At 68.2% G+C, this 56,144-nt stretch carries 54 protein-coding genes (2 of these 54 cut by a window edge); 38 read left to right on the top strand and 16 right to left on the bottom strand.

The window, feature by feature from the left end:
• On the bottom strand, positions 1–160 hold the beginning of the coding sequence (locus SJY11_RS21335) for a pyridoxamine 5'-phosphate oxidase family protein (protein ID WP_376988738.1). It extends 329 nt beyond the left edge of the window; the window shows 160 of its 489 coding nt (coding positions 1–160); its start codon is at positions 158–160; its stop codon lies beyond the left edge, outside the window.
• 146 nt (positions 161–306) lie between these two features.
• On the opposite strand from SJY11_RS21335, the gene SJY11_RS21330 reads away from it, so the two are divergent.
• On the top strand, positions 307–459 hold the full coding sequence (locus SJY11_RS21330; protein WP_192642633.1) for a hypothetical protein: 153 nt from the start codon (positions 307–309) through the stop codon (positions 457–459).
• 9 nt (positions 460–468) lie between these two features.
• Here SJY11_RS21330 and SJY11_RS21325 read toward each other — a convergent pair whose 3' ends face one another.
• Positions 469–1,683 carry a polyhydroxyalkanoate depolymerase gene (locus SJY11_RS21325; RefSeq protein WP_376988737.1) on the bottom strand — a complete coding sequence of 405 codons (1,215 nt, stop codon included), beginning with the start codon at positions 1,681–1,683 and terminating at the stop codon, positions 469–471.
• 175 nt (positions 1,684–1,858) lie between these two features.
• On the opposite strand from SJY11_RS21325, the gene SJY11_RS21320 reads away from it, so the two are divergent.
• The 3 genes from SJY11_RS21320 (at position 1,859) to SJY11_RS21310 (ending at position 5,183) form a co-directional block, all read left to right on the top strand.
• A complete protein-coding gene (locus SJY11_RS21320; protein ID WP_376988736.1) occupies positions 1,859–2,515 on the top strand; it encodes a glutathione S-transferase family protein in 657 nt (218 codons plus the stop codon).
• 110 nt (positions 2,516–2,625) lie between these two features.
• Positions 2,626–4,071: an aldehyde dehydrogenase family protein gene (locus tag SJY11_RS21315; protein ID WP_376988734.1), complete on the top strand. Its 1,446-nt coding sequence runs from the start codon at positions 2,626–2,628 to the stop codon at positions 4,069–4,071.
• Between the two features lie 107 nt (positions 4,072–4,178).
• Positions 4,179–5,183 carry a BMP family protein gene (locus tag SJY11_RS21310; protein WP_376988732.1) on the top strand — a complete coding sequence of 335 codons (1,005 nt, stop codon included), beginning with the start codon at positions 4,179–4,181 and terminating at the stop codon, positions 5,181–5,183.
• Positions 5,184–5,253: 70 nt separating this feature from the next.
• On the opposite strand, the gene SJY11_RS21305 is transcribed toward SJY11_RS21310, so the two are convergent.
• Together SJY11_RS21305 and SJY11_RS21300 are read right to left on the bottom strand one after the other, a co-directional pair.
• On the bottom strand, positions 5,254–5,535 hold the full coding sequence (locus SJY11_RS21305; RefSeq protein ID WP_376988731.1) for a hypothetical protein: 282 nt from the start codon (positions 5,533–5,535) through the stop codon (positions 5,254–5,256).
• Between the two features lie 202 nt (positions 5,536–5,737).
• Complete coding sequence (locus SJY11_RS21300) at positions 5,738–6,751, bottom strand: zinc-binding alcohol dehydrogenase family protein (protein WP_376988730.1); 1,014 nt, start codon at positions 6,749–6,751, stop codon at positions 5,738–5,740.
• A 101-nt stretch (positions 6,752–6,852) separates the two neighbouring features.
• Here SJY11_RS21300 and SJY11_RS21295 point away from each other — a divergent pair, with 101 nt between their 5' ends.
• Entirely contained in the window at positions 6,853–7,203 is a 351-nt protein-coding gene (locus SJY11_RS21295) for a winged helix-turn-helix transcriptional regulator (protein ID WP_376988729.1), read from the top strand.
• A 9-nt stretch (positions 7,204–7,212) separates the two neighbouring features.
• On the opposite strand, the gene pobA is transcribed toward SJY11_RS21295, so the two are convergent.
• The 4 genes from pobA to SJY11_RS21275 all read right to left on the bottom strand — a co-directional run bounded on the left by pobA (position 7,213) and on the right by SJY11_RS21275 (position 15,299).
• Positions 7,213–8,385: a 4-hydroxybenzoate 3-monooxygenase gene (pobA, locus tag SJY11_RS21290; protein ID WP_376988728.1), complete on the bottom strand. Its 1,173-nt coding sequence runs from the start codon at positions 8,383–8,385 to the stop codon at positions 7,213–7,215.
• 105 nt (positions 8,386–8,490) lie between these two features.
• Entirely contained in the window at positions 8,491–9,369 is an 879-nt protein-coding gene (locus SJY11_RS21285) for a transglutaminase family protein (RefSeq protein ID WP_376988727.1), read from the bottom strand.
• Positions 9,366–11,858 (bottom strand): circularly permuted type 2 ATP-grasp protein, encoded by a 2,493-nt coding sequence (locus tag SJY11_RS21280; RefSeq protein WP_376988726.1) that lies wholly within the window; start codon positions 11,856–11,858, stop codon positions 9,366–9,368. The genes SJY11_RS21285 and SJY11_RS21280 overlap by 4 nt, the downstream gene beginning before the upstream one ends.
• Before the next feature lie 36 nt (positions 11,859–11,894).
• A complete protein-coding gene (locus SJY11_RS21275) occupies positions 11,895–15,299 on the bottom strand; it encodes a transglutaminase family protein (protein WP_376988725.1) in 3,405 nt (1,134 codons plus the stop codon).
• Between the two features lie 351 nt (positions 15,300–15,650).
• On the opposite strand from SJY11_RS21275, the gene SJY11_RS21270 reads away from it, so the two are divergent.
• The 8 genes from SJY11_RS21270 (at position 15,651) to eda (ending at position 24,001) form a co-directional block, all read left to right on the top strand.
• Complete coding sequence (locus tag SJY11_RS21270; RefSeq protein WP_376988724.1) at positions 15,651–17,147, top strand: ABC transporter substrate-binding protein; 1,497 nt, start codon at positions 15,651–15,653, stop codon at positions 17,145–17,147.
• 109 nt (positions 17,148–17,256) lie between these two features.
• On the top strand, positions 17,257–18,321 hold the full coding sequence (locus tag SJY11_RS21265) for an ABC transporter permease (protein WP_326908066.1): 1,065 nt from the start codon (positions 17,257–17,259) through the stop codon (positions 18,319–18,321).
• A 7-nt stretch (positions 18,322–18,328) separates the two neighbouring features.
• Positions 18,329–19,219, top strand: coding sequence for a nickel transporter permease (gene nikC / locus SJY11_RS21260; protein WP_376988723.1), 891 nt, complete (start codon positions 18,329–18,331; stop codon positions 19,217–19,219).
• 5 nt (positions 19,220–19,224) lie between these two features.
• Positions 19,225–20,091: an ABC transporter ATP-binding protein gene (locus SJY11_RS21255; protein WP_376988722.1), complete on the top strand. Its 867-nt coding sequence runs from the start codon at positions 19,225–19,227 to the stop codon at positions 20,089–20,091.
• Between the two features lie 157 nt (positions 20,092–20,248).
• Positions 20,249–21,001, top strand: a complete 753-nt coding sequence (locus SJY11_RS21250) for an ABC transporter ATP-binding protein (RefSeq protein WP_376988721.1) — start codon at positions 20,249–20,251, stop codon at positions 20,999–21,001.
• A 124-nt stretch (positions 21,002–21,125) separates the two neighbouring features.
• Positions 21,126–22,628 carry a glucose-6-phosphate dehydrogenase gene (zwf, locus tag SJY11_RS21245; protein WP_376988720.1) on the top strand — a complete coding sequence of 501 codons (1,503 nt, stop codon included), beginning with the start codon at positions 21,126–21,128 and terminating at the stop codon, positions 22,626–22,628.
• Positions 22,628–23,317: a 6-phosphogluconolactonase gene (locus SJY11_RS21240; protein WP_376988719.1), complete on the top strand. Its 690-nt coding sequence runs from the start codon at positions 22,628–22,630 to the stop codon at positions 23,315–23,317. Before zwf ends, SJY11_RS21240 begins: the two co-directional genes overlap by 1 nt.
• 39 nt (positions 23,318–23,356) lie before the next feature.
• Positions 23,357–24,001: a bifunctional 4-hydroxy-2-oxoglutarate aldolase/2-dehydro-3-deoxy-phosphogluconate aldolase gene (gene eda, locus SJY11_RS21235; protein ID WP_376988718.1), complete on the top strand. Its 645-nt coding sequence runs from the start codon at positions 23,357–23,359 to the stop codon at positions 23,999–24,001.
• A gap of 122 nt (positions 24,002–24,123) precedes the next feature.
• On the opposite strand, the gene SJY11_RS21230 is transcribed toward eda, so the two are convergent.
• The 4 genes from SJY11_RS21230 to SJY11_RS21215 form a co-directional block, all read right to left on the bottom strand.
• Complete coding sequence (locus SJY11_RS21230; protein WP_376988717.1) at positions 24,124–25,230, bottom strand: NAD(P)/FAD-dependent oxidoreductase; 1,107 nt, start codon at positions 25,228–25,230, stop codon at positions 24,124–24,126.
• A gap of 14 nt (positions 25,231–25,244) precedes the next feature.
• The gene (locus SJY11_RS21225; RefSeq protein WP_376988716.1) at positions 25,245–26,417 is read right to left on the bottom strand and encodes a M20 aminoacylase family protein; all 1,173 of its coding nucleotides are present in this window, start codon (positions 26,415–26,417) and stop codon (positions 25,245–25,247) included.
• A gap of 72 nt (positions 26,418–26,489) precedes the next feature.
• Positions 26,490–26,879 carry a cupin domain-containing protein gene (locus tag SJY11_RS21220; protein WP_376988715.1) on the bottom strand — a complete coding sequence of 130 codons (390 nt, stop codon included), beginning with the start codon at positions 26,877–26,879 and terminating at the stop codon, positions 26,490–26,492.
• A 185-nt stretch (positions 26,880–27,064) separates the two neighbouring features.
• Positions 27,065–28,033 (bottom strand): threonine ammonia-lyase, encoded by a 969-nt coding sequence (locus SJY11_RS21215; RefSeq protein WP_376988714.1) that lies wholly within the window; start codon positions 28,031–28,033, stop codon positions 27,065–27,067.
• Positions 28,034–28,202: 169 nt separating this feature from the next.
• On the opposite strand from SJY11_RS21215, the gene argE reads away from it, so the two are divergent.
• The 7 genes from argE (at position 28,203) to SJY11_RS21180 (ending at position 36,469) form a co-directional block, all read left to right on the top strand.
• Positions 28,203–29,348 (top strand): acetylornithine deacetylase, encoded by a 1,146-nt coding sequence (gene argE / locus SJY11_RS21210; RefSeq protein WP_376989386.1) that lies wholly within the window; start codon positions 28,203–28,205, stop codon positions 29,346–29,348.
• Positions 29,349–29,534: 186 nt separating this feature from the next.
• Positions 29,535–30,413 carry a phosphatase PAP2 family protein gene (locus SJY11_RS21205; protein WP_376988713.1) on the top strand — a complete coding sequence of 293 codons (879 nt, stop codon included), beginning with the start codon at positions 29,535–29,537 and terminating at the stop codon, positions 30,411–30,413.
• Between the two features lie 155 nt (positions 30,414–30,568).
• The gene (locus SJY11_RS21200) at positions 30,569–32,170 is read left to right on the top strand and encodes an ABC transporter substrate-binding protein (protein ID WP_376988712.1); all 1,602 of its coding nucleotides are present in this window, start codon (positions 30,569–30,571) and stop codon (positions 32,168–32,170) included.
• Between the two features lie 179 nt (positions 32,171–32,349).
• Positions 32,350–33,333 (top strand): ABC transporter permease, encoded by a 984-nt coding sequence (locus SJY11_RS21195; RefSeq protein ID WP_326908041.1) that lies wholly within the window; start codon positions 32,350–32,352, stop codon positions 33,331–33,333.
• A 183-nt stretch (positions 33,334–33,516) separates the two neighbouring features.
• A complete protein-coding gene (locus SJY11_RS21190) occupies positions 33,517–34,464 on the top strand; it encodes an ABC transporter permease (RefSeq protein ID WP_376988711.1) in 948 nt (315 codons plus the stop codon).
• A 5-nt stretch (positions 34,465–34,469) separates the two neighbouring features.
• The gene (locus SJY11_RS21185) at positions 34,470–35,471 is read left to right on the top strand and encodes an ABC transporter ATP-binding protein (protein WP_376988710.1); all 1,002 of its coding nucleotides are present in this window, start codon (positions 34,470–34,472) and stop codon (positions 35,469–35,471) included.
• Entirely contained in the window at positions 35,468–36,469 is a 1,002-nt protein-coding gene (locus tag SJY11_RS21180) for an ABC transporter ATP-binding protein (protein WP_376988709.1), read from the top strand. Before SJY11_RS21185 ends, SJY11_RS21180 begins: the two co-directional genes overlap by 4 nt.
• Before the next feature lie 12 nt (positions 36,470–36,481).
• Here the strand turns inward: SJY11_RS21180 and SJY11_RS21175 are convergent, their stop codons facing one another.
• The gene (locus SJY11_RS21175) at positions 36,482–37,723 is read right to left on the bottom strand and encodes a peptide ABC transporter permease (protein ID WP_376988708.1); all 1,242 of its coding nucleotides are present in this window, start codon (positions 37,721–37,723) and stop codon (positions 36,482–36,484) included.
• A gap of 191 nt (positions 37,724–37,914) precedes the next feature.
• Here SJY11_RS21175 and SJY11_RS21170 point away from each other — a divergent pair, with 191 nt between their 5' ends.
• The 5 genes from SJY11_RS21170 (at position 37,915) to SJY11_RS21150 (ending at position 40,683) form a co-directional block, all read left to right on the top strand.
• Positions 37,915–38,427 carry a DUF2478 domain-containing protein gene (locus SJY11_RS21170; RefSeq protein WP_376988707.1) on the top strand — a complete coding sequence of 171 codons (513 nt, stop codon included), beginning with the start codon at positions 37,915–37,917 and terminating at the stop codon, positions 38,425–38,427.
• Between the two features lie 13 nt (positions 38,428–38,440).
• The gene (locus SJY11_RS21165; RefSeq protein ID WP_376988706.1) at positions 38,441–39,334 is read left to right on the top strand and encodes a formate dehydrogenase accessory sulfurtransferase FdhD; all 894 of its coding nucleotides are present in this window, start codon (positions 38,441–38,443) and stop codon (positions 39,332–39,334) included.
• Positions 39,331–39,867, top strand: a complete 537-nt coding sequence (locus SJY11_RS21160; RefSeq protein WP_376988705.1) for a hypothetical protein — start codon at positions 39,331–39,333, stop codon at positions 39,865–39,867. The genes SJY11_RS21165 and SJY11_RS21160 overlap by 4 nt, the downstream gene beginning before the upstream one ends.
• Entirely contained in the window at positions 39,864–40,487 is a 624-nt protein-coding gene (gene mobA, locus SJY11_RS21155; RefSeq protein WP_376988704.1) for a molybdenum cofactor guanylyltransferase MobA, read from the top strand. Before SJY11_RS21160 ends, mobA begins: the two co-directional genes overlap by 4 nt.
• Positions 40,488–40,557: 70 nt before the next feature.
• Complete coding sequence (locus SJY11_RS21150) at positions 40,558–40,683, top strand: hypothetical protein (RefSeq protein WP_376988703.1); 126 nt, start codon at positions 40,558–40,560, stop codon at positions 40,681–40,683.
• A 165-nt stretch (positions 40,684–40,848) separates the two neighbouring features.
• Here SJY11_RS21150 and SJY11_RS21145 read toward each other — a convergent pair whose 3' ends face one another.
• Both SJY11_RS21145 and SJY11_RS21140 read right to left on the bottom strand, forming a co-directional pair.
• Positions 40,849–41,970: an Mrp/NBP35 family ATP-binding protein gene (locus tag SJY11_RS21145; protein WP_376988702.1), complete on the bottom strand. Its 1,122-nt coding sequence runs from the start codon at positions 41,968–41,970 to the stop codon at positions 40,849–40,851.
• Positions 41,971–41,994: 24 nt separating this feature from the next.
• Complete coding sequence (locus SJY11_RS21140) at positions 41,995–42,225, bottom strand: sulfurtransferase TusA family protein (protein WP_376988701.1); 231 nt, start codon at positions 42,223–42,225, stop codon at positions 41,995–41,997.
• Positions 42,226–42,327: 102 nt separating this feature from the next.
• On the opposite strand from SJY11_RS21140, the gene SJY11_RS21135 reads away from it, so the two are divergent.
• Positions 42,328–43,602: a c-type cytochrome gene (locus SJY11_RS21135; protein ID WP_376988700.1), complete on the top strand. Its 1,275-nt coding sequence runs from the start codon at positions 42,328–42,330 to the stop codon at positions 43,600–43,602.
• Positions 43,603–43,768: 166 nt separating this feature from the next.
• Here the strand turns inward: SJY11_RS21135 and SJY11_RS21130 are convergent, their stop codons facing one another.
• Complete coding sequence (locus SJY11_RS21130) at positions 43,769–45,808, bottom strand: 4Fe-4S binding protein (RefSeq protein ID WP_376988699.1); 2,040 nt, start codon at positions 45,806–45,808, stop codon at positions 43,769–43,771.
• 133 nt (positions 45,809–45,941) lie between these two features.
• Here SJY11_RS21130 and SJY11_RS21125 point away from each other — a divergent pair, with 133 nt between their 5' ends.
• From SJY11_RS21125 to SJY11_RS21070, 12 genes are all read left to right on the top strand, one after another.
• The gene (locus SJY11_RS21125) at positions 45,942–46,685 is read left to right on the top strand and encodes a biotin/lipoate--protein ligase family protein (protein ID WP_376988698.1); all 744 of its coding nucleotides are present in this window, start codon (positions 45,942–45,944) and stop codon (positions 46,683–46,685) included.
• Positions 46,682–47,236, top strand: coding sequence for a DUF6505 family protein (locus tag SJY11_RS21120; RefSeq protein WP_376988697.1), 555 nt, complete (start codon positions 46,682–46,684; stop codon positions 47,234–47,236). The genes SJY11_RS21125 and SJY11_RS21120 overlap by 4 nt, the downstream gene beginning before the upstream one ends.
• Positions 47,233–48,243, top strand: coding sequence for a DUF6352 family protein (locus SJY11_RS21115; RefSeq protein WP_376988695.1), 1,011 nt, complete (start codon positions 47,233–47,235; stop codon positions 48,241–48,243). Before SJY11_RS21120 ends, SJY11_RS21115 begins: the two co-directional genes overlap by 4 nt.
• 10 nt (positions 48,244–48,253) lie before the next feature.
• The gene (locus SJY11_RS21110) at positions 48,254–48,784 is read left to right on the top strand and encodes a DUF3305 domain-containing protein (RefSeq protein ID WP_376988694.1); all 531 of its coding nucleotides are present in this window, start codon (positions 48,254–48,256) and stop codon (positions 48,782–48,784) included.
• Positions 48,781–49,497 (top strand): DUF3306 domain-containing protein, encoded by a 717-nt coding sequence (locus SJY11_RS21105; protein ID WP_376988693.1) that lies wholly within the window; start codon positions 48,781–48,783, stop codon positions 49,495–49,497. Before SJY11_RS21110 ends, SJY11_RS21105 begins: the two co-directional genes overlap by 4 nt.
• Before the next feature lie 108 nt (positions 49,498–49,605).
• Complete coding sequence (locus tag SJY11_RS21100; protein ID WP_376988692.1) at positions 49,606–50,412, top strand: Cro/CI family transcriptional regulator; 807 nt, start codon at positions 49,606–49,608, stop codon at positions 50,410–50,412.
• The gene (locus SJY11_RS21095; protein WP_376988691.1) at positions 50,409–50,657 is read left to right on the top strand and encodes a formate dehydrogenase; all 249 of its coding nucleotides are present in this window, start codon (positions 50,409–50,411) and stop codon (positions 50,655–50,657) included. The genes SJY11_RS21100 and SJY11_RS21095 overlap by 4 nt, the downstream gene beginning before the upstream one ends.
• Before the next feature lie 13 nt (positions 50,658–50,670).
• Positions 50,671–53,649 (top strand): formate dehydrogenase subunit alpha, encoded by a 2,979-nt coding sequence (locus SJY11_RS21090; RefSeq protein ID WP_376988690.1) that lies wholly within the window; start codon positions 50,671–50,673, stop codon positions 53,647–53,649.
• Between the two features lie 15 nt (positions 53,650–53,664).
• The gene (gene fdh3B / locus SJY11_RS21085; RefSeq protein WP_305691361.1) at positions 53,665–54,261 is read left to right on the top strand and encodes a formate dehydrogenase FDH3 subunit beta; all 597 of its coding nucleotides are present in this window, start codon (positions 53,665–53,667) and stop codon (positions 54,259–54,261) included.
• A 151-nt stretch (positions 54,262–54,412) separates the two neighbouring features.
• The gene (locus SJY11_RS21080; protein WP_326907997.1) at positions 54,413–55,420 is read left to right on the top strand and encodes a formate dehydrogenase subunit gamma; all 1,008 of its coding nucleotides are present in this window, start codon (positions 54,413–54,415) and stop codon (positions 55,418–55,420) included.
• An 81-nt stretch (positions 55,421–55,501) separates the two neighbouring features.
• On the top strand, positions 55,502–56,032 hold the full coding sequence (gene mobB, locus SJY11_RS21075) for a molybdopterin-guanine dinucleotide biosynthesis protein B (protein ID WP_376988689.1): 531 nt from the start codon (positions 55,502–55,504) through the stop codon (positions 56,030–56,032).
• A gap of 7 nt (positions 56,033–56,039) precedes the next feature.
• On the top strand, positions 56,040–56,144 hold the 5' end (the start) of the coding sequence (locus tag SJY11_RS21070; protein WP_376988688.1) for a molybdopterin molybdotransferase MoeA. The gene runs 1,149 nt beyond the window's last position; the window shows 105 of its 1,254 coding nt (coding positions 1–105); it begins with the start codon at positions 56,040–56,042; its stop codon lies beyond the right edge, outside the window.

The raw sequence follows: 56,144 nt of genomic DNA, 5'->3' as shown, positions 1-56,144 counted from the left end.
CATGCCGGTGAATGATGAACAGGATGCGGTGATTGTCGCGATCGACATGGCCCGACATCGGTCGCGTGCGGATCACGTTCTCCGCCGCCGTCGTCACCATGCAGACCGAGAGGCGCTCGAGCGCAGCCCAGACCGCCTCCTGCAGATCGGTGTCGGACATCGTAACCCTCCTGAGGTCTCGCTGCCTGCCGACAGGCCTCGTGGCCGGCCTTGACGCGGCCTTCACTGCGCGAGGCCGGAACCTGGCCGGGGCTGGCGGGTTGTCAACGCGCCGCAGCCCATGCGGTTCAACATTCGGATTGTCACATGCTCGCTTCGCGCCAGGTTCTCGTTGCCCTCGTCTTCGCTCTCGTCGTCGGCCTCGCCGCCACCGGCTATGCCCTCTACCAGGAGAAGAAGCAGCCGGAGGGCGTCGAGATCTCGGTCGGCAAGAACGGGCTGTCGATCAAGGAGAAGTAGGCGCGCCGCTCAGCTGTTGGCCAGGATCATGTTGCGGACGATCGGGTAGATCTGCCCGTCCCATTTGCGGCCCGAGAAGACGCCATAATGGCCGACACCGGCCTGCATGTGGTGGCGCTTGCGGAAGGGCTTCAGCCCCGAGCAGAGGTCATGCGCCGCCGAGGTCTGGCCGAGCGCGCAGATGTCGTCGCGCTCGCCCTCAACGGTGAGCAGCGCGGTGCGCCGGATGGCGCGGCAATCGACCGGCTCGCCCCGATAGGTCAGGGTCCGGGCCGCCAGCCGCGCCTCCTGGAAGATCCACTGCACGGTTTCGAGGTAGAACTCCGCCGGCAGGTCCAGGACAGCGAAGTACTCGTCGTAGAACGCCTTGATCTTCTGCGCCTCCTCCGTCTCGCCGGTGGCGAGGTGGAGGAACATGTCGATATGCGCGTTGACGTGGCGCTGCATGTTCATCGCCACGAATGCGCCGAGCTGGATGAACCCCGGATAGACCTTGCGCCCGCCGCCGGGATAGCGGGACGGCACCGTCGCGATCAGGTTGCGCCTGAACCACTCGATAGGCTTCTCCATGGCGAGCTTGTTGACCGCAGTCGGGTTGACCCGCGTGTCCACCGGCCCCGCCATCAGCGTCATGCTCCGCGGCTGGAACGGGTTGCCCGCCTGCGCCATCACGGCCGCCGCCGTCAAAACCTGGACACAAGGCTGGCAGACGGCGACGACATGCGTCTCGGAGCCGAGCGTCTCGACGAAGCGGATCAGCGTATCGACATAGTCGTCATAGCCGAAGGGCCCGGCCTCCAGCGGCACGTCGCGGGCATTGTGCCAGTCGGTGATGTAGACGTCGTGGTCGCGCAGCAGCGTCGCCACCGTGTTGCGCAGCAGGGTGGCGAAATGCCCTGACATCGGCGCAACCACCAGCACCTTCGCCTGCGGCGTTTCGCTGTCCTTGCGGAACCGCAGCAGGCTGCCGAAAGGCAGGCTCAGCACGACCTCCTCGGTCACCGGCACGTCGCGGTTGCCCTCGCGCACGGTCTCGATCTCGTAGGGCGGCCGCTCATGGGTGAGGCCGGCCCGCGTCACCATCTCATAGGCGGCGGCCGTCGCGCGCCAGTCCACGGGCTGGCCGCTCATCGCCCGGGCGCCGAGCGCCGCCATCGCCGACTGTGCCAGCAGCCGCGCCGGATTCATCAGATCCGACTGGGCCTGGTAGGCAAGATAGAGCATCGGAATCCGCCTTCGGTGAACAGCCCGGCGGGCCGGTGCCGGCTTTGACCGGCGGCGACCCGCGCCCCGCTTGATGTTGCACTGCAAAAGGTCGTTTCCGCAAGATTGATCTAGGTCGCTTCCCGGAGTGGAATGCCTCTTGCTAGATTTGAGGCTGCGGCAGAGGATGCCTCTCATGACCAGCGCGACATTGACCATCAGCAGCAAGAACTACTCATCCTGGTCGCTGCGGGGGTGGCTGCTGTGCATGATGGCGGGCCTCGAGGTGGAAGAGCACATGCTCTCCAACGACGACCCCTCGGCGCGGGCCGAGTTGCTGCTGCTCTCGCCCTCCTTCCTCGTGCCCTGCCTGACCCATGACGGCATCAAGGTCTGGGATACGCTCGCCATCGCCGCCTATCTCGACGAGATCAGGCCCGATGCCGGCCTCGTGCCGAAGGACGCCGTGGCACGCGCGCATTGCTGGGCGATCTGCGGCGAGATGCATTCCGGCTTCGCCAATCTGCGTTCGGCCCTGCCGATGAACCTCAAGGCGCATTATCCCGGCTTCAAGGTCTGGGCCGGCGCCCAGGCTGATATCGACCGCGTCACCGAGATCTGGCGCGATTGCCTGCAGCGCTATGGCGGGCCCTATCTCTTCGGCAAGACGCTGACCATGGCGGATGCGATGTATGCCCCCGTCTGCCTGCGCTTCCTGACCTATGACGTCGCGCTCGACGCCACCTGCCAGGCCTATTGCCGGACGATCTCCGCATGGCCCGCCCTGCGGCGCTGGATCGAGGCCGCCCAGACCGAGCCCGACGACGTCGAAGAACTCGACGCCGAATTCTGAACGCCGCCATCATGCATGGCGGGACAGGGCCGATGCCCCGGCCCGCATTGGCCATCGCGCCTCAAAGCGGCTAAACCCCGGCGAACACAAAACGCCGTGGGAGGCCTCTGATGACCGAGATGTTCAAGAACCTGATTGCCGGCGAATGGGCCGGTGGCACGAATGCTTCGCGCAACATCAACCCCTCCGACACCAATGACGTCGTCGGCGAATATGCGCAGGGAACGGTCGAGCAGCTCAACGACGCGGTCGCCGCCGCCAAGGCCGCCTTCCCGGCCTGGAGCCGCTCGGGCCCGCAGGAGCGCTACGAGATCCTGAAGAAGGCTTCCGACGAGATCTTCGCGCGCAAGGAAGAACTCGGCCGCCTGCTCTCGCGCGAGGAGGGCAAGACCCTGGCCGAGGGCATCGGCGAGGCCGGTCGCGCCGGCCAGGTCATGGCCTTCTTCGCCGGCGAGTGCCTGCGCCTGTCGGGCGAAGTGCTGCCTTCGGTGCGTCCGGGCGTGGGCGTCGAGATCACGCGCGAGCCGGTCGGCATCGTCGGCATGATCACGCCCTGGAACTTCCCGATCGCGATCCCCGCCTGGAAGATCGCGCCCGCGCTCGCCTACGGCAACTGCGTCGTGATCAAGCCGGCCGATCTGGTGCCGGGCTCGGCCTGGGCGCTGGTCGACATCCTCCACCGAGCCGGCCTGCCCAAGGGCGTGCTCAACCTGGTGATGGGCCGCGGCTCCGTCGTCGGTCAGGCGCTGCTGCAGCACAAGGACGTCCACGCCATCTCCTTCACCGGTTCGGTTGCGACCGGCCGCAAGGTCGCGGAGGCCTGCATCGCCTCCTCGCCGATGAAGAAGGTCCAGCTCGAGATGGGCGGCAAGAACCCGCTCGTCGTGCTCGACGATGCCGACCTCAAGATCGCGGTCGAATGCGCGGTCCAGGGCGCTTTCTTCTCCACCGGCCAGCGCTGCACGGCGTCCTCGCGCCTGATCGTCCAGGCCGGCATCCATGACCGCTTCGTCGAGGCCTGCATCGAGCGGCTGAAGGGCGTGGTCGTCGACGACGCGCTCAAGGCCGGCACCCATATCGGCCCGGTCGTCGACCAGAGCCAGCTCGACCAGGACCTGAAATACATCCAGATCGCCAAGGACGAGGGCGGCAAGCTGGTCTGGGGCGGCGAACTCCTGAACCGCGAGACCCCCGGCTTCTATCTCCAGCCGGCGCTGTTCACCGAGACGACCAATAGCATGCGGATCTCGCGCGAAGAGGTCTTCGGCCCCGTCGCCAACATCATCCGCGTCAAGGACTATGACGAGGCGCTGAGCGTCGCCAACGACACCGAGTTCGGCCTGTCCTCGGGCATCTGCACGACCTCGCTCAAGCATGCGACGCATTTCAAGCGCAATGCCGAGGCCGGCATGGTGATGGTCAACCTCGCCACCGCGGGCGTCGACTACCATGTGCCCTTCGGCGGCCGGAAGGGCTCGAGCTACGGCCCCCGCGAGCAGGGCGCCTACGCCAAGGAGTTCTATACCACGGTGAAAACGGCCTACACGCTGGCGTGAGGCGAGGCCGGCACGGACGGCCGCGCGCCGCCCTTGCCGCGACCTTGCGGCGCCGGACGGTCTGGTCTTTGCTTCCGGCAGGATCCAACCGGAGGGAACCCGCCACGATGACCCTGCTTCGTCCGAACCGCCGCACCGCGCTCGCACTCATCTCGTCCGCGTCCCTGCCCAGCCTCGGGCGGGCCCAGACCCCGAAGAAGGTCGCCGCGCTCTTCGCCGGGCGCATCGACGACCGTGGCTTCATGCAGGCGGGATACGAGGGGCTCAAGCTGGCCGAGGCGCGCCTCGGCGTCTCCGTCTCCTTCAGGCAGGGGGTCCAGCCGAAGCCGGAGGATCTGGCGGCGGCGCTGCGAGAACTCGCCGCGGCCGGGCCCGATCTCGTCATCGCCCATGGCGGGCAGAACAACGCCGCCGCCAAGGCGGTGGCCGCCGAGTTTCCGGCGGTGCGATTTGCTGTGACGCAAGGCAACGTCATCGGTCCCAATCTCGCGAGCTATGAGGTGCTGCAGGAGCAGTCGGCCTTCCTCGCCGGCATGCTCGCCGCCCTGACGACGCGCACCGGCGTCGTCGGCCACATGTCGGGGATTCGTGTCGCGCCGGGGCTGAAGGGCCGCGCCGCCTATGCGGCTGGCGTCGCCCATGCCGACCCGAAGGTGATCCTGCTCACCAATTTCTCCGGCAACCAGGATGATAATGCCCTCTCCGAGAAGATCGCCCGCGGCATGATCGCCAAGGACGCAACGGTGATCTTCACCATGCTGAACGCCGGACGAAACGGCGCCATCACAGCGTGCCGCGAGCTCGGCGCCAAGCAGATCGGCAATGTCGGCGACTGGACGGCGATCGCGCCCGACGTGTTCATCGCTTCGGCCTTCGCCGATTCAGGCCGTGCGCTGTTCGACGCTGTGGCGGACTTTACCGCCGGGAAATTTGCAGCCGGCGAGATCAAGCATCTCGGCCTGCAGACGCCGGAGGCGGTGCGGCTAGTCATGGCCCCCTCGGTCCCCGCCAACATCCGCGGTCGGATCGAGGCTGCGGCCAGTTCCATCGTCGCCGGGACGGTGAAGGTGCCCGTCGAATGGAGCGGATCGGAGTTCCCGACGCCCGCCTGACGCCCGCGCAAAACGAGCGCGAGCGTCGCCATAACGGGGCCGGGGCTCTCAGGCCACAGCCACGGTTAGACTACCAGTAGTAATGCCAGCGACCCCGATGCCAGCGACGGCGCATGCGGCGCATCTGGCGGCGCCGACGTCGCGCCCAGCGGCGCCTGTGCCATTCGCGATGCCCCCGATGCCGCGGTCCGGGCGGCATATGGGCGAATTCGGCCTCGGCCTCGTCGAGTGCCGAAAGATCGACGGCCGCAGCCGGGGCCTTCTCCGAACCTGTCGATGCCGCCAGGGCGGCTCCGCTCGCCGCCGTGGTCAGGCTGCCGACCAGGACGGCCAAAAATGAGCGTCTGTGCATGACGTTCCTTTCTGCTCTCGCCTCCGCCGAAGGTGCGCAGGCCTTTGAGGAACGGCCTGGGCTCGGAGGGGTTCCCGGCCGGCCGGGCATCGCTGGGCCCGGCGGCGCGAGCCCAGCGCGGATCCGCAAGCCCACGGTTGGCTGATCGCCGTGGTGCGCCGCCCGGTGAACGGGTTCGGCGCTCCCGCGTCACGCCTGACGCTCAGAAGCCCTCGAGCACGATCTTGCCCTTGGCGCGGCCGCTTTCGAGCAGGGCGTGGGCCCGCTTGATATTGGCGACGTCGATCCGGCCGAAGCTCTCGGCGAGCGTCGTGCGCAACGCGCCCGCATCGACCAGCCGCGCCACCTCGGCCAGCAGATCGCCCTGCGCCTGCATGTCGGTGGTCTGGTGCAGCGAGCGGGTGAACATCAGCTCCCAGTGCAGCGACAGTGACTTGTTCTTGAGCGGCATCACGTCGAGTGTCGCGGGATCGTCGATGACACCGAGCCGCCCCTGCGGCGCAACCAGCTTCAGCACCTCGGGCAAATGCTGGGCGGTGTGGGTGGTGAAGAAGACGAAGCCGGGCGTCCCGAGGCCGAGCGCAGCGACCTCCTCCGCCAGCGGGCGGCTGTGATCGACGACATGATGCGCGCCGAGTTCGCTCGCCCAGGCCCGGGTCTCGGGCCGTGAGGCGGTCGCGATGACGGTGAGATCGGTCAGCCGGCGCGCGAGCTGGATCGCCGCCGAGCCGACGCCGCCGGCGCCGCCGACGATGAGCACGGCCGGCGCCGCGCCCGGCACCGGATCGCGCACCTTCAGCCGGTCGAACAGCATCTCCCAGGCCGTGATCATGGTCAGGGGCAGGGCCGCCGTCTCGGCGAAGGACAGGCTCTTCGGCTTGGGGCCGACGATGCGTTCGTCGACGAGATGGAATTCCATGTTGGCGCCGGGCCGGTTCAGCGCACCCGCATAGAAGACGGCGTCGCCCGGCCGGAAGGCCGTGACCTCGGGCCCCACCGCCTTGACGATGCCGGCTGCGTCCCAGCCGAGGATGCGGGCCTCGCCCTCCGGTGGGCGGGCATTGCGCCGGACCTTGGTGTCGACGGGATTGACCGAGATCGCCCTGACCTCGACCAGAAGGTCGCGGCCGTGGGCGACGGGTTCTGGCAGATCAAGCGGGATCAGGCTGGTGTCGGCGCTGATGTCCTGGGGGTCGCGATAGCCGATGGCGCGCATGGTGGAGGTCTCCTGCGTTGCAATGCAGGCGAGATGACCTCTATTCTCCAAGACCGCAAGAACGCACAATTCTTGCCGATAGTGCCGAAAAGGATACCGTCATGCCGCCCCGTTTTCAGGAGCCCTATTGCGCCGAAGGCTGCCCGGTCGAGGCCGCGCTGGGGCTGATCGGCGGCAAATGGAAGGGAATCGTGCTGTATCACCTGATGAGCGGGACGCTGCGCTTCAACGAAATTCGCAAGCGCGTGCCCGGCGTGACCCAGCGCATGCTCACCACACAACTGCGTGAGCTGGAAGCCGATGGGCTGATCGTCCGGGTCGTCTATCCGCAGGTGCCGCCGCGGGTCGAATACTCGCTCTCGGCCAGGGGGCGCACGCTGGAGCCGGTCATCGCCGCACTGAAGGAGTGGGGCGAACGCCACGCCACGCAGCGGGCGCCGCAGGCCGCCTGACCGCCTCCGTCAGTAGGGCAGCCCGACATAATTCTCCGCCAGCGCCGCCATCGCGTGCTCGGACGAGACCAGATAGTCGAGTTCCGCCTGCTGCATGCGCTGCTCGAACGGGCTCTGCTCCGGAAAGAGATGCATCAGCGAGGTCAGCCACCAGGAAAAGCGCTCCGCCTTCCAGACCCGCGCCAGCGCCTTTTGCGAATAGGCGTCGATGCCGGCTTGCGAGCGGTCGAGGAAGAGCTCGCGCAGCGCCTCGAACAGGTAATGCACGTCGCTGGCGGCGAGGTTGAGGCCCTTGGCACCGGTCGGCGGTACAATATGCGCGGCGTCACCCGCCAGGAAGAGCCGCCCGAAGCGCAGCGGTTCGGCCACGAAGGAGCGCAGCGGCGCGATCGACTTCTCGATCGAGGGACCCGTCGTCACGGCTTCCGCCGTCTCGGGGTCGAGCCGGCGGCGCAACTCGTCCCAGAAGCGCTGGTCCGACCAGGCATCGACCCGCTCGTCGGTCCCGCACTGGACATAGTAGCGGCTGCGCGTGGCCGAGCGCATCGAGCAGAGCGCGAAGCCGCGCTGGCCGCGGGCATAGATGAGTTCGTCGGAGACCGGCGGGACGTCGGCGAGGATGCCGAGCCACCCGAACGGATAGACCCGCTCGAAGATGCGCAGCGCGCCGGCCGGAATGCTGGCGCGCGAAACCCCGTGATAGCCGTCGCAGCCGACGATGACGTCGCAATCGATCCGCCGCGGGATGCCGTTATCGAGATAGGTCACATAGGGGCTGGTGCCGTCGAACGCGTGCAGGTTGACGTCGTCGGCCTCGTAGACGGTGACGCCGTTCTGCGCCAGGCGCTGCTCCATCAGGTCGCGCGTCACGTCCGTCTGCCCATAGACCGTGACATGCTTGCCGCCAGTCAGCGCGTCGAGCGCGATGCGGTGGCGCTGCTCCCCGAAGAGCAGGTCGAAGCCGTCATGCACCAGACCCTCGGCATGCAGCCGCGCGCTCGCACCGGCCTGGCCGAGCAGACAGACCGTTCCCTGTTCGAGGACTCCGGCCCTGATGCGGGAAAGGACGTGTTCGGGGCTCTTGCGTTCGAGGATGACGCTGTCGATGCCGGCCTGATGCAGCAATTGTCCGAGCAGCAGCCCCGATGGGCCGGCTCCGATGATGGCGACCTGAGTTCGCACGATATCCTCCCCGCGCCGGTCGGACCGGCGACCGCGCGGGTAACAAGTTGCCATGGCAACCAATAAAAGAAAAGCCAGCCCGGCGTGAGGCGCCGTCTGCGATGGTCAGCCGATCGGGATGACGTCCACGGCGACGCCGATCTTCTGTGAGCCCGGCCCGATGACCACGCCGTCGAGTGGGGAGACGTCGGCATAGTCGCGGCCGAAGGCGGTGACGATGTGGTCATCGGCGACGATCATGTCGTTGGTCGGGTCGAGCCCGATCCAGCCGGTCTCCGGCCCGCACCAGAGCATCACCCAGGCATGGCTGGCATCGGCGCCTTCGAGCCGTTTCTGGCCGGGCGGCGGCACGGTCCGGATATAGCCGCTGACATAGGCCGCCGGCAGGCCGAGCCCGCGCAGCCCCGCGATCATCACATGCGCGAAATCCTGGCAGACGCCATGCCGTTGACGAAAAGCCTCCTCCAGGGGGGTCGAGACCTCGGTCGCTTCCGGATCATAGGTGAAGTCGGCCCGGATGCGCCCCATCAGCTCGGTCGCGGCCTCGAGCACCGGCCGCAGCGCCGGAAAGCTCGCCCGCGCATAATCGGTCACGGCGGTGACCGGCGGCACCAGCCGGCTCGGATAGAGATGATGGGCGGGAGAGTCCGGGGCGAGGCTGCCGGAGGCCAGCGCCAGCGCGCCGACATCCTCCCAATGGCGCGTCAGGCCGGGAAAGGGGGGTGGCGTGCGCCTCACCTCGACCCGCGCCCGCATCTCAACCTTCAGCTCGCGATGCGGCTTCGCGATCGTCAGCGTCGTCATCCGGTTGCCGAAGAAGCAGACGCCGTCGTCGCGCTCGGCCGGGCGCGGGGTGATGCCGAGTTCACTGCTGCGGACGCTCTGCCCGCCATCGTCGCGCGGCTGCAGTCGCAGGATGCAGCGGGCGAAGGGGACCGAGCGGCTATAGGCGTAGGTCGTGATGTGCCGGACGTCGTAGATCACGCGATGCCTGTCAGGCGGGAGCCTTCCGGACCGCTGTTCTGGAGGAAGTAGCGGTCGGCGATGGCGCTGGAGACGCCCATCAGCAATTGCTCGAACAGCAGGATGCTGGTGCGGTCGAGGCGCGAGGCCTCCGCCGTGCGGCATTCCGCGGCGAGCTTGAGGATCAGGCGGCGCGGCGCCTCCAGCATCCCGTCCTCGGTCAGGGACGGCAGATCCCGGATCTCGGTGTCGAGCCGGTCGATCTGGAAGGCGACGGAGCGCGGGTTGTAGGGATCGAGCATGACCAGATCGAGCACCGGCTGCAGGCTGGCGCCGAGCAGGTAGCGCGAGCGATAGGTGATCTGCGAATCGGTCAGGTCGAGCAGCGCGTCGAGCGCGTCGCCCGGCGCGTTGGTCTCGGCGAAATGGCGGGCGAAGCGGCAGGTCGCGATGCCGCGCTCGAGCCGTCGCCCGATGTCGAGGAAGCGCCAGCCGGGCCCGCGCACCATGTTCTCCTGGCTCAGCCCCGAGAAGGCGGCGAGCGACTTCAGCGCCCGGTCGGCGATCTCGTAGGCCTCGCCCTCGCTCGGCTCGCGCCCTTCCGCGAGGTTGAGCTGGTTCTGCATGTCGCCGAACAGCCGCCAGGCATCGACCGAGAGCCGCTCGCGGATGACCGAGGCGGTCCGTCGCGCCTCGCGCACCGTCGCGATGGCGGAACCATATTCGTCCAGCGCATGCAGGGCGGCCGAGGCCTGGCCGGCCGGGGTCTGTCCGCGGCCGCCGGGCGCGGCGCCCCAGGCCACCAGCAGATTGGCGAGGCGCTTCAGCGTCTCGTTGCGGCCCTGCGCCGGGTCGGTGTCGATCAGCCGGCTGAGCAGCGCGCGCACCAGGCGCAGCGTCGCCTCCGTCCGCTCCAGATACCGCCCGAGCCAGAACAGGTTGTCGGCGGCGCGGCTCGGCAGCGTGCCGGTGATCCGGCGGATGGGGATGCGATCCGGCGTCGGCAGCAGCGTCACCTGCTCAACCGGCGCGTCGGAGGTGACCCAGACGTCGCTGGAGCGCACGCCGCTGCGCATGCTCACGGCCCGAGCGTCGCGCTCGTCGGAGATGCGGCAGAAGCCGCCGGGCATCACCTTCCAGCCGTCGGGGGTGGCGGCGGCGAAGACGCGCAGCGTCATCGGGCGCGGCTGAAGCCGGCCGTTCTGGAAGACGGGCGTGGTCGAGAGCCGCACCACCTCCTGCCCGACATAATCCATGCCCCGCGCCTCGATCCGGCGGCGCAGTGCTTCCTTTTCCCCGGCCGGCAGATCGGCCACGACGACCGGGCTGCCATCGAGCCCCCCGCCGGCGCTGCGGAAGGCCGGCGCGATGCTCATCTCGTCGAAGCGCTCGAGCACCACCGCCCGCTCGCGCGGCTGTCCGCACCACCAGGTCGCGACATTGGGCAGGATCATCGCCTCGCCGAGCAACTGCTCGCCCAGCGCCGGCAGGAAGCCCATCAGCGCGCGGGCCTCGACGACGCCCGAGCCCAGCCCGTTGGCGACATGCACGGAACCCTTGCGCACCGCCTGGACCAGCCCGGCGACGCCGAGCGCGGAGGAGGCGTTGAGCTCGAGCGGGTCGGCGAAATCCCCGTCGATGCGCCGCCAGATCACGTCGGCCCGCTTCAGCCCGGCGATGGTGCGCACATGCACGCGCCCCTCGCGCATCACGAGGTCGCCGCCCTCAACCAGCAGGAAGCCGAGATAGCGCGCGAGATAGGTCTGCTCGAAATAGCTCTCGTTCAGCGGCCCCGGCGTCAGCAGGCAGATGCGCGGCTCGACGCGCTTGGAGCGGGCGACGAGCCCGGCGCGGAACCCCTGGAAGAAGGCGGCGAGCCGCTCGATGTTCATCGTCCGGAACATGTCGGGGAAGGCGCGCGAGAGGGCGAGCCGGTTCTCCAGCGCATAGCCGGTGCCCGACGGGGCCTGGGTGCGGTCCTGCAGGATCCACCAGCGCCCGTCCGGTCCACGCCCGAGATCGGCGGCGTAGAGCTGCAGCATCCCGCCGCCGGGCGCGCCCTGCAGCGGCCGCAGATAGTCCGGGCTGCCGGTGACGACCGAGGCCGGCAGGAGCCCGTTGGCGATCATGTCGCCCGGGCCGTAGATGTCGTCGAGCAGCGTGCTGAGGAGCTGCGCCCGCTGGGCGACACCGGCCGCGATCGTCTGCCACTCCGCCCCGGTGATGACGAGCGGCACATGGCTGAGCGGCCAGGCCCGTTCGCCCGCGGTTGGGTCGCGCGGGTCGATGTCGCCATGCACCCGGTAGGACACGCCGGTGTCGTGGACATGCCGGTCGGCCAGGCCGAAGCGCTGGGTCAACTCGTCCGGCGACAGGGCGCACCACTCGCTGAGGAAGGGCTCCCATTGCGGGCGAACCTGCCCGTCCGCGCCGACGATCTCGTCATAGACGCCGGGCAGCGGGCGATAATCCGCCAGCAGAGCGTTGCGCCGCTCTGTCCTCACGCGCACGGAGGGGGATCGGCGCTGCAATGCCATTGCTTGGGTCTACACTCCGGCCGGGCGCCGCAAATCCAGGGTCAGCGGGAATTCGGCGCTGCGCTCTTCGGGCGGAATCGCCAGCGCGCCGGGAGTATGGCCGATCGCTTCGAAACGTGCGAGCCGCCGCGCCTCCGCCTCGTAGGAATTCACAGGCGGAGTCTCATAATTGCGACCGCCGGGATGGGCGACATGGTAGACGCAGCCGCCGAGCGAGCGCCCGACCCAGGTGTCGACGATGTCGAAGGTCAGCGGCGCGTGGACGGGAATCGTCGGATGCAGACCGGACGCTGGCTGCCACGCCTTGAAGCGCACCGCCGCGACGCTTTCGCCAGCCGTGCCGGCAGGCGTCATCGGCAGGCGGCGGCCGTTGCAGGTGACGAGGTGCCGCCCGGGCACCAGCCCCTTCGCCTTGACCTGGAGCCGCTCGACCGAGGAATCGACATAGCGCACCGTGCCGCCGATCGCGCCCTCCTCGCCCATGACGTGCCAGGGTTCGAGCGCCTGCCGGATCTCGATCTCGACGCCGCCATGCTCCACCTTGCCGAAGAACGGGAAGCGGAATTCGGCCTGCGCCTCGAACCAGACCGGATCGAAGGCATAGCCGGCGCGGCCGAGGTCGCCGAGCACGTCGTTGAAATCCTGCCAGACCATCTCCGGCAGCATGAAGCGGTCATGCAGCGTCGTGCCCCAGCGCGTGAGGCTGCCCGTCTGCGGCTCGCGCCAGAACCAGGCGATCAGCGCCCGCACCAAAAGCTGCTGCGCCAGGCTCATCCGCGCATCCGGCGGCATCTCGAAGCCACGGAACTCGATCAGCCCGAGCCGCCCGGTCGGCCCGTCCGGCGAATAGAGCTTGTCGATGCAGATCTCGCTGCGGTGCGTGTTGCCGGAGACGTCGACCAGGAGATTTCGCAGCAGCCGGTCGACCAGCCAGAGCGGGATCGCGGGTGCGCCGGGGCTGGGGATGTTCGCCAGCGCTATTTCGAGCTCGTAGAGCGCGTCGTGCCGCGCCTCGTCGATCCGCGGCGCCTGGCTCGTTGGGCCGATGAAGAGGCCCGAGAACAGGTAGGACAGTGAGGGGTGGCGGTTCCAGTAGAGCACGAGGCTCTTCAGCAGGTCCGGCCGGCGCAGGAACGGCGAGTCGGGCGGGGTGATGCCGCCGAGGACGACATGGTTGCCGCCGCCGGTGCCGGTGTGGCGCCCGTCGACCATGAACTTCTCGGCGCAGAGCCGCGACTGCCGCGCCTCCTCATAGACGCCGCGGGTGACCTCGACCGCCTCGCGCCAGTTGCGGGCGGGGTGGATGTTGACCTCGATGACGCCCGGGTCGGGCGTGACCTTGACGACGTTCAGCCGCGGATCGGGCGGTGGCGCGTAACCTTCGATATGGACGGGCTGGTTGCGCTCGCGCGCCACCGCCTCGACGCTGGCGACGAGGTCGAGATAGTCCTCCAGCCGTTCCACCGGCGGCAGGAAAACGCACAGCACATTGTCGCGGATCTCGAGGCTGATCGCGGTGCGCACATGCTCGCCGCCGATCTCCTGCTCGGTGCGGTCCTGGGCGCTGGCGCCGCCGGCCTCGACCGAGCGCGACATCTGGTGGGGCGGTGCCTGCTGGGTCGAGGGCGCCTCCACCTGGATCGGCGCCTCGTGCGGGGGATCGACCGCAGGGCCGAAGCCGCCTGCGGCGCGCGGCAGCGGCGGACGCGCCTCCATCGGGTCCTGCGGATGGATATGCGGATACTCCGCCTTCGGCACCACAGGCAGCGAGCCGAGCGGCAGGCGGTAGCCCACCGGCGAATCGCCCGGGACCAGGAAGAGCCTGCCGCGGCGCAGCTTCCATTTCTCCGAGCGCCAGCGCTTGTCGCCCGCCTGGCTCTGCCAGCGCTGCACGGGAATGACATAGCCGCGCGGCTTGCCCAGGCCGAGCTGGAACACCTGCTGCATCCGCGCCCGCTCTTCCGGATCGGCGAGCCGCGGGTCGAGCGGATCGACATTGTCGGGAAGCTGCGCCTCCTTCAGCAGCCAGTATCCGGTGTCCTCATAGGCCGGCACGACATAGTCGGCACCGAGCCCGAGCCGGTCTGACAACCCCTCCGCCAGCGCTTCCGCCTCGGCCATCGTCGCGCCCGCCTCCAGCTCGCGGTCGCCACCCGTCGGCGCGCCCGGCTCGCGGGCGATCAGCGCGGCATCACGCCAGATCGGCTCGCCATCGGCGCGCCAGTAGAGCGCGAAGGCCCAGCGCGGCAGGCTCTCGCCGGGATACCATTTGCCCTGGCCGTAATGCAGCATTCCGCCCGGCGCGAAGCGCTCGCGCAGGCGCCGGATCAGCATATCGGCCCGCTGCCGCTTGGTCGGCCCGACGGCGGCGATGTTCCACTCCTCGCCGGTCTGGTCATCGACCGAGACGAAGGTCGGCTCGCCGCCCATGGTGAGCCGCACATCGCCGGCCTGGAGATCGGCCTCGACCTGCTCGCCCAGCGCATCGAGCCGCTGCCAGGATTCATCCGAGAAGGGCAGGGTGATGCGCGGCACCTCATGCACGCGCGCGACGCTCATCTCGAAATCGAAGCTCGTCTCGGCATAGCTCGCCAAGCCCGAGACCGGTGCCGCCGAACGGTAATGCGGCGTCGCCGCCAGCGGCAGATGGCCTTCACCGGTGAGCAGGCCCGAGGTCGGGTCGAGCCCGATCCAGCCGGCGCCGGGGATGTAGACCTCGGCCCAGGCGTGCAGGTCGGTGAAGTCCTTGTCCGTGCCGCGCGGACCTTCGAGCGGGTCGATATCCGCCTTCATCTGGATCAGGTAGCCGGAGACGAACCGGGCCGCGAGCCCGAGATGCCGCAGGATCTGCACCAAGAGCCAGCTTGTGTCGCGGCAAGAGCCGGACTTGATGCCGAGCGTGTGCTCCGGCTCCTGGACACCGGGCTCCATGCGGATGCCATAGGCGATGGCGCCGGCGAGGCGCGCGTTGAGGTCGACGACGAAGTTGACGGTGTTGGTCGGTTCGCGCGCCACCGTCGCGAGGAAGTCGGTGAGCAACGGCCCGGCCGGCTCCGTCACCAGATAAGGCGCGAGCTCGGCCCGCAATTCCTCCGGATAGGCGAAGGGGAAGGTCTCGGCATCGGTCTCGACGAAGAAGTCGAAGGGATTGATGATCGACAGCTCGGTGACGAGATCGACCTCGATACGGAACTCCCGCACCGGCTCCGGGAAGACATAGCGCGCCAGCCAGTTGCCGCTGGGGTCCTGCTGCCAGTTCACGAAATGCTCGGCCGGGGTGACCTTCAGCGCATAGCTGTTGATCGCCGCCCGGCAATGCGGCGCAGGGCGCAGGCGGATGATCTGGGGTCCGAGCGTGACCGGCCGATCGTAGCGGTAATGCGTGACGTGGTGGAGCGCGGCGATGATGGCCAAGGGCTGGGCACCTGCTTGTCATGGGCCGGCTGGCGCCGGAGCGCTTCACGTTAGCGAGGCGGGGAGGGCGCGCAAAGCCGCAACTCGCGATGCATTGCCCGATCCTGGCCAGATCGATGCACAAGAACTGTGCACCCACATCTGGACACGGGCCTCGTCCTACTGGACAGAAGCCGCCGACTGGTTCCACATTCACGCCAATGGCTGCAGAGCGGCCGCCAATCCGAACCGATGGGGAATGCGATGCGTCACGTTGCGAAATTGATGGTGGCGTCGGCCTTTACGGCCTTGCTGGCGACGACCGCCCAGACCACCGTGGCCCTCGCCCAGACCCCGAAGGACACGGTGGTCATGGCCAAGCAGATCGACGACATCATCTCGCTCGATCCGGCCGAGGCCTTCGAATTCTCCGGCGTCGAGGTCGTCACCAACCTCTATGACAAGCTGATGGGCGTAGATCTCGCCAAGAACAACGAGCTCGTTCCCGAACTCGCCCAGAGCTGGAGCGTCACGCCCGACAACCTGACCTACACCTTCAAGCTGCGCCCCGGCGTAAAGTTCCACTCCGGCAACCCGCTGACGGCGGCCGACGTGGTCTATTCCTTCCAGCGCGCCGTGACGCTGAACAAGTCGCCCGGCTTCATCCTCGCCCAGTTCGGCTTCACCAAGGACAACGTCACCGAGAAGGTGAAGGCGACCGACGACTCCACCCTCGTCATCACCGTCTCCAAGCCCTTCGCGCCGACCTTCTTCCTCAACTGCCTGACCTCGGGCGTCGCCTCGATCGTCGACAGCAAGCTGGTCAAGGCCAATGAGAAGGACGGCGACTGGGGCAATGGCTGGCTGAAGCAGAACTCGGCCGGCTCCGGCGCCTATAAGGTCCGCGCCTACCGTCCCAACGAGCAGTACACGCTCGACGCCAACGAGGCCTGGTACAAGGGCGCGCCGAAGAACAAGCGCATCGTCGTGCGCCATGTCGCCGAGCCGGCCTCGCAGCGCCTGCTGCTCGAAAAGGGCGACATCGACATCGCCCGCAACCTGTCCAAGGACCAGCTCACGGCGGTGAAGGCCAACAAGGACGTCGAGCTCGTCCAGGGCGACAAGGGCTACATCCTCTATCTCGGGCTCAACACGAAGAATCCGAACTTCGCCAAGCCGGAGGTGCGCGAGGCGCTGAAATATCTGGTCGACTATGCCTCGATCGAGCGTAATATCGTCGAGGGCACCTACAAGGCGCACCAGTCGTTCCTGCCCAAGGGCTTCCTCGGCGCGATCGACGACAAGCCCTATTCCTACAACCCCACCAAGGCCAAGGAACTGCTCGCCAAGGCCGGCCTGCCCAACGGCTTCACGGTGACCATGGACGTCCGCTCGGTCAGCCCGATCACCGACATCGCCCAGGCGATCCAGTCGACCTGGGGCCAGGCCGGCGTCAAGCTCGAGCTGATCCCCGGTGACGGCAAGCAGACCCTGACCAAGTACCGCGCCCGCACCCATGACATCTATATCGGCCAGTGGGGCCCGGACTATCTCGACCCGCACACCAATGCCGAGACCTTCGCCATCAACGAGAACAATGGCGAGGACGCGAAGTCGAAGACGCTGGCCTGGCGCAATGCCTGGGACATCCCGGAGATGACCAAGACCACGCAGGCCAATGTGCTGGAGAAGGATGCCGCCAAGCGCGCCGCCGTCTATGGCACGCTGCAGCGCGAGCACCAGAAGGTCTCGCCCTTCGTCATCATGTTCCAGCAGGTTGAGGTTTCGGCGGACCGCAAGGGCGTCAAGGGCTGGGTCATCGGCCCGAGCTCGGACACCAATTTCTACGCGCCGATCTCGAAGAACTGAGTTTCACGACAACGAGCCCCGCCCCGGCCGATCCTGGCCGCGGCGGGGCTTTTGCTTCCGGATGGCCCGGCAGGGCCGGTCCCGATCCCAGACATGGAATGAAGCTGGTATGACGAGCGTGGTGGAAAGCCCGGTTCGCAGGCGCTCATGGGGTGAAACGGCCGGCCGCTGGGCGAGGATCGCCTCGCGCGAGCTCGTGACCGTAGCCATCACCATCTTCGGCCTCTTGCTGATCACCTTCTTCATCGCCCGGGTCATCCCGATCGACCCGGTCCTGGCGGTCGTCGGCGACAACGCCCGGCCCGAAACCTACGAGGCCGCGCGCATCGAACTCGGCCTCGACAAGCCGCTCTGGCAGCAATTCGCCGTTTATGTCGGCAAGGTCTTCACCGGCGACCTTGGCCGCTCGGTTCTGACCTCCAACACCGTCGTCGACGACATCAAGCGGGTCTTTCCGGCGACGCTGGAACTGGCGACGCTCGGCACGCTGATAGGCTGCCTGCTCGGCATCCCGCTCGGCGTCGTCGCAGCCGTCTATCAGGGCCGCTGGCCCGACCAGGTCGCCCGCATCATCGGCCTGTTCGGCTATTCGATCCCCGTCTTCTGGCTCGGCCTGATGGGGCTGCTACTGTTCTACGCCAAGCTCGGCTGGGTCGGCGGGCCCGGCCGCGCCGGCGTCGCCTTCCAGGACCTGATCACGCCCGTCACCGGCATCCTGATGATCGACGCGGCGCTCGAGGGCGACTGGGAGGCGGTGCGTGACGCCTGGTCCCATCTCGTCCTGCCGGCTTCCGTGCTGGGCATCCTCAGCGTCGCCTATATCAGCCGCATGACGCGCAGCTTCATGATCACCGAGCTGCAGCAGCAATACGTCATCGCCGCGCGGGTGAAGGGGCTGTCCGAGTTCCGCGTCGTCTGGCGCCACGCGATGCACAACGCCTTCGTGCCGCTGGTGACGGTGATCGCGGTGTCCTACATGCACCTGCTCGAAGGCTCGGTGCTGACCGAGACGATCTTCGCCTGGCCGGGGCTCGGCCGCTATCTCACCAACTCGCTCCTCAACGCCGACATGAACGCGGTGCTGGGCGGCACGCTGGTGATCGGGGCGGTCTTCATCGGCGTCAACCTGTTGTCCGACATCCTCGGCCGACTGGTCGATCCGCGCACGCGCTGAGGCCGACATGACCACCTGGACCGACTATCTCCTCACCGACTCCCCGTCCTCCCGCCGCCAGGCGCGGCTCGGGCAGATGTACCGGAAATGGCTCGCCTTCCGGCGCAACCCGCTCGCCATGGTCGGGCTTTGCATCATCGTCGCGCTGCTCCTGGTCGCGGCCTTCGCGCCGCTGATCGCCACGGCCGACCCGCTGGCGCAGAATCTCGACCGCCGCCTGCTGCCGCCCTCCGGCACCAATATCTTCGGCACGGATTCGCTCGGCCGCGACATCTTCAGCCGCATCGTCTACGGCACCCGCGTCACGCTGGTGATCGTGCTGCTCGTCGTCGTCTCGGTCGGGCCGATCGGCCTGCTCATCGGCGCAGCCTCTGGCTATCTCGGCGGCTGGGTCGACCGCGCGCTGATGCGCATGACCGACGTCTTCCTGGCCTTTCCGCGCCTCGTTCTGGCGCTCGCCTTCGTCGCGGCGCTCGGCCCGGGGCTGGAGAACGCGGTCATCGCCATCGCCATCACCGCCTGGCCTCCTTACGCCCGCGTCGCCCGCGCCGAGACGCTGATCATCCGCCAGCAGGACTACATCGCCGCGATCCGCCTGCAGGGCGCCTCGCAATGGCGCATCGTCTGGAAACATGTCGTGCCGCTCTGCCTGCCCTCGCTGATCGTGCGCACCACGCTCGACATGGCGGGCGTCATCCTCATCGCCGCCGGCCTCGGCTTCCTGGGGCTGGGCGCCCAGCCGCCGATTCCCGAATGGGGCGCGATGATCTCGGCCGGCCGCGAACAGATATTCGACCAGTGGTGGGTCGCGACCTTCCCGGGCCTTGCGATCTGCGTCGTCGCGCTCGGCTTCAACCTGCTCGGCGACGGCCTGCGCGACGTCATGGATGCGAGGTGAGCGCCATGAATGAGACCGCAAAAGAACAGCCCCTCCTCGAACTCGACAATCTGCGCGTCGATTTCCATACGCCCACCGGCATCGTCCATGCCGTGCGCGGCCTCTCCTTCACGCTCGGGCGCGAGCGGCTCGGCATCGTCGGCGAATCCGGCTCGGGCAAGTCGATGACCGGCCGCGCCATCCTCGACCTGATCCCGCCGCCCGGCGTGGTCACGGCCGACCGCATGGTCTTCCGGGGGCAGGATCTCCTGACCATGGACAAGCGCTCTCGCCGCAAGCTGCGCGGACGCCGCATCTCGATGGTGATGCAGGACCCGAAATTCTCGCTCAACCCGGTCCGCACCGTCGGCGACCAGATCGCGGAAGCCTACCGCGTCCACCACAAGGCCAGCGCCCGCGAGGCGAAGGAACGCTCGCTCGCCATGCTGGAGCAGGTCCAGATCCGCGAGCCCGCGCGCGTCTACGATCTCTATCCGCATGAGGTCTCGGGCGGCATGGGCCAGCGCGTGATGATCGCGATGATGCTGATCGCCGAGCCCGACATCCTGATCGCCGACGAGCCGACCTCGGCGCTGGACGTCACAGTTCAGCTGCAGATCCTGAAAATCCTCGACGATCTCGTCACCCAGCGCGGCATGGGGCTGATCTTCATCAGCCACGACCTGCATCTGGTGCAGTCCTTCTGCGACCGCGTCATCGTCATGTATGGCGGCAAGGCGATGGAGACGCTGCCGGCCGCCGAACTCGCCGACGAATCCGCCCGCGCCCGGCGCCATCCCTATACGCTCGGCCTGCTCGGCTGCCTGCCGGATCTCGACCATCCCAAGGCCGAACTCGCCACGCTCACCCGCGACCCGGCATGGCTGGCATGATGCGCGCGACCCTCCTCTGTCATTCCGGGGCGCTGCGCAGCAGCGAACCCGGAACCCACGACCGGGTTGAACCAGCATGCAGCCCGAATGGTACGCCCAGTCGTGGGTTCCGGATTCTTCGCTGCGCGAAGCCCCGGAATGACAGCGAGTTGCCCGCATGACCGACCACCCAGCCATCCGCGTCGAAAACCTCAACGTCTCCTTCGGCGACTCGCATGTCGTGAAGGACCTGTCCTTCTCGGTGACCACCGGTGAGAGCTACGGCATCGTTGGCGAGTCCGGCTCGGGCAAGTCGACCGTGCTGCGCGTGCTCTCGGGGCTGAACCGCGACTGGAGCGGTACCGTGGAGATCACCGGGCAGACCCAGCCGAAGATCCGCGACAAGGCCTTCTACCGCGCTGTCCAGATGGTCTTCCAGGACCCCTATGGTTCGCTCCACCCCAAGAAGACCGTCGACGACACCCTGGCCGAGCCGCTCGCCATCCATGGAATCGGCGACGCTGAGAAACGGATCGGGCGGGCAATGTCCGAGGTCGGGCTGCCTGCCTCCTTCCGCTTCCGCTATCCGCATCAGCTCTCAGGCGGCCAGCGCCAGCGCGTCGCGATTGCGCGCGCGCTCGTGCTGGAACCCGCCATCCTGCTGCTCGACGAGCCGACCTCCGCCCTCGATGTCTCGATCCAGGCCGAGGTGCTGAACCTGCTCCAGGCGCTGCGCCACGAGCGCAAGCTGACCTACGTCCTCGTCAGCCACGACCTTGCCGTCGTCGGCCATATGTGCGAGCGCTTACTGGTCATGCAGTTCGGCCGCGGCGTCGAGGAGATGACGGCGGGCACGCTCGCGGCCCGCAACCCGCAGACGGACTATGCCCGGCAGCTTTTGACCGCCAGCGAGGGCTTCCGCCGCGGTTGACGGCCGGCCGCCCTGCGCTCTGAGCGTTTGGCAATCGCGGCACTTGGTCTCATTCTCGTCGCAAGCCCGCCGTCCAGATGGACGCTGCGCCGGATTCGCGGACGGGCACGGAGATGACTGAACGATGGACGATATTGCCGGCCGCATCCTGCGGCCCGAAACCATTCCCGAGCGCACGCCGGTTCCGGCCTTCGACCTGGTGATCTTCGGCGCGGGTGGCGATCTCGCCATGCGCAAGCTCTTTCCGGCGCTCGCCCAGCGCAGCCGCGAAGGCGTTCTGCCGGGCGAGAGCCGCATCCTCTGCATCGTCCGCAAGCAGGAGGATGTCGAAGGGCTCCCGAAGCAGATCGCCAAGCGGCTGAAGGAGGAAGGGCTCTCCCCGGATCATATCCACGCCTTCCAGCAGCGCCTCACCATCGTTCTGCTCGATGCGGTGAAGCCGGAGACCTACAAGGCGCTCAAGAAGGCGCTCGGCGACGATGGTCGCGTGCGCTCCTTCTACCTCTCGACGCCGCCCGACCTCTTCATCCCGATCTGCGAGAACCTCGCCGCCGCCGACATCCTGACGCCGACCTCGCGCGTCATCCTCGAGAAGCCGCTGGGGCGCGATCTCGCCTCCGCGCGCGAGATCAACGACGCCGTCGCGCGCATCCTGCCGGAGTACCGCACCTACCGGATCGACCATTATCTCGGCAAGGAAACCGTCCAGAACCTGCTGGTGCTGCGCTTCGCCAACACGCTCTTCGAGCGCTCCTGGACCGGCCGCGACATCGACCATGTCCAGATCACGGTCGCGGAGACGGTCGGCCTGGAGGCCCGCGCCGGCTATTACGACAAGGCCGGGCAGATGCGCGACATGGTGCAGAATCATCTCATGCAGCTGCTCACTCTCTTCGCCATCGAGCCGCCCAACCTGCTCGAGGCCGGCGCCGTGCGCGACGAGAAGATCAAGGTTCTGAAGGCGCTGCGGCCGATCGTCGGGCCCGATGTCGAGCGCTACACGGTGCGCGGCCAGTACGGGACCGGCCAGATCGACGGCCAGCGTGTGCGCGGCTATGCCGACGAACTCGGCCATCTCAGCAACACCGAGACCTTCGTCTCGATCCGCTGCGAACTCGACAACTGGCGCTGGGCCGGCGTGCCGATCTATCTGCGCACGGGCAAGCGCATGGCGCAGCGCTATTCGGAGATCGTCGTCACCTTCAAGCCGGTGCCGCATTCGATCTTCGGCGGCGGCTCCTGCGACAAGCTCTATGCCAACCGCCTGCTGATCCGCCTGCAGCCCAATGACGGCGTCCAGCTCCAGCTGATGATGAAGGTGCCGGGCTCGGGCCGGCTCAAGATCGTGCCGCGCCAGCTCAACCTGCGCTATTCCACCGCCTTCGACGAGCGCACGCCCGACGCCTATGAGCGGCTGCTGACGGACGTCATCCGCGGCGACCAGACGCTGTTCATGCATCGCGACGAGGTCGAGCAGGCCTGGCGCTGGGTCGATCCGATCATCGCCGGCTGGCAGGAATACGCCCCCCATCCGCATCGCTATGCCGCCGGCTCCTGGGGGCCCTCGCAGGCGATCGGCCTGATCGAGCGCGAGGGACGCTCCTGGGCCGATCCGGACTTCGAGTGATGCGGCCGCAAGGTCCTCTCGCCTGGCACCGCTTCGCGACCCTGGCCGACGCCTCGGAGGCGCTGGCCGAGGCCGTCGCCATCCGCCTGCGCGCGCTGCTGGCGGGGCAGGGCAGGGCTTCGCTCGCGGTGCCCGGCGGCACGACGCCGGCCCGCTTCCTCGCTGCGCTCGGCTCCCGCGAGATGGCCTGGGAGAAGGTCACGCTGCTGCCGACCGACGAGCGTTTCGTCGCCGCCGCCGACGCAGCCTCGAACGAGCGCATGATCCGCGCGCAATTCGCGCCGCTGTGCGAGGGGCGGGTCCGGTTCCTGTCCTTCCATGGCCATGGCAGCGATATCGAGGCGGCCGCTGCTGCGCTGGCCTCCGAACTCGCGAGCCTGCCGCCGCTGGATCTCGTCGTCAGCGGCATGGGCACCGACGGCCACATCGCCTCGCTGTTCCCCGGCGAGGAGGCACGCTTTGGCGCGCGGCCCGACAGCGGCATCTGCATCGCCACGCCGCCCGGCCTGCCGCCGCGACTCTCCTTGTCGCCCGCGCGCTTGGCGGGCGCGGGTTGGGCGAGCCTGCTGGTCGCGGGCGCGCAGAAGGAGGCCGTGCTGAAGGCGGCCTTAGGCCGTTCCGTGCCGCTGCCCGTCGACCTCCTCCTCGACCGGCCGCAGGGCCTCGACGTCTACTGGGCGAAGGAGTAGACCGCCCGCACCCGTTCAAACGATTGAAAGACGCCGACCATGGACGAGACCGCTGCGATTGCCCGCCTCGAAGCCTGTGGCGTGATTCCGGTCGTGGTGATCGAAGACGCCTCGCGCGCCATCGACCTGGCGCACGCCCTCGTCGCCGGCGGCATCGACGTCGTCGAGGTCACGCTGCGCCGCCCGGCCGGGCTGGCGGCGCTGGAAGCCATCGCCAGATCGGTGCCGGACGCGCTGCCGGTCGCCGGCACGGTCGTCACGCCGGCGCAGGTCCGGCAGGTCAAGGATGCCGGCGCCAAAGCCGTCGTCAGCCCCGGCTTTTCTGAAGCCGTCGACGAGGCGCTGAAGGCGGCCGGGCTGCCCTGGCTGCCGGGCGTCGCCACCGCGTCGGACTGCATGCGCGCGGTCGCCGCCGGCCGCACCGTCGCGAAGTTCTTCCCGGCCGAGACGGCGGGTGGGCCCCCCGCGCTCAAGGCGCTCTCGGGCCCGTTCCCGCAGATGCGCTTCTGCCCGACCGGCGGCGTCGGCCTGAACAACCTCGCCAGCTATCTCGCCTTGCCGCAGGTCATCTGCGTCGGCGGCTCCTGGCTGGTGCCGGCGGACGCCATCGCATCCGGCGACTGGACGCGCGTGACGCAACTGGCGAAAGAGGCCAGCGAGGCGTTCAGGGCGCTGAGGGGCTGACCGCCGGCGTCATTCTCGGGCGAAGCGAAGCGCAGACCCGAGAAGCTCTTCCAGAATGGAGCGCCGGCACGGCGGCCTCGTCGGCCTGAGATGCTCGGGTCTTCGCCCGAGCATGACGGGCGTCAGGCCCGCAGCCGCTCCACCACCATCTCCGCGATCGCCAGCGAACTCGTCAGGCCGGGGCTTTCGATGCCCAAAAGGTTGACCAGCCCGTCCACACCATGGACGGCCGGCCCGTCGATGCGGAAATCGGGCATCGGCTGGGTCGAATCATGCAGCTTCGGGCGGATGCCGGCATAGTCGGCGACGAGCGCGCCGTCGGGCAGGGCCGGCCAATAGGTCCGGATTGCGGCGTAGAACTTCTCGGCCCGCTGCGGATCGACGACGAGGTCCTGATCGTGCTGGACCCATTCGACATCCGGCCCGAACTTGACCCGCCCGCCCATGTCGATCGTGGCGTGGATCCCTAAGCCCGCCGCCTCGGGTACCGGGTAGACCAGATGCGAGAAGGGCTGCTTGCCCAGCAGCGCGAAGTAATTGCCCTTGGCGTAGTGCTGCACCGGCACATGCTCGGGCGGGAAGCCCTCCAGCCGCCCCAACAGCTTCGGCGCGCCATGGCCGGCCGAATTCACGATCGTCCTGACGGTATAGGTCGCGGGCTCATCGCCGCCGAAATCGACGCTGAAGCCGTCCGCCTCGCGACGCCATCCGGCGATCGGCGTGTTGAGCGCCAGCGAGCCACCCGCCGCCTCGCATTCGCCGAGCAGCGACAGCATGAAGGCATGGCTGTCGACCACGCCGGTCTCCGGCGAGAGCAGCGCGATCTCGCAGCGCACCTCCGGTTCCCTCGCCTTGGCCTCCGCGGCGTCGAGCCAGCGCAGGCTGTCGACGCCGGAGGCCTGGGCGCGGGCCATGATCGTCTCCAGCGCCGGCTTCTGCGCGGCGCTGGTGGCGACGATCAGCTTGCCGCAGGCCTTGTGGGGCAGGCCGCGCTCACCGAGATAGGCATAGAGCCGCTTGCGCCCCTCGACGCAGACCTTCGCCTTCAGCGAGCCCGGCGGATAATAGATTCCCGCATGGATGACCTCGCTGTTGCGCGCCGAGGTCTGCGTGCCGATGCCCTCGGCCGCTTCCGCGATGACGACCTCGCGCCCGGCGAGTGCCAGGGCGCGGGCCGTCGCGAGGCCGACGACGCCGGCCCCGATCACCAGACAGTCGATGTCGTGCATGAGGCGGGAACCCTTCAGGCCTTGGCCGGCATCGCCGTTTCGACGAGATTTGCCCAATAGGTCACGCCGACCGGGATGACCTCGTCGTTAAACTCATAGGCCGGGTGATGCAGGCCCGCCGAGTCGCCATTGCCGATGTTGATGAAGGCGCCGGGGCGCTCCTCGAGCATGTAGGAGAAATCCTCCGAGCCCATCGTCGGCGGCACTGTCGTGTCGACCTTGCCCTCGCCGAAGGCGGCCTCGATCGTGCCGACCACGAACTCGGCCTGCTCCGCATGGTTGAAGGTCACGGGGTAGCCGTGGAGATAGTCGCAGACGACGCTCATCCCGAAGGCGCTCATGATACCGGCGGTGACCTCCTTGATGCGCTTCTCGGCGAGCTCGCGCATCTGCGGCGTCAGCGTCCGCACCGAGCCCTTGAGCTCGACGGTTTGCGGGATGACGTTGAAGGCCTCGCCCGCATTCATCGCGGTCACCGAGACGACGATGGAGTCGAGCGGGTCGGCATTGCGCGACGAAATCGTCTGCAGCGCCGTCACCAACTGGCAGGCGGCGACGATCGGGTCGTTGACCCGGTGGGGGGCCGCGGCATGCCCGCCCTTGCCCTCGATCTTGATGTGGATGCGATCGGCGGCGGCCATGGTCGGGCCCTTGCGCACGTCGAACTGGCCGATGGGCAGGCCCGGCTTGTTGTGCATGCCATAGACCTCCTGGATGCCGAAGCGGGTCATCAGCCCGTCCTCGATCATCGCCTTGGCGCCGGCGCCGCCTTCTTCGGCCGGCTGGAAGATGACCACCGCCGTCCCGTCGAAATCGCGGGTCTCGGCGAGATACTTGGCGGCACCCAGCAGCATGGCGGTGTGGCCGTCATGGCCGCAGGCGTGCATCTTGCCCGGCACGGTCGAGCGATGCTCGAGATTGGTCTCCTCGTGGATCGGCAGCGCGTCCATGTCGGCCCGCATCGCGATCACCTTGCCGGAGCCTTGGTTGCGGCCCTTGATGACGCCGACGACGCCGGTCTTGCCGATGCCGGCCACGACCTCGTCCACGCCCCATTCCGTCAGCTTCTGCGCGACGACGCCGGCCGTGCGATGCACGTCGTACATCAGCTCGGGGTGGCGGTGCAGGTCGCGGCGGATGGCGGTGAGTTCGGGGTGAAGGGCGGCAATGAGTTCGGCTTTGGGCATCGTGACCTCGAAAAGGACGAAACCGATCCGCCGGCGGCGGATCGCGGGATCGGCAGGGTTCTACGGCGCTGATCAGGCGTCGGCGGGAACGTAGCGGCGCGACAATTCGTTGCGGTCGTCATAGGACGCCTCGAAGATCGCCGCCGCCAGCGTCGCGCGCACATGCAGCGTGTCGGTGCCGATGTTCTTGAAGCCGTGGCGGGCGCCCGCCGGCACCAGAACGGACTGGTTGGCGGTGACGACCATGGTCTTGTCGCGCAGATAGATCTCGGCCGTGCCGCCCATCACCTCGAGCACCTCCTCGACCGCGTGCAGATGCATCGGCGCGCCCAGGCCAGGCTCGCAGAACTGCTCGAAAATGCAGAGCTGCTTGCTCTCGACCAGGGCGGAAACCCGCATTTCGGTCATGACGCCGTCGCGCCATTTGTCCTGCGGCTGCGTTTTATGGTCGAGGATCGTCATGGGTCATGCCTCCGCTTCCGTCCGCGCCCGCCGCTGCGGCCCCCCGCCTCATCGGTCGGGCGCGACACCTCTTTCCACAAGCCCGAACGCGCGGCAGCGTCAAGCGCGGGCGCTGCGACCCCGCCGCGCGCTAACCGCACTGCGCTCCTCTTCTCCCTCCCCACCGCAAGCGGGGGGAGGGGACATCAAACCCCGAACTGCGTCCGCCAGGCGGCGATGTCGTCGAGCGCGACATTCGAGCCGCAGAGCACGAGCCCGACGCGCTCGCCCGGCTTGAACATCTCCTTGCGCGCCAGCGCGGCAGCCACGACGCAGGAGGCCGCCGGCTCCAGCAGCACGCGCCCGTTCTGCAGCACCCAGGTGATCTCCCGCACGGCCTCGGCGTCGGGCACGATCACGATGTCCTCGAGGAACTGGCGCGCGGCGGCCATCGTCCGCTCCGTCGCGAAGGGGGCTCCCAGCGTGCGCGCGATCGAGGTCGGGCGGATCGGCACCGGCTTGCCTGCTTCCAGCGCCTGCGTCATCGCGGTCGCGCCCTCGGTTTCGACGCCATGGATGCGCAGGGCCGGGTCGAGCCCCTTCATCGCCGCGCCGACGCCGGCCGCGAAGCCACCGCCGCCGATCGAGATGAAGACATGGTCGAGCCGCCCGCCGGCATCGTTGTTCATCTCCAGCCCGAGCGAGCCATGGCCGGCGATGATCGCCGGATCGTCATAGGAATGGACGTTGGTCATGCCCTGGGCGGCATAATCCTCGGCCTTTGCGAAGGCTTCGATCGAATCCGCGCAGAGCTCGATCTCGGCCCCGAGACCGCGCGCCATCTCGACATTGAAGGCGGCCGCGTTCTGCGGCATCAGCACCAGCGCGCGGCAGCCCATCGTCTTGGCGACCAGCGCCACCGCGATGGCGTGATTGCCACCCGAGACGGTGACGACGCCGCGCGCGCGCTCGGCCTCGCTCAGCCCCATCAGCTTGTTGAAGCAGCCGCGCACCTTGAAGGAGCCGCCAAGCTGCAGGCTCTCGACCTTGACGACGGTCTCGACGCCCAGCCGCGCCGAAAGCCCGGCGCTGTAGAAGGTCGGCGTGCGCCGGATCTTGCCGGCGATGCGCGCGGCGGCGGCCTGGATGTCTGCCAGAGTGACGTCGAAATGCATGCGGAGCCTCTCATGTCCCACTGCCGTTATAGGGGTGCGCGGCGATGGACGGAAACGGATCGTTGGCAGCGGCCCGCGGGAGGCTTAGGACATATATCAGGCTCGGCCTACCGGCGGGCTCGGCACGAAACCTGCCTCGCGCCGCATTTTGGAGAGACGCCGCGTGACGATGACCCCGAAGGAGATGCTGGCCCGGCTGGTTTCGTTCAACACCGAATCCCAGCGCAGCAATCTCGAGTTGATCCATTTCTGCCGCGATTATCTCGCAGGTCTCGGCGTCGAGAGCCGGCTGGCGCCGAGCGCAGACGGGCAGAAGGCCAACCTCTACGCCACGATCGGACCGAAGGTGGAGGGCGGCGTCGTCCTCTCCGGCCACACCGACGTCGTGCCCGTCGCAGGGCAGGACTGGACTTCCGATCCCTGGACGCTGACCGAGCGGGACGGCAAGCTCTTCGGCCGCGGCACCTGCGACATGAAGGGCTTCGACGCCATCGCACTGGCGCTGGTGCCGGAGATGCTGGCGGCGCCGCTGAAGCGGCCGGTCCACATCGCGCTCTCCTATGACGAGGAGGTCGGCTGCCAGGGCGCCCGCGTGCTGATCGAGGCGATGGCGAAGGATGGAATGAAGCCCGCCGCGGTCATCGTCGGCGAGCCCTCGATGATGCAGGTCGTCACCGGCCACAAGGGTGGCATGCGGATGAGGACGACGGTGCGCGGCCACGCCGTCCATTCCAGCCGCGTCGATGTCGGCGTGCCCGCCGTCATGATCGCCGGGCGCCTGATCGACTGGCACAATCAGGTCATGGCCGAGAACAAGGCCCGCACTGCGCCGGGCAACGGTTTCGAGCCGCCCTACACCACGCTCCATGTCGGCGTCGTGCAGGGCGGTACGGCGGTCAACATCACCGCTGAGCACTGCATGTTCACCCATGAGGTCCGCTGCATCCCCGGAGAGAGCTTCGAGAGCTACGAGCAGCGCTACCGCGCCGAGGTTGTCGCGCTGGAGGCGCAGATGCAGGCGATCGCGCCCGAGACCGGCATCGACTTCGTCGTCACCTCCGACACCCCCGCTATGGGCCCCGAGGAGAACGGTGCGGCCGAGGAACTCTGCCGCCGCCTGACCGGCGACAATGGCCGCCATGTCGTCGCCTATGGCACGGAGGGCGGCCTGTTCCAGCGCGCCGGCTGGTCGACCGTGGTCTGCGGCCCTGGCGACATCGCCCAGGCCCATCAGCCCGACGAGTTCATCACGGTGGCGCAGCTCGATGCCGGCACGCAGTTCGTGCGCAAGCTGATCGCCGAGCTTTCGCGCTGAGGGGGCCAGCTCCGGCCCCCCGCGGCGACGCGCGCGGGGGGAGCGCCCTTTGCCAATCTCAACGGAGTTTTTAGAGAGTCGTGCCACTGCTCTCCACCATCGGGGAGGGGTTGCGGCATGGCGGGAGACGGGTGGAGAGCGTCGCGGACGCTGTGGGCTCTCATTGGCGCGATCTCGCTGATCAGCTTGGCGATCTGGTCTGCGACCGGCGTGGGCCTGAAGGCGGGCGACCTGCTCGTCATCCTCGGCGTGGTCGCGAGCCTTCTGGCGATCTCAGCCTTCTATTCGCAGCGCCGTCCCGACGAGCGCCTCGCCCGCTTGACCCGCGCGATGGCCGAACTGCTGCTCCTGATCTTCATGGTCGGCTCGCTGTCCTACAGCGGTACGTCCCTGGCCATGCCCCTGCGCGACGAATGGTTCCAGGCGATGGACGTGGCCCTGGGCTTCGACTGGCGCTTCTGGCTGTCCGTGCTCGACGCCAATCCGGCCATTCACGAGGTTCTGGTCCTCGCCTACCACTCGATGCTGCCGCAGACGGCGCTCCTGCCGATCGTCCTCGCGGCGATCGGAGCCCACCGTCATCTCGACCGCTTCCTGCTGAGCTATGCGCTCGCGGCGATCGTGACCGTCGCCATCGCGACGCTGCTGCCCGCGCTGAGTCCGGTGGTCCATCTCGGCATCACGCCGGCGGACCACCCCAACATCGTCCTGGCCGTCCCGCTCGAGTTCGCCCAGCATGCCCAGGCCCTGCGCGAGGGCAGCATGAAACTCGTCGATCTCGACGGTGCCCAGGGATTGGTGACCTTCCCGAGCTTCCATACCGTGTCGGCCGTCCTCCTGATGCTAGGCTTCTGGGGAGCGCCCTACTGGCGCTGGTTCGGGGTCGGGCTCAACGCATTGATGCTGGTGGCCATTCCGATCGAGGGAAGCCACTACCTCGTCGACGTCATCGCGGGGGCCGCACTGGCTGTCGCGGCGTGGGGGGCGGCGAAGTGGCTCCTGGCACGGGAACGCCAGCGGGCGGCCTCGGCCTACCCGGCAATAGCACCCGTCGCAGCGGTCTGATCCAGCGTCCTGGCCGACTGCTGAGCACGCCTTAGGCAATTGCTCGGAAATGCCATGCGTCGGGGGCGCATCTCCCCCGTGACTCGCGCACGAGCTGCCCCTAACATCACTCCCTTGGGGCACCCGACGGTGCCTGCTTGGGGAGGTGTTTTTCGATGAAAGCGCGTGTCTTCGGCCTTACGGCCGCTTTACTCGGGGTTTCGCTGCTGGCGCTGGGCGCCGCCGAGGCCCGACCGCTGAAATGGGCCGCCGCGGGCGATGCCCTGACGATTGACCCCCATGGGCAGAACGAGGGGCCCACCACCTCGCTCAACCAGCACATCTATGAAAGCCTGACCGAGCGCGACCACACCGGCAAGCTGCTTCCGCTGCTGGCCTCGTCCTGGCGGGTCCTTCCTGACGACCCGACGACCTGGGAGTTCAAGCTGGTATCGGGCGTCAAGTTCCATGATGGAGCGTCCTTCACGGCCGACGACGTGGTGTTCTCCTATGAGCGCGCCATGCAACCGACCTCGGACTTCAAAGGCTATCTCACCTCGGTCGAGAAGGTCAGCAAGGTCGACGACCTGACGGTGCGCATCAAGACCAAGGGGCCGAACCCGCTGCTGGTCAACAACACCTCCTCGATCCGCATCATGAGCAAGGCCTGGGCGGAAAAGAACAACGCCACCAAGGCGCAGGACTTCAAGAACAAGGAAGAGAATTTCGCCGTTCGCAACGCCAACGGCACCGGCCCCTTCGTGCTCGTCTCGCGCGAGGCCGACGTGAAGACGGTGATGAAGCGCAACGACGCCTACTGGAACAAGGCCAAGGTCCCGCTCGAGATCACCGAGCTGACGCTGGTGCCGATCAAGCAGGACGCCACCCGCGTCGCGGCGCTGCTCTCGGGCGAGGTCGACTTCGTCCAGGACGTGCCGGTGCAGGACATCGCCCGCCTCAAGAGCCAGCCGAACCTGCGGGTGAACTCCGGTGCCGAGAACCGCACCATCTTCTTCGGCATGGACGTCGCCTCTGCCGACCTGAAGGGCGACGACGTGCAGGGCAAGAACCCCTTCGCCGACAAGAAGGTGCGCCAGGCCCTCAACATGGCGATCAACCGGCCGGCGATCCAGCGCGTCGTCATGCGCGGCGAGTCGGTGCCGACCGGCGTCATCATGCCGCCCTTCGTCAATGGCTGGACCAAGGAACTGGACAGTTTTCCAGCGGTCGACAACGCCAAGGCCAAGGCGCTTCTGGCGGAAGCCGGCTATCCCAACGGCTTCTCCGTGACGCTGCACTGCCTCAATGACCGCTACGTCAACGACGAGGGCATCTGCCAAGCGGCGGTCGGCATGTTCGCGCAGATCGGCGTCAAGGTGAACCTGGTCTCGCAGTCGAAGTCGATCCACTTCAACCTGATCCAGAAGAACCCGCCGGAGACCGAGTTCTACCTCCTCGGCTGGGGCGTCCCGACCTATGATTCCGACTACATCTTCTCCTACATGTACCATTCGCGCACCGGCTCGCAGGGCTCCTGGAACGCCACCGGCTTCAAGAACGCCGAGATCGACACGATGATCGAGTCGCTGTCGAAGGAGGTCGATCTGCCCAAACGCGACGCCACCATCGCCAAGCTCTGGGCCCGGCTCAAGGACGAGACGATCTATCTGCCGATCCACAACCAGTCGCTCAGCTACGCGATGAAGACCTCGCTCGATATCCCGGTCGACGTCGGCAACAACCCGAAGCTGAAGATGGTGAGCTTCAAGGGCTCGTAGTCCGCGCGGATGGGCAGATGAACCTCTGCCGTCATCCCGGACAAGCGGCGCAGCCGCGCCGATCCGGGATCCATCATAGAGCGCGGTTCCCTATGATGGATCCCGGAACGCCGCTTTGCGGCGTCCGGGATGACGGCGAGGATGTTTTTGGCGTGACCGTCCCTGGGATTTGAACCGCAATGCTCGCCTACATCCTGCGCTCGCTGATGCAGGGCATCGTCGTGATGCTGGCGGTCGCCTTCATCGCCTTCTCGATGTTCCGCTTCGTCGGCGATCCCGTGGTCAACATGCTCGGCCAGGAGGCGACGCTGCAGGATCGCGCCGAGCTGACCGAGCGTCTCGGCCTCAACGATCCCGTGCCGCTGCAGTTCGCCCGCTTCGTCGCGGATGCGGCGCAGGGCGATTTTGGCATCTCCTACCGCCAGGGGCGCAAGGTCTCCTCGCTGATCCTGGAACGGTTGCCGGCGACGGTGGAACTCGCCGTTCTCTCGGCGATCTTCGCCTTCGTCACAGGCATCGCGTTCGGGGTCTATGCCGCCATCCGGCGCGATGGCTGGATCGCCAATCTGGTGATGGCGCTCTCGCTGATCGGCGTCAGCCTGCCGACCTTCCTGATCGGCATCGGGCTGATCTACATCTTTGCCGTCGAGTTGCGCTGGTTGCCTTCCTTCGGTCGCGGCGACACGGTCGCGATCGGCTGGTGGACCACCGGGCTGCTCACCACGAGCGGCCTCAAATCGCTGATCATGCCGGTGCTGACTCTGGGCTTCCTGCAACTCACCTTGATCATGCGCCTCGTCCGCTCCGAGATGCTCGAGGTGATGCGGGCCGATTTCATCCGCTTCGCCCGTGCCCGGGGCATCCCCGAGCGCCGCATCGAGTTCCGCCACGCGCTGCGCAATACGCTGATCCCGGTCATCACCATCGCGGGCGTCCAGCTCGGCGGCGTGATCGCCTTCGCCATCGTCACAGAGACGGTGTTCCAGTGGCCGGGGCTGGGCGCCCTCTTCGTCAACGCAGTGCAGTTCGTCGATGTGCCGGTGATGTCGGCCTATCTCCTGTTCGTGGCCTTCGTCTTCGTGCTGACCTCGCTGATCGTCGACCTTGTCTATGTCGCGCTCGACCCGCGCCTGCGCAGCGGCAACCCGGCCATGGCGAAGTGAGGGGGCGATGAGCACAACCCTTGTCATTTCGGGGCGGCCCGCAGGGCCCAATCCGGAACCCACGACCGGCCGAGCCCTGTCGGATCAACCGTCCCTGACCAAGGCTCGTGGCGAAGCGGCTCACCCGGTCGTGGGTTCCGGGTTCTTCGCTGCGCGAAGCCCCGGAAAGACAGAGGGCGCACCGTGACGACGCTTCATCCGCCAAAGCCCCGCACTCCCGGCCGCCTCGCCCGGATCTGGGATTCCGACATCGCCTTCTCCTTCCGCTCCTCGCCGGTGACGGTTGCGGCGACATTGCTGGCGCTGCTGCTCGTGCTGGCGGCGGTGGCGGCGCCGCTGATCGCGCCCTACGACCCTTTCGACCCCGCCTCCCTCGACCTGTCGGACGGGTTCTCGCGGCCGATGGTGCCCAACGAGATCACCGGCAAGGTCTTCTGGCTAGGCTCGGACTCGCAGGGGCGGGATATCTTCTCGGCCATTCTCTACGGCTCGCGCGTCTCGCTTTTGGTCGGCGCGGCCTCCGTGCTGTTCTCGCTCGTGATCGGCGTGGGCTTGGGTCTCGTCGCCGGCTATGTCGGCGGGCGCACCGAAGCGCTGATCATGCGCGTCGCCGACGTGCAACTCTCCTTCCCCGCGATCCTGGTTGCGCTGCTGGTCTTCGGCGTCGCCCGCGGGCTGATCCCCCCGGCGCTGCAGGAGCAGATGACGCTGCTCGTCCTCGTCGTCGCCATCGGCCTGTCGAACTGGGCGCAATATGCCCGCACCGTGCGCGGCTCGACGCTCGTCGAGAAGAACAAGGTCTATGTCGACGCCGCCCGGCTGATCGGCCTCAAGGCCTGGCCGGTGATGCTCAAGCACGTTCTGCCCAATGTCGCCGGGCCCGTGCTGGTCATCGCGACGATCAACCTGGCGCTCGCCGTCATCGAGGAGGCGACGCTCTCCTTCCTCGGTGTCGGCATGCCGCCGACCCAGCCCTCGCTCGGCACGCTGATCCGCTTCGGCCAGCAGTACCTCTTCTCGGGCGAGTGGTGGATCCTGCTGTTTCCCTCGCTCGTGCTGGTCCTGCTGGCTCTGTCGATCAACCTGTTCGGCGACTGGCTGCGCGATGCGCTCAACCCCAAGCTGAGATGAGCGCGATGCCGCCTGAAAACGCCGCCCCCATCCTCTCCGTCCGCGACCTCACGGTCGAGTTCGTCACCCGTCGCGGCACGCTGCGCGCGCTCGACCGCATCTCGTTCGACGTCGCGCGCGGCGAGGTGCTCGGCGTGGTCGGCGAATCCGGCGCCGGCAAGTCGGTCACCGGCTCGGCCATCATCGGCCTGATCGACCCGCCCGGCCGCATCGCCGGCGGCGAGGTCCGGCTGGCGGGCGAGCGCATCGACAATCTGCCACCCGAGGCGATGCGCAAGGTCCGCGGCAAGCGCATCGGCATGATCTTTCAGGATCCGCTGACCAGCCTGAACCCGCTCTACCGGATCAGCGAGCAACTGATCGAGACGATCCGCGTCCACACCGATCTCGATGCCGGCCAGGCCCGGGCTCGCGCCATCGCGCTGCTCGACGAAGTCGGCATTCCCGCGCCTGAAAAGCGGATCGACAGCTATCCGCACGAATTCTCCGGCGGCATGCGCCAGCGCGTCGTGATCGCGCTGGCGCTCTGCGCCGAGCCGGAGTTCATCATCGCCGATGAGCCGACCACCGCACTCGACGTCTCGGTCCAGGCCCAGATCATCGCGTTGATCAAGGCGCTCTGCCGCGAGCGCGGCACCTCCGTCATGCTCGTCACCCACGACATGGGCGTCATCGCCGAGACGGCCGACCGGGTCGCGGTGATGTATGCCGGGCGCGTCGCCGAGATCGGCCCCGTCCGCGACGTGGTGAAGCAGCCGCTCCATCCTTATGCGAAGGGCCTGATGGGGGCGATTCCCTCGCTCGAGGGCGAGACCACCCGCCTCGTCCAGATTCCGGGCTCGATGCCGCGGCTCTCCGCCATCCCCCAAGGATGCGCCTTCAACCCGCGTTGCGCCCAGGCCTTCGATCGCTGCCGGACCGAGCGTCCGGAGCCGATCGCGGTCGGCAGCCGCCAGGTCGCCTGCCATCTCTACGACACGCAAGCCGGAAGCGAGGTCGCCGCATGACTGCCGGTCCCGCTCCGCTGGTCGAAGTCCGCGACCTCAAGCGCGTCTTTGATGTCTCCAAGCCCTGGCTCAACCGTGTCATCGAGCGCGCGCCACGCCAGTTCCTGAAGGCCGTCGACGGCGTCTCCTTCGAGATCCGCAAGGGCGAGACCTTCGCGCTGGTCGGCGAATCCGGTTCGGGCAAATCGACCGTGGCGCGCATGGTGGTCGGCCTGCTGCCACCCTCCGACGGCACGGTCACCATCGACGGCGTCTCGATGCACGATGCGGCGGCGGCCGATGAGCGCCAGCGCCTGCGCCGGCGCATCCAGATGATCTTCCAGGACCCCTACGCTTCGCTCAATCCGCGCTGGCGCGTCGGGCGCATCATCGCGGAGCCGATCCGCGCCTTCAGCCTGATCGACGGCGAGGCGGCGATCACCGAGCGCGTCGGCGACCTCCTGATGCTCGTCGGCCTGCACCCCGACGACCGAACGAAGTTCCCCCATGAGTTCTCGGGCGGCCAGCGCCAGCGCATCGCGATCGCCCGGGCGCTCGCCTCCGATGCCGAGTTCATCGTCTGCGACGAACCCACATCGGCGCTCGATGTCTCGGTTCAGGCCCAGATCCTCAACCTGATGCGCGACCTGCAGGAGCGGCTGGGGCTGACCTACCTCTTCATCTCGCACAACCTCGCCGTCGTCCGGCACATGGCGAGCCGCATCGGCGTGATGTATCTCGGCCGCCTCGTTGAAATCTCCGAGGGCAAGAGCCTGTTCTCGGCCCCGCGCCACCCCTATACGCGCATGCTGCTCGATGCGGTTCCCGACGTCGCGATGGTCGGCAAGGCGCGCGAGGCGGTGAAGGGTGAGATTCCGAACCCGATCAGCCCGCCCTCCGGCTGCACCTTCCACCCCCGCTGCCCGCTGGTCTTCGACCGCTGCAGGCTCGAGAGCCCGCCGGTGATCGATGGCGTCGCCTGCCACGCGGTGCAGGCCGGGCGCGTCGCCGCGGCCTGATCGTCCCGGGCCTCAGGCGGGGGTACCTCCGGCCTTGGGACGCGTCGTGCTCGGGGATTTCAGCAGCGGCGCGACGGGCCGGTCGGTGCGGTACTGGCCGCGCGCGATGGCGCCGAACAGCAGCACGACCGAGGTCAGCGTCATCAGCCACCAGGGCTGCAGGGTCGCGAAGCCGAGCGCGGAGAGCGCGAAGGCGGTGGTGAAGGCCGCGACGCCGCCGGCCGCCAGCGCGCCCGGCATCCGCCCGGCCGCCCGGACGGCGATGTAGAGGCAGAAGGCGGCCGCGGCCGCGCCGACCAGGCCGAGTTCGTACCAGGTTTCGAACAGCAGCGTCGTCGGCGTCGAGGTCGGCAGGGCGCCGATCAGCCGGCCGCGCAGTACGGTGTCGAGGCCATGACCGGTCACGAGCTGGATCGGCGCGCTGCTGATCACGTCGGCCCAGACCGCCAGCGACGGGGCGAGCGTGCTGTCGGGCAGCCGCGAGACAATCGGGATCATCAGGAAGGGCAGGATCGGCGCCAGCAGGATCAGGCCGGCCATCGCGGCAGCGACCATGGCCGCCGCCCGCTCGCGGTTGGCGCTGACGGCACCAAACGCGACCGCGCCACAGATCATGGCCACGGCCTCGCCATCCTCGAAACGCGTCAGCGACAGCAGGCCGACGATCAGCGCCAGCGCGAGCGCGCTCAGGCCCCGCTCGCGCGAGAGCAACCAGGCGAGCGCCGGCCAGGCCATGATCAGGATGACGCTGATTCCGCGCTCGACCCCGGCATCGGTGTCCTGGTGACGCAGCGCCGTCGCCACGATCAGCGCCAGCGCGAAGGCGGCGGCGGTGCCGGCTCCGAGCGGCGCGAGGTTGAGGTTCGAGGCCCGCATCCGCTCCGGCAGCGCGGCATTGCCGAGGAAGCCGAGCGCGACGGCCAGAACGATGTTGCCGGCCTTCTCCGTCGCCGAACTCGTATAGGGGCTCCAGACCAGCGAGAGCAGGGCCCAGGCGACGAGGCCGATCAGGATCAGCCCGGGCAGGCTGAAGATGCTGCGCTTGAGCCGCGAGACGAAGTCGCGCGGGTCCTCGATCAGCATGGCGATGACCAGCAGGACGACGCCGATCGGCGCCAGCACCACCGCGGCGCGACGCGAGACGAGGGACGCGATCGGCAGCAGCAGCGCCAGCGTGCCGAACGCGATGCGGCGCAGCAGCAGTGCGGCATCGGCGGCGGGATCGAGCGGGTGCTGGGCGTGATGACGGGGCATGGATCGCGAACCGGGGTCTGGCCTCCGCCGGAAAACGCGCCGGAGGATGCTGGTTTCAACCGTAGCTGGCCCCGCGAGGCGCGACTGTAGGGACAGCGCAACACTGTCCCCGCATTTCGCGGTTGCAGCGCGCGCCGCGCTGCGACGAAAGCCCTCTGGTCGCCTCTCGCTTTTCATGGGATGAGGTCTCGATGCTCATGGCCGTCATTCCCTATTCGTCGGGCTTCCCCATCGACCGGTTCATGGCCGATACGGCGTCGCGGCTGAAGGCGCAGGGTCTCCGGCTCGGCGGGGTCGTCCAGCACAATGACGGCGCCTGCGAAAGCGGCTGCTTCTCGATGGCGCTGGAGGACCTTGCGACCGGCGTGCGCTTCCCGATCAGCGAGAACCGCGGTGCCGGCGCCACCGGCTGCCGTCTCGACGCGACCGGCCTCGCGGCGGCGGGCGGCGCGCTCGGCGCGGCGCTGGCGGGCGAAACCGATCTCGTCATCGTCAACAAGTTCGGCCGGCAGGAGGTGCTGGGCCAGGGGCTTCGGCAGGAGATCGCCGCGGCGCTGCTTGCAGGCCTGCCCGTCCTGATCGCGGTCCGGCAGGACGTGCTGCCCGCCTTCCGCGATTTCGCGGGGGAGGACTGGACGGAACTGCCGGCGCAGGCCGAGGCCATCGAGACCTGGGCGCTGCATCTCGCGCGGCAGGCCGCCTGACCGGGAGACCGCCATGGCGCAGGATATGAGCTTCCTCGACGATTATCTCGTCCGGCCCGATCCGCAGGCGGCCCGCCTCGGCGCGACCGTGTCGGGCATCGACCAGACCGGCGCGACCGTCGAGACCCGCGTCGTCACCGAGCGGGCGCTGACGCTCTATCTGAACGCGCAGGAGATCGTCACGATGATGACGATCGGCGACCATCCCGACGCGTTGGCGCTGGGCTATCTCCTCAACCAGAACATGCTCAGGCGCGGCGATGTGGTGGACGCAGTCGACTATGACGAGGAGCTCGAGGTCGTCGTCGTCCGCACGCCGGAGCGCACCAATTTCGAGGAGAAGCTGAAGAAGAAGACGCTGACCTCCGGCTGCGCCCAGGGCACCGCTTTTGGGGACCTGATGGAGGCGATCGACGAGATCGAACTGCCCAAGGCGGAGCTGCGCACGAGCTGGCTCTATGCGCTGACGAAGAAGATCAACACCACGCCCTCGCTCTATCTCGAGGCCGGCGCCATCCATGGCTGCGTGCTCTGCGAGGCTGACAGGCCGCTGGTCTATATGGAGGATGTCGGCCGCCACAACGCCGTCGACAAGGTCGCCGGCTGGATGTTCCGCCACGACGTCGATCCCGCCCGGATGATCTTCTACACCACCGGCCGCCTGACCTCCGAGATGGTGATCAAGACGGTGCGCATGGGCATCCCCGTGCTGGTCTCCCGCTCCGGCTTCACCGAATGGGGCGTCGAACTCGCGCGCAAGGCCGGGTTGACCCTGATCGGCCGGGCGCGCGGAAAGCGCTTCGTGGCGCTGGCGGGTGAGCAGAACATCGTCTTCGATCAGGACCCCGACACGGTCGAGGAGGAGGGCGGCCGGAGCCGGCGCAAGGGGGCGGGAGGCGATGATTGAGCGGCCTTGCGCCCCGAGCGGATTGGCCGTGTCCCACGCATTTGCTTGATCCCGGCGAGCAGGCAATCTGGTGGGGTCGGCCTGATCCTTGGCGCTATGCCATCCGCGTATCATGGTGGAAGTTCACGTTAGGATTCGTCATCGCGGTCACGATCGCATTTGCAGTTGGCCAAGCCCTGAAGTTTGACACCACCTACGATGTGCTGCTGCTGATAGCCCTGCTCGTGGTCGGTGTGGTTTCGATCAGCCTGCCTTTTCGACGATATGCAGAGGCCAAGAACGTTATTTATCTGCTGACAGACAAACGAGCCGTCGTCGTCAAGAAATATGCCGAAATGAGCACCCGTCTCGAACGCATTACCCTGATCGAGTGGCATGAGGTGGGTCGAAATCTCGGCGATGTGCTATTCATCGATCACGAATTCACCACGGAAAATGGAGACCGTCGCACCGTCCGCGACGGCTTTGTAGGCATCGCCAACTCAAAAGAGATCGCCCAGGAAATGCGTCGCTTACAGGGAGTTGCCTCGTGACCCCTCCCACCCTCGGCCTCCTCCTCGCCGGCGGTCTCGCCCGGCGCATGGGCGGCGGTGACAAGCCGCTGCGGACCATCGCGGGCCGCAGCATCCTCGCCCATGTCATCGAGCGCCTGACGCCCCAATGCGACGGGCTCGTCGTCAACGCCAATGGCGACCCCGCCCGCTTCGCGGATTACGGCCTGCCGGTGGTCGCCGACAGCGTGCCGGATTTTGCCGGGCCGCTCGCCGGCATCCTCGCCGGGCTCGATTGGATGGCGGAAAACCGACCGGGCGCCGAATGGCTCGTCAGCGTCGCCGCCGACACGCCCTTCATCCCGCGTGATCTCTTCGCCCGTCTGCACGAGGCGCGGGAGGCGCAGAACGTCCCGCTCGCCTGCGCGGCCTCGGGCGGCTGGACCCACCCCGTCATCGGCCTCTGGCCGGTCTCACTGCGCGCCGATCTGCGCCACGCGCTGACGGTCGAGGACGAGCGCAAGATCGACCGCTGGACCGCCCGCCATGGCTGCGCGAGCGCCGAGTGGCCGGTGGCGCCGGTCGATCCCTTCTTCAACGCCAACCGGCCCGAGGATCTGGACGAGGCCGAGCGGCTTTTCGCCACTTTGCCGCCGGCTTGAACCCCCCGCCGTCCTTCGCTATCTGTCCAGACAAGAGCCGCTTATCGCTGCCGAGCTCCGGGGGAAGATCATGAAGTCGTTCGTCGCCGCCATCGCCGTCTCCGCCATCCTCGCCTTCGGCTCCAGCCTCGTGCTGAACGACTATTTCCAGAAGCCGGTCGACGTCGCCTTCTCGACGGGCGGCGTCAGGCTCTGAGCGTCTGGTTCGGTCAATCTCGGAACCAGCCCGTCATCCTGGACAAGCCGCGCCGCGGCGCAGATCCGGGATCCATCATAGGGCGATGTCGTTCCCTATGACGGATCCCGGGACGACCTTCGGTCGCCCAGGATGACGGAGAGCCCGTCTTGACCGGCGGGTGCCTCACTCGATGACGATACGCGGTGCGGCCCGGGCCGCCCCTCCCGCCATCGACGCCATCACCTGCCTTGCAATGCCGAGATAGGCCTTCGCATGGGCCGAGTCCGGGTCGCTCGCGACGATCGGCCGGCCTGAATCGGACGTCTCGCGGATCGGCATGGCCAGCGGCACCTCGCCGAGGAAGGGCACGCCGAGGCGCTCCGCCTCATGCCGCGCCCCGCCATGGGCGAAGATGTCCGAGCGCGTGCCGCATTCCGGGCAGATGAAATAGCTCATATTCTCGACAATGCCGAGGATCGGCACCTCGACCTTCTTGAACATCGCGACGCCGCGGCGTGCATCGAGCAGCGCCAGATCCTGCGGCGTCGAGACGATCACGGCGCCGGCCAGCGGCGTCTGCTGCGCCATGGTGAGTTGCGCGTCGCCGGTGCCGGGCGGCATGTCGACGACGAGCACGTCGAGTTCACCCCAGGCGACCTCACGGAGCATCTGGGTGATCGCCGAGATCACCATCGGCCCGCGCCATATCATCGGCGTTTCCTCGTCGATCAGGAAGCCGATCGACATGATCTTCAGCCCATAGGCCTCCATCGGTGCCAGCGTGCGGCCGGAAACCAGTCGCGGCTTGCCGGTGATGCCGAAGATCTTGGGCACCGAGGGGCCGTAGATGTCGGCATCGAGCACGCCGACCTTCAGGCCGAGAACGCTGAGTGCCACGGCGAGATTGGCGGTGGTGGTCGATTTGCCGACGCCGCCCTTGCCCGAGGCGACCGCGATGATCTGCTTGACGCCGGGCACGCCGGCCGCCTTCGGCGTCGGGCCGCCGGGAGTGGGACGCTGAGCCTGCTGGCGCGCCTGCGCGGCGGCTGAGGAGGGCGCCTTGTCGGCGGTCAACCCGACCAGCACCTGGCTGACGCCGGGCAGGCCCGATACGGCGCTTTCGGCCGCATTGCGGACCGGCTCCATGGCGGTGGCTTCGGTGGCGTCGATGCCGATGGCGAAGATCACCTTGCCGCCGTCGATCAGGATGTCGGCGACGCGGCCAGACGCGGACAGCGACTGGCCACTGGCCGGCAGCTTCACCAGTTCGAGCGCGCGCAGGATGTCGGCTTGGGTGAGGGCCAAGGGCTGAACTCCTATCGGCGCGGCTCAGGCCGGCGCCTTGCGGATGTGGAAGACGAGCAGATCGCCGTCGCTGCGGCTCTCCTCGATCGCATCCCCGGTTTCGCGCATCAGGTTGGGAATGTCGATGGCCGCCATTGGATCGGTGCATTCGACCAGCAACAGCGTGCCGGACGCAGCCCCCTTCAGCGCCTTGCGGACCCGTAGCGCCGGCAGGGGGCATTTCAGGCCGCGGAGATTGAGAGGCGTGGCGGTCATGGCGGGAACCGGTTGCAGGGGCGCGGGCTTCATAGGATGGCCGGTCGCACCGGGGCAACTGGCCGCTTTGTCACGGCGCCGGGGAGGCGGCATGATGGAACGATGCGATCTGTCCTTAAGCCTCTCGTCCTTCTGCTCTGCCTCACCCACCCCGCCGCCGGCCAGGAACTGCGCGGCCATGGCGGGCCGGTGCGCGCCATCGCGGTCGCGCCCGACGGTGCGAGCGCCATGACCGGCTCCTTCGACCAGTCGGCCATCCTCTGGAGCCTGTCGGGCGGCACGGCGGAGGCCGTGCTGCGCTTCCATGAGGGCGCGGTCAACGCGGTCGCGGCCGTGCCGGGCCTCGGCTTCGCCACCGGTGCCGAGGATGGGCGCATCGCGCTCTGGCGCGGGGCGGCGGCCGCGCCGGCCGAAATCATCGAGGGCCATAAGGGGCCCGTGGCCGCGCTGGCGGTCTCCGCCGATGGGCGCCGCATCGCCTCCGCCTCCTGGGACGGGACGGCGCGGGTCACGACGCGCGAGGGCGGCGCAGCGGTCGCCTTCGAGGGGCACCAGGGGCCGGTCAACGGCGTCGCCTTCCTGCCCGGCGGCGGTCTCGTCACCGCCAGCTACGATGCGACGCTGCGGATCTGGCCGAGCGATACCGGCGCGCCCCGGATCGTGACGCTGCCGGCGCCGCTCAACGGGGTCGTCGTGGCTGCCGATGGCGAGATCGCCGTCGCCGCGGCCGACGGGCGGCTGCGTCTCTTCGGGCCGGAGGGGGAGGCGCGCGGGGAGGTGGCCGTCGGCGAGACGCCGCTGATCGCACTGGCGCTCTCGGCCGACGGCACGACGGTAGCCGCCGGGGGCCTGCGCGGCCAGGTCGCGCTGATCGACCGCAAGGCGCGCTCCGTGCGCGCGACGCTCGTCGGGCCGGGCCTGCCGGTCTGGTCGCTCGCCTTCCTGCCGGATGGCCGGCAGATCCTGTCGGGCGGCGCCGACCGTCTCGTGCGCCGCTGGAATGCCGTCACCGGCGAGCATATCGGCACGGTGGTGCCGCGCGCTGGGGCCGATGTGCTCGCCGCCTTCAACGGCGAGCGCGGCGCCCAGGTCTTCCGCGCCTGTGCCGCCTGCCACACCCTGACGCCGTCGGACGGCAACCGCGCCGGGCCGACGCTGCACGGCATCTTCGGCCGCCGCATCGCCAGCGCGCCGGGCTACGCTTATTCCGAGGCCTTCAAGGCGATGGACATCGTCTGGACCAAGGAGACGGTGGCGAAGCTCTTCGAGATCGGACCCAACACCTACACGCCCGGCACCAAGATGCCGGAGCAGATGATCGGTTCGGCCGAAGACCGGCAGGCGCTGGTCGACTGGCTGGAGAAGGTGACGAGATAGGCGTCGAACCACACCCCGTCGCACCCGGGACGTCATCCCGGACAAGCTGCGAAGCAGCGCAGCTCCGGGATCCATCATAGGGCAGGACGGCGCTCTAGGATGGATCCCGGATCTCCGCTTCGCTGCGTCCGGGATGACGGCGCAGTGGTGGCGAACGCGCCCCCCTTTACTGCAGCGGATCTTCCCCGCGCTCGGCCCGCTCGCGCAGATAATCCTCCGTCGTGCGCACCGGCGGGCGCTGCGGCGACAGATGCGGGTCGAAACTCTCGTTGACGACGACCTCGACGCGGCAATCCTCGCACATCCTCAGAACCGAGATGCGTTTGGCCGCGTCGCCCGAGAACATCCAGTGCTTGTTCTCGAGCTTGGCGGTGATCTTCTCGATCGTGCTGCGCACGCCGAAAGGCTTGGCGCAGGCGATGCAGTGGAACGGCTCCTCCTGCTTGATCACGCGCTTGCCGCCCTTCCAGGCGTCGAAATCGATGCGCGGCTCCAGCGTGATGACCTTCTCCGGGCAGGTCGCGGCGCACAGCCCGCATTGCACGCAGAGATCCTCCTGGAAGGCGAGCGTCGGCCGCTCGGGATCATCGGACAGCGCCTGCACCGGGCAGGCCGAGACGCAGGCCAGGCAGAGCGTGCAGCCATCGGTGTCGACATGCACGGTGCCGAAGGGCGCGCGCGGCGGCAGGGCCACCGTGGCCACCGGCATCGGCGCCGCGGCATGCAGCTCGCCGATCGTCTGGCGCAGCAGCGGCCGGCCCTCGCCCATCGGGCGGAAGCGCGCCGGCTTCGGCGAGACCGTGCCCGGCACGAGCCGCGACAGCGCCGCCGCCAACTGCTCGGGGTCGTCGGTCTCGATCAGCCCGGCGCTGCCGGCGCCATAGCCCAGCGCCGAAGCGAGCGTCTCGGCATAGGCGAGGTTGCGCTGCAAGCCGGAAAGATCGTGCTTCGGGCGGGCGCGGCTCAGCACCTGAACCGAGGCCGCGCCGAAGGCGAGCGCCGCCGCGAAGGCATCGAGCCCGATCTGGGTGATCTCGTTGACGCGCACCGGCAGCACGCGGGCCGGCAGCCCCTCGCCGAAGCGGGCAAGCGCATCGATCAGCGGCTCGCCATGCGCCTCGTCATGCAGCAGCACGACCGGCTCGCGCCCGCCGGCCTCGGCATAGGTCGAAAGCAGCGTCCGCAGCCGGCGCAGCAGCGCATCAGCCGGCGGCAGCGCATAGGTCACCGCCCCGGTCGGGCAGACCGCCGCGCAGGCGCCGCAGCCGGCGCAGATCTCGGCCGAGATCGCGACATGGTCGCCATTGGGCGTGATCGCCCCGGTCGGGCAGAGCTCGAGGCAGCGCGTGCAGCCGGTCTTCTTGGAGCGCGAATGGGCGCAGAGATCCTCGTTCAGCCGGACATAGGTCGGCTTGTCGAACTCCCCGACGAGATGGCCGGCTTCCGCGATCAGCTTTTCGATCGCGGCGGGGCTCGCCGGATCGGCGCGCAGATAGCCCGCCCGCAACTCGCCGGCGGGAAACAAAGGCGTGCCGCCCGAGACGTCGATGACGAGGTCGCAATGCGAGGTGGCGCCGTTGCGCGGTTCGCCGAAGACGAGCCGGGCGCGGGAGGAGGGGGCCGGCGCGGCATAATCGTCGATACGCAACTCGAAGGCGCCGAGCCAGCCGGTGGCGGCAACAATGGTGCCCTTCAGCACCGGCGTCTCGACCACGCGCTGCGGCGTGATCTCGCTCGGCCGGCTGATCAGGATGGTGACGTCGAGATGCTCGGAGAGCCGCTGCCCGACGGACAGCGCCGTCTCGTCGCGACCATAGACCAGGGCGACGCCCTTGCTCGTCAGCGTCGTGAAGGAGATCGGCGGCATCGGCTCGGCGGCGGCCGCCAGCAGCGCGGCCATCTTCGGTCCCGCCGCCTTGGCCTCGCGCGCCCAGCCGCCCGTCTCGCGGATGTTGGCGAAGACCAGGTCGCCGGCATAGTCGAGATCGGCCGCGATCTCCTCGAACAGCGGCGCCTCCTGCGTGCAGGCGACGGTGACGGCGGCGCTCTCGCCGAGCGCGCGGGTGAACAGCTCGGTCTGGGTCCGGCAGAGATGGCGCGCGGTGCGGATATCGGCGCCCTTGCAGCCGCGGGCGAGCGCTGTTGCGTCGAGCGGCATCGTGTCCTCGCACGAGCACACCATCAGCGTCCGGGTGGTGTCTTGCATGGCAGGCTTCATCCTCGGGCCGGCGGCGTTGTGTCGCCTCTCTTGCGATCATCCGTGCTTATATGGAATTGGAGCGGTTCAAAAGAAACGAAGCCGGCGTGTTTCGTCGCAGTCTCCAGGAGGATGGTCGGATATGGCAGCCAGTGCCCTGCGCCCGGACGATCTGCGTCGCGAGCCGGTGCTGCCGCCGGGCTTTTCGCTCGTCACGCTGCGGGAATCGGGCGACGCCTTCGCCCATGCCTGCACGATCGCGGCCGAGGCGGGCGCCGCGACGCTGGTCTGGACCCGGCGCTTCGACGTGATCGAATTCGCCGTGGTGCTGGAGCCCGACAACCCGCTGCGCGAGGCGCGGCTGGCCCATTACCTCGCGATGACGGCGCTGGCCGATGCGCTCGCTGTCTACAGCCCGCCCGAGCGGCCGATTCTGTTCCGCTGGCCCGATGCGCTGATCTACGATCTCGGGCTGATCGGCGGTGGCCGGCTGGCCTGGCCGGAGGGCTGCGGCGAAGACGAGGTGCCCGAATGGGTCGTCTTCGGCGGCATGCTGCGCGCCACCACGATGGCGCCCTTCGCCTTCGGCCAGATCGGCGTCGGCATGGCCGAGGAGGGCTTCGAGGAGATCGATGCCGTCGACCTCATCGAGGCCTTCGCCCGCCACCTCATGCTCGCGGTCACCCGCTGGCAGAGCGCCGGACCCAGGGCCGCCGCGCTGCGCTGGCTCGACCGGCTCGACAAGGTCGTCGGCACCCGCCACGGCATCGAGCCCAATGGCGATCTCGTCGCGACCACCCAGGCGGGCACGGAGCGCCGCAGCCTCGTCGAGGCGCTGGCGCGGGTCGACTGGCTCGATCGCGACAGCGGCGGGCCGAAGCTGTGAGCGGTCTGAAACTGCCCCGCGCCATCCGGCTCGACCCGTCCGACACCTTTGTCTTCCGCCGCGCGGCCGAGCCGGGCGAATGGCTGGTGACGGGGTCCTTTCTGTTCGGGGAGGCCGCTCTCCCCGCGCTCGACGCCAAGGGCAAGGCCGCCTTCCGCTCCGGCTTCCTGGGTGTGGCGAGCTTCGGCTGGAGCACGCTCGCCGTGGTGCAGGATGCGACCGAGGCCGAGCGCGAGGCGGCGGTCGAAAGCCTCGCCGGCCATCTCGTCGACAAGCTCGGCGCGCCCGATCTCGCGACCGCGCGCGCCGCCGCGGCCGAGGAGATCACCTTCGCTGCCTCCCTCTGCGATCATCCTCCGCAGACGCTGCTCGCGTTGCACCGGACGATGGAAGACGGCGAGCTCCGCGAGCGCTTCCGCACTCTGACGCCGCGCGACGCCAGCCAGAGCGAAGGCTTCCGCGCCTTCGAATTTCTCGAGGTGGCGGGCGAGGAGGACGGGCCGGTCGAGCATGTCGATCTTCTCAATCTCGAAAAGACCAGGCTGACATGACGCATTTTTGGGCCAGTTCCGGCCATCTCCTGCTGGATCGCGAACCCGGCGGCGGGCTGCGCGTGACCGACGACTTCCTCAAGGCCTACCTCGCCCGGCCGGAGCTGCTGCCGCCGGAGGAGGCCTGCGAGGCCGAGCGCGCGCTCCATGCCAGGCTGATGGACGCGCCGCAGGCGGAGATTCCTGCCACCGCGATCGCGGCCATCGCCGACGAGGACGCCCGCGAGAACTGGCGCTTCATGCTCGGCTGGCGCGACCGGCTCCTGGCCGCGCCGACGCTGGAGGCCGCCTATGCGGCCATCATCCGCGAGGGTGTGAGTGCCATCCCCCCGCTCTTCCTCGACCAACTGGTCCACGTCATCATGCGCGCCGCGCTCGACGAGGGCGACGATCCCTTCGTCACCCGCGCCGCCGAATGCCTGTTCCGCCCACAGCGGGTCACCCATCACGAAAACACGATTCTGCTCGCCGATGCCGAGATGATCGAGGGGCACGAGGCCGATCGCCATGCCTCGCCGCTGCTCGCCATGCTCGGCGGGCCGGCGGCGACTGCGCTCGACATCCTCAAGCCCGCCAATGCCGACCATTACTGGCAGCGCTCGGACGGCTTCGACATGGTGCTCAACCTCGGCGGTTCTCCCTCCGGCCGGGCGGCGCTCGGCCAGGCACTGCGCCACTGGATTCGCCAGGTGCACGGCTTCGACGTCACGATCGAGCCACTGGAGACGGTGACGGACGCGGACTGGCGCTGGTTCGTCGGCCTCGATGCGGAGGCGACGGCGATCGGCAATGCGCTCTGGCAGGGGCAGACGGTCGCCGCCGACGACATGGCCCGCGTGCTCGCCCTCTTCACATTGACCCTGCCCGCCGAGGTCCCGGTCTTGCCCGCGGCCAAAGGCAAGCCGATCTATCTGATCATGGCGATGTCGGCCGACCGCGTGCTGCGTCTGAAGCCACAGAACCTCGTCGCCGGCCTGCCGCTCGCCCGGCGCGAAATGGCGAACTGAGGAGACGGCGATGACGCAGCAGCACATCGAGGTCGGCATCGTCGTCGAGCGGCGCGCGATCGACTCGCCCTGGGCCGACCACGCCTGGGCGCCGCTCGCGGTGCTGCCGGAGCCGCCGCCGCTCGCGCCCTGGACCGAGCTGGCGGGCGAGGCCGGCCGGCATCAGTTCTATCTCGGCCCTGCGACGCTGACCCTGCATTCGGTCGACACCGCTCATTTCCGCGAGAACTTCCAGGCCGGCCACGCCAAGCTCTGGGTGGCGATCCGCCCGACCGGGATCGAGCCCGAAATCGAATTCATCGGCGTGACCGCCGATCCCTTCGAGGGTGAGGTCTATTGCGAGAATGTCGGCGACATCGTCGAGGCGCTGCCGATGCCGCTCGCGGTGGCCGAGGCGGTGCTGGCCTTCTTCGAGGCGCACCATGTCGAGCGCGAGTTCATCAAGCGCAAGCGCAGCGAACATGATCCGCGCAAGGGCGGCGCTCCGCGGCCCGGGCCGGGCCTGCCCCGCGGCGAATCCGGACCGGGGGAGCAGCGGTGAGCGCGCGCACCCCACAGGATGAGGGCTTTCTCAGCCGCTGGTCGCGCCGCAAGCGCGACGCCGGGCCGGAGAGGGAGAGGGGCGTCGAGACGCTGCCGGCCGAGCTGCCCGAAAATCCGGTAGCGGCCGAGGCTGTGGCTGCCGAACCCGAGCCCGAACTGGTCGAGCCGCCGTCTCTGGACCTGATCGACAAGGATTTCGATCTCGCCTCCTGGCTGAAGCAGAATGTGCCCGAAGCCTGGAAACTGGCGGCGATGCGGCGCGCCTGGGAGAACGACCCCGCCATTGCGAATTACGAGAACCCGGCCCGGGACTACGCACTCGACTGGAACACGCCCGGCGGCGCACCCGGTTACGGTCCGCTGTCGGAATCGGACGACGTCGCCGAGATGGTGCGCGGCATCTTCGGCGAGACGCCGCCGCCTGCCGAGACCGCGCTGGTCGAAGAGCAGGCAGGGAGCGACGGCTTGCCGCACCTACTTTCGTCTAAGGACGAAGACGATGCGGCTCATGCTGCAGTGCCGAACGATGCCCGTCAGGAGCCCGAGCCGTCGGCGCTGCGTTTGACGGAAGATGGCGAAAAGACCAGCGCAGACGAGGTGCCGCCCGGGATGCCTCCTCTGTCTGCTTATGCTGCAGCGCAGCAGGAAGCTCCGCAGGAGGCCGCCACGCCTCGCCTGCGCAAGCGTGGAGGTGGCGCAATTCCAATCTGAAGAGAGATTGGAATCGTTTTATTTTTGGGCAATAAGCAGTCGTTATCACATGCGGAGGGGGCAGCAATTTTGGATGCCCCGTGCCTCGAGGACCATGACCTGAATCAAATGCGCGATCCGGCACTCGAAAAAGCGATCGGTAGCGTTGGCGGCGTCAGGGCTCTGGCGCGCAGTCTCGGCATTTCGCAGCCGGCCATCTCGAGCTGGAAGCGTGTCCCCGCCGACAGGGTCCTCTCGGTCGAGGCGACGACGGGCATTCCGCGCACCGAGCTGCGGCCTGATCTCTACCCCCGGCCGGATCCCGCTGCGGCGATGCAGTCGGAGATCATGCTCTCCCAGCCGATCGACGAGGTCGATTCCGCCCGCGCCCATGAGTGCGAGCTGATCGGCGCGTTGCTCTGGCGGGCGCCGACGGCCGAGACGCTGGCCGCCCTGCGGGACCTTCAGGGCGACGCCTCGCCGCTGGGCATGGCCCATCTCGCGCTGGCCGAGGCCGCCGATGCGGCGACGCCCGAGAGCCTGCGCGACGAGTTCTTCGAGCTCTTCATCGGAGTCGGCCGCGGCGATCTCCTGCCCTACGCCTCCTACTACCTGACCGGTTTCCTGCACGAGCGGCCGCTGGCCCTGGTGCGGGAGGATATGGGCGCGCTCGGCCTGGCGAGGGATGCCAGGGCCGGTGAGCCCGAGGACCACATCGCGGTGCTGCTCGACATCATGGCGAAGCTGCTTCGTGGCGAGGTCGAGGCCGAGGGCATCGACGCTGACCGCTTCTATGCCCGCCACATCGAGCCCTGGGGTGAGCGCTTCTTCGCCGACCTCGAGGTCGCGAAGGCGGCGAATTTCTACAAGGCCGTGGGCCGGCTGGGCAGCCTGTTCCTCTCGATCGAGACACAGGCCGCGAGGCTGCCCGCATGACCCAGTCCAGACACACCGCACAACCCGACGCGTGGGAGACGACGATGTCGAAAACCAAAGAAACCGGCAAACCGGCCGTCGATCGCCGCAGCTTCTTCAAGGCGCTGGGCGCGGGCGCCACGCTGGCGGCAACGCCGGCGATGGTGACGCCCGCGGCGGCCGTCGATCCCGGCAAGGAAGAGACCAAGGCGCGCTACCGCGAGTCGGAGCACGTCAAGGACTTCTACCGCGTCAACCGTTACTGAGAGGCGCCAGAACATGCTGATCAAGCGCAAAACCGCCGACGTCCAGCGCGGCAGGCTCCAGGCGGCGATCGCCGGCCTCTCCTCCGGCGTCATGGACCGCCGCGCCTTCCTCCGTCGCTCCGGACTCGTCGCCGGTGGCGTGGCCGCCGCGGGCGCCCTCCAGATCGGGTCCGTCCGAAAGGCGGAGGCCGCCGGCCTCGGCCCGGCGACGGGCACGAAGATCGTCAAGAACATCTGCACGCACTGCTCGGTGGGCTGCACGGTCAAGGCCGAGGTCGCCAACGGCGTCTGGGTCGGCCAGGAGCCGGCCTGGGAGAGCCCGATCAACCGCGGCTCGCATTGCGCCAAGGGCGCGTCGGTGCGCGAGTTGGTCCATGGCGACCGCCGCATCAAATATCCGATGAAGCTGGTCGACGGCCAGTGGCAGCGCATCTCCTGGGACGTCGCGATCAATGAGATCGGCGACAAGATGATGCAGATCCGGGCGAAGTCCGGCGCCGACTCCGTCTATCTGCTCGGCTCGGCCAAGTTCTCGAACGAGGGCGCTTACCTGTTCCGCAAGTTCGCCGCCTTCTGGGGCACGAACAACGTCGACCACCAGGCGCGCATCTGTCACTCCACCACGGTCGCGGGTGTTGCCAACACCTGGGGCTACGGCGCGATGACCAACTCCTACAACGACATCCGCAACTCCAAGACGATCCTGTTCATGGGCTCGAATGCGGCCGAGGCCCACCCGGTCTCGATGCAGCACATCCTGGTCGGCAAGGAGCAGAACCGCGCCAATGTCATCGTCTTCGATCCGCGCCTGACCCGCACTGCGGCCCATGCGACGGACTACATCCGCATCCGCTCGGGCACCGACATCGCGGTGATCTGGGGCATGATGTGGCACATCTTCAAGAATGGCTGGGAGGACAAGGCGTTCCTCGCCGCCCGCGTGCACGGCATGGACGACGTCCGCAAGGAAGTCGAGAAATACGACCCCAAGACTGTCGAGGACATCACCGGCGTGCCCGAGGCGCAGCTGAAGCGTGCGGCCGAGACCTTCGCCAAGGTCAAGCCCGCGACCTTCATCTGGTGCATGGGCGTGACCCAGCACTCGGTCGGCACCGCCAACGTCCGCGCCATCTGCAACCTGCTGCTGGCCACCGGCAATGTCGGCGGCATGGGCAATGGCGCCAACATCTTCCGCGGCCACTGCAACGTGCAGGGCGCGACGGACTTCGGCCTCGATATCGCGAACCTGCCTTGTTACTACGGGCTGGTCGAGGGCGCCTGGCGCCACTGGGCGCGCGTCTGGGACGTGCCTTACGACTACTTCGTCACCCGCTTCGACGAGGTGCCGGCCAAGGGTGGCCGCCCGGCGCGGACCCGCAAGGCCAATATGGAGACCTCGGGCCACACCTCGACCCGCTGGTTCGATGCCGCCAATCTGCCGGCCGAGCAGGTCGACCAGATGGACAACCTCAAGGCCATGTTCGTCATGGGCCATGGCGGCAACACCATTCCGCGCATGCCCGATGCGGTGAAGGGCCTCGAGAAGCTCGAGCTGCTCGTCGTCGCCGACCCGCACCCGACCAACTTCGTCTCGCTCGGCGGGCGCAAGAACGGCACCTATTTGCTGCCGATCGGCACGCAGTTCGAATGCGCCGGCTCGCGCACCTGCTCCAACCGCTCGGTGCAGTGGGGCGAGAAGGTGGTGGAGCCGATCTTCGAGGCCGCCAGCGATTACTTCGTGATCTACAAGCTGGCGCAGAAGCTCGGTTTCGCCGAGCAGATGCACAAGAACTACGAGATGGTGCAGGGCAAGTACGGCCCCGAGCCGTCGCCGGAATCGATCCTGCGCGAGATCAACCGCGGCGGCTGGTCGACGGGCTATACCGGCCAGTCTCCCGAGCGCCTCAAGCTGCACATGGAGCATCAGGACAAGTTCGACCTGGTCACCCTGCGCGGCGCCAAGGGCTCCCCCGTCGAGAACGACTTCTACGGCCTGCCCTGGCCATGCTGGGGCACGCCGGAGCTCAAGCATCCCGGCACCCACATCCTCTACAACACCTCGCTGGAGGCGGGTAACGGCGGCGGCACTTTCCGTCCGCGCTTCGGCCTCACCCGCGAGCGCACGCTCGCCGACGGCAGCAAGGTCAACGACACGCTGCTGGCGGAGAACGGCTCCTACTCGCTGAATTCGGAGATCAAGGACGGCTATCCCGAGTTCACCATGGGTGTGCTGAAGAAGCTCGGCTGGGATGCCGAGCTGACGCCCAAGGAACTCGAGACGATCACCTGGATCGGCGGTGCCAACATCGACCGGGTCAGCTGGTCCACCGATCTCTCGGGCGGCATCCAGCGCGTCGCGCTCAAGCATGGCTGCGTGCCCTACGGCAACGGCAAGGCCCGCGCCAACGCCTGGAACCTGCCCGATCCGGTGCCGGTCCATCGCGAGCCGATCTACTCGCCGCGCGTCGATCTGGTCGCGAAGTGGCCGGCCCGTCCCGACGAGCGGACCCTGCGCATCCCGAACCTCCACACCTCGGTCCAGAAGGCCGCGGTCGAGAAGGGCATCGCGAAGTCCTTCCCGATCGTGCTCACCTCGGGTCGCCTCGTGGAATACGAGGGCGGCGGCGAGGAAACCCGCTCGAACAAGTGGCTGGCCGAACTGCAGCAGGACATGTTCGTCGAGATCAATCCGGCGGACGCAGCCGCGCGCGGCATCAGAGACGGCGGCTTCGTCTGGGTGTCCGGCCCCGAGAACAACTCCAAGGCCCGCGTCAAGGCGCTGGTCACGGAGCGTGTCGGCAAGGGCGTGGCCTTCATGCCGTTCCACTTCGGCGGCTTCTACCAGGGGCTGGACCAGCGCGGGAACTACCCGAAGGGCACGGATCCGATCGTGCTCGGCGAGTCCGTCAACATCGTCACCACCTATGGCTACGATCCGGTGACGGCGATGCACGAAGGCAAGGTCACGCTCTGCCAGATCGCAGCGGCGTAAGGGGGGAACTGAACCATGGCCCGGATGAAATTCCTCTGCGACGCGGACCGCTGCATCGAGTGCAACGCCTGCGTCACCGCGTGCAAGAACGAGAACGAGGTGCCCTGGGGCATCAACCGTCGGCGCGTCGTCACGATCAATGACGGCAAGCCCGGCGAGCGCTCGGTCTCGATGGCCTGCATGCACTGCACCGACGCGCCCTGCGCGGCGGTCTGCCCGGTCGACTGCTTCTACACCACGGCGGACGCCGTGGTGCTGCACAGCAAGGACCTCTGCATCGGCTGCGGCTACTGCTTCTACGCCTGCCCCTTCGGCGCGCCGCAGTACCCGAAGGTCGGCAACTTCGGCTCGCGCGGCAAGATGGACAAGTGCACCTTCTGCTCCGGCGGCCCCGAGGCGGACCTCTCGCCGGTCGAGTTCCAGAAATACGGCTCGAACCGCCTCGCCGAAGGCAAGCTGCCGCTCTGCGCCGAGATGTGCTCGACCAAGTCGCTGCTCGCCGGTGACGGCGAGATCATCGCCCAGATCTACAAGGAGCGGGTGGTGAAGCGTGGCTACGGCTCGGGCGCCTGGGGCTGGCAGACGGCCTACAAGGAAAACATCGCCATCTGACGTCCTGTCTGGGGACGGACGAAGGCCCTCGCCGAGAGGGGCCACGACAGGCGCTCCGAACGAAACCCGGCCTTGCCGGTTCCTTCGCCGGGGCGCCCCTTTCAGACAGATCGGCCTCTCATGACGAGGGCCGGAGCAAGGGAACAGAGCCATGCGTTTCGGCGCCCATATCCGCCTGCTGGTGACCGGCCTGCTGCTGACCTTCGCGGTCGCCCTCGCCGTTCCCGCCAGTGCCCAGCAGGTCAATCCGACGGCCGATGCCGTTCGCGAGCGGCAGTTCCTGGACGCCCTGAAGGGCAATCCCCAGGCCGAGCTACAGGGTCGCATCTCCATTCCCGACCAGAAGGCCGCCACGCTGGAGCGACCGGCGGGCCGCGACTGGCGCGCCTTCCACCAGGGCACGATGCTGCGCATCGCGGCCATCGCGGTTCTGGGCACGCTGCTCGTCCTGGCGGTGTTCTACCTGATCCGCGGGCGCATCCGCACCGAGGCCGGGCCGGCGGGGACCACGATCACCCGCTTCAACGCCTTCGAGCGGTTCGTGCACTGGCTGACGGCGGGCTGCTTCATCATCCTGACGCTGTCGGGGCTCAACGTCACCTTCGGCAAGATCGTGCTGCTGCCGCTGATCGGGCCGCAGGCCTTCACCAACCTGTCGATCGCCGCCAAGTGGTCGCACAACTTCCTCGCCTGGCCCTTCATGCTGGGCATCGCGCTGATGTTCGTCATCTGGATCAAGGACAACATCCCGACGCTGACGGACCTGCGCTGGTTTGCCGCCGGTGGTGGCATCATCGGCAAGGGCCATCCCGAGGCGCGCCGCTTCAACGCCGGCCAGAAGGTCGTGTTCTGGAGCGTGGTGCTGGGCGGGGCCGCGCTGTCGGTCTCGGGCTTCTACCTGCTCTTCCCCTTCTCGGCGGGCGGCGTGCTCAACCTGCAGTTCTGGAACGTCGTCCACGGCATCGTCTCGGTGCTGATGATCGCGCTGATGCTCGGCCACATCTATATCGGCTCGATCGGCATGGAGGGCGCCTTCGACGCCATGGGCTCCGGCGAGGTCGATCTGAACTGGGCCAAGGCGCATCACTCGCTCTGGGTCGAGGAAGAGATGCAGAAGGCCCGCGCCGGCGCCGACAACCGGCTGCAGCCCGCCGAATGATCCGCTTGACCGTCGGGGGCTCCTGACGGATGACGACCGGGCGCCTCGGCGCCCGGTTTTCGTTTGGGGTAAAGACATTCGATGCGTGTGATCGGCCTAGCGGGATGGAGCGGAGCGGGGAAGACCACCCTGCTGACCCGGCTGATCCCGGAACTCGGCCGGCGCGGCGTTTCCGTCTCGACGCTCAAGCACGCCCACCACGCCTTCGATCTCGATACGCCGGGCAAGGATTCCCATGCCCATCGCGAGGCCGGCGCCCGCGAGGTGCTGATCTCCTCTGAGCGCCGCTGGGCCCTGATGCGGGAACTGCGCGACGAGGCTGAGGCCGAACTGCCGGATCTGCTGGCGCGGCTCTCGCCGGTCGACCTCGTCATCGTCGAGGGCTTCAAGCGGCAGGCTCACCCCAAGATCGAGATCTACCGCGTGGCCAACGGCAAACCGCCGCTGCACCCTGGCGACCCCACCATCGTGGCGGTGGCGAGCGACAGTCCCTTCCCTGAGGCAGGGCGCCCGGTCATCGACATCGACGACATCCCGGGCATCGCCGCCCTGATGCTGGGACAGGCCCAGCCGCTGGCCGAGGTGCTGGCGCGCTGCGGTGCCAAACGGTGAGGGCGCCATGGCACAGCTGAGCCGCGACGATGAGGCCTTCGGTGCCCTGATGACGCTCGAGGAGGCCGCCACGCGTGTGGCGACGCTGGCCTCGCCCGTCGCCGGGATCGAG

The sequence above is a fragment of the Allobosea sp. R86505 genome, assembly GCF_042466375.1.
In the GTDB taxonomy this organism is placed as follows: Bacteria; Pseudomonadota; Alphaproteobacteria; order Rhizobiales; family Beijerinckiaceae; genus Allobosea.
This window is presented reverse-complemented; position numbering and strand designations above follow the sequence as displayed.

Coding starts and splice junctions, on each gene's coding strand:
- SJY11_RS21150 (WP_376988703.1), top strand. CDS start 40,558: ATGAAGTCGTTCGTCGCCGCCATCGCCGTCTCCGCCATCCTCGCCTTC.
- SJY11_RS21100 (WP_376988692.1), top strand. CDS start 49,606: ATGCGCGATCCGGCACTCGAAAAAGCGATCGGTAGCGTTGGCGGCGTC.
- SJY11_RS21125 (WP_376988698.1), top strand. CDS start 45,942: ATGGCAGCCAGTGCCCTGCGCCCGGACGATCTGCGTCGCGAGCCGGTG.
- SJY11_RS21255 (WP_376988722.1), top strand. CDS start 19,225: ATGAATGAGACCGCAAAAGAACAGCCCCTCCTCGAACTCGACAATCTG.
- SJY11_RS21230 (WP_376988717.1), bottom strand. CDS start 25,230: ATGCACGACATCGACTGTCTGGTGATCGGGGCCGGCGTCGTCGGCCTC.
- SJY11_RS21215 (WP_376988714.1), bottom strand. CDS start 28,033: ATGCATTTCGACGTCACTCTGGCAGACATCCAGGCCGCCGCCGCGCGC.
- SJY11_RS21300 (WP_376988730.1), bottom strand. CDS start 6,751: ATGCGCGCCATCGGCTATCGCGACCCCCAGGACATCAGCGCCGACACC.
- SJY11_RS21110 (WP_376988694.1), top strand. CDS start 48,254: ATGACGCAGCAGCACATCGAGGTCGGCATCGTCGTCGAGCGGCGCGCG.
- SJY11_RS21220 (WP_376988715.1), bottom strand. CDS start 26,879: ATGACGATCCTCGACCATAAAACGCAGCCGCAGGACAAATGGCGCGAC.
- SJY11_RS21330 (WP_192642633.1), top strand. CDS start 307: ATGCTCGCTTCGCGCCAGGTTCTCGTTGCCCTCGTCTTCGCTCTCGTC.
- eda (WP_376988718.1), top strand. CDS start 23,357: ATGGACGAGACCGCTGCGATTGCCCGCCTCGAAGCCTGTGGCGTGATT.
- SJY11_RS21240 (WP_376988719.1), top strand. CDS start 22,628: ATGCGGCCGCAAGGTCCTCTCGCCTGGCACCGCTTCGCGACCCTGGCC.
- SJY11_RS21195 (WP_326908041.1), top strand. CDS start 32,350: ATGCTCGCCTACATCCTGCGCTCGCTGATGCAGGGCATCGTCGTGATG.
- SJY11_RS21130 (WP_376988699.1), bottom strand. CDS start 45,808: ATGCAAGACACCACCCGGACGCTGATGGTGTGCTCGTGCGAGGACACG.
- fdh3B (WP_305691361.1), top strand. CDS start 53,665: ATGGCCCGGATGAAATTCCTCTGCGACGCGGACCGCTGCATCGAGTGC.
- nikC (WP_376988723.1), top strand. CDS start 18,329: ATGACCACCTGGACCGACTATCTCCTCACCGACTCCCCGTCCTCCCGC.
- SJY11_RS21295 (WP_376988729.1), top strand. CDS start 6,853: ATGCCGCCCCGTTTTCAGGAGCCCTATTGCGCCGAAGGCTGCCCGGTC.
- SJY11_RS21165 (WP_376988706.1), top strand. CDS start 38,441: ATGGCGCAGGATATGAGCTTCCTCGACGATTATCTCGTCCGGCCCGAT.
- SJY11_RS21175 (WP_376988708.1), bottom strand. CDS start 37,723: ATGCCCCGTCATCACGCCCAGCACCCGCTCGATCCCGCCGCCGATGCC.
- SJY11_RS21315 (WP_376988734.1), top strand. CDS start 2,626: ATGACCGAGATGTTCAAGAACCTGATTGCCGGCGAATGGGCCGGTGGC.
- SJY11_RS21170 (WP_376988707.1), top strand. CDS start 37,915: ATGCTCATGGCCGTCATTCCCTATTCGTCGGGCTTCCCCATCGACCGG.
- SJY11_RS21320 (WP_376988736.1), top strand. CDS start 1,859: ATGACCAGCGCGACATTGACCATCAGCAGCAAGAACTACTCATCCTGG.
- SJY11_RS21305 (WP_376988731.1), bottom strand. CDS start 5,535: ATGCACAGACGCTCATTTTTGGCCGTCCTGGTCGGCAGCCTGACCACG.
- zwf (WP_376988720.1), top strand. CDS start 21,126: ATGGACGATATTGCCGGCCGCATCCTGCGGCCCGAAACCATTCCCGAG.
- SJY11_RS21250 (WP_376988721.1), top strand. CDS start 20,249: ATGACCGACCACCCAGCCATCCGCGTCGAAAACCTCAACGTCTCCTTC.
- SJY11_RS21115 (WP_376988695.1), top strand. CDS start 47,233: ATGACGCATTTTTGGGCCAGTTCCGGCCATCTCCTGCTGGATCGCGAA.
- SJY11_RS21180 (WP_376988709.1), top strand. CDS start 35,468: ATGACTGCCGGTCCCGCTCCGCTGGTCGAAGTCCGCGACCTCAAGCGC.
- argE (WP_376989386.1), top strand. CDS start 28,203: ATGACCCCGAAGGAGATGCTGGCCCGGCTGGTTTCGTTCAACACCGAA.
- SJY11_RS21270 (WP_376988724.1), top strand. CDS start 15,651: ATGGCCAAGCAGATCGACGACATCATCTCGCTCGATCCGGCCGAGGCC.
- SJY11_RS21090 (WP_376988690.1), top strand. CDS start 50,671: ATGCTGATCAAGCGCAAAACCGCCGACGTCCAGCGCGGCAGGCTCCAG.
- SJY11_RS21080 (WP_326907997.1), top strand. CDS start 54,413: ATGCGTTTCGGCGCCCATATCCGCCTGCTGGTGACCGGCCTGCTGCTG.
- SJY11_RS21200 (WP_376988712.1), top strand. CDS start 30,569: ATGAAAGCGCGTGTCTTCGGCCTTACGGCCGCTTTACTCGGGGTTTCG.
- SJY11_RS21265 (WP_326908066.1), top strand. CDS start 17,257: ATGACGAGCGTGGTGGAAAGCCCGGTTCGCAGGCGCTCATGGGGTGAA.
- SJY11_RS21095 (WP_376988691.1), top strand. CDS start 50,409: ATGACCCAGTCCAGACACACCGCACAACCCGACGCGTGGGAGACGACG.
- SJY11_RS21135 (WP_376988700.1), top strand. CDS start 42,328: ATGCGATCTGTCCTTAAGCCTCTCGTCCTTCTGCTCTGCCTCACCCAC.
- SJY11_RS21225 (WP_376988716.1), bottom strand. CDS start 26,417: ATGCCCAAAGCCGAACTCATTGCCGCCCTTCACCCCGAACTCACCGCC.
- SJY11_RS21140 (WP_376988701.1), bottom strand. CDS start 42,225: ATGACCGCCACGCCTCTCAATCTCCGCGGCCTGAAATGCCCCCTGCCG.
- SJY11_RS21325 (WP_376988737.1), bottom strand. CDS start 1,683: ATGCTCTATCTTGCCTACCAGGCCCAGTCGGATCTGATGAATCCGGCG.
- SJY11_RS21310 (WP_376988732.1), top strand. CDS start 4,179: ATGACCCTGCTTCGTCCGAACCGCCGCACCGCGCTCGCACTCATCTCG.
- mobB (WP_376988689.1), top strand. CDS start 55,502: ATGCGTGTGATCGGCCTAGCGGGATGGAGCGGAGCGGGGAAGACCACC.
- SJY11_RS21185 (WP_376988710.1), top strand. CDS start 34,470: ATGCCGCCTGAAAACGCCGCCCCCATCCTCTCCGTCCGCGACCTCACG.